The sequence below is a fragment of the Nitrosarchaeum koreense MY1 genome (genome assembly GCF_000220175.1).
In the GTDB taxonomy this organism is placed as follows: Archaea; Thermoproteota; Nitrososphaeria; order Nitrososphaerales; family Nitrosopumilaceae; genus Nitrosarchaeum; species Nitrosarchaeum koreense.
This window is the reverse complement of record NZ_AFPU01000001.1, coordinates 115,344-170,504: the sequence shown is the minus strand read 5'-3', so window position 1 is coordinate 170,504 and position 55,161 is coordinate 115,344. Positions and strand designations below refer to the sequence as shown.

Genomic DNA, 55,161 nt, shown 5'->3' with positions numbered 1-55,161 from the left:
GAGTAGAGGATAATAATTTGATAGTACCTTTACGAAATTCAGTTTCTATTGTTTGTCTACAGTTTTGATTTAATCCAGCATGATGAAATGCAACTCCTTTTTTTATTAGTGTTGCAAGTGTTTTTACTAATTCAGTATGTTCATTATTTGAGAGTATTTTTTTTGAAACTTTTTCTAATTCTTCAGACTCGTTTTTTTCTAAAAATTGCGATATAATATCAGCAGCTTTTGTTGCAAGAGCTTTTGAACGTGTTCTAGTTTCTGCAAAAACTAATGATTGACCGCCGTCTTTTACAGATTGCACACCCAAATCAATAGGAATTCCACGAATACTAGGCTCAACCTCAAATTTTTTACCATTATTCATTATCACTCCTCCTGCATCATACACTCCTTCAGATAGCGGGACGGGTCGCCAGTCATTTTTTACAAGCTTACAATCGAGCCAATTTGCAAGTTCATCAGAATTTGTTATTGTTGCACTAAGACCTAAAATTTGAGGTTTAGATTCCAATAATTTTAGTTTTGTTAAGATCATCTCCAATGTTGGTCCTCTACTTTCGTCTCCAATAAGATGAATCTCATCTGCAATAACTAATCCAATTTCATCAATCCATTCAGCACCATGACGAATTATAGAATCCATTTTTTCATTTGTTAAAACTAGTATGTTATTTTTTTCAAGATTTTTTTCAATATTTTCAAAATCACCAGTGGATATACCCACTCTAATTTTTTTTCCTAAATCAATTTTTTCTAGTTTTTTAAATTCAGTAAATTTTTCAGAAGCCAATGCTCTTAATGGACTAAGATATACAACTTTACCGGTATTTTTTGAAAGATAGTTAATCATAGAGATTATTGCGGTTAGAGTTTTACCACTCGCAGTAGGTGCAGAAACCAATATACTTTTTCCATTGAGAAGTCCAGCATCAATACAATCTGCTTGTGGTGGATATAATTTGGAAAATCCTTCAGACAATAAAAAATCAATTGCAGGTTTAAGAAGATCTAGTTTTTCTATGTTCATACTCGGTTATAATGACCGGGTTTTGATTCATAAATAGATGCTTCGCGGAGCATTCTTCGAATATAGTTTCGTGCTTCCTCTTCAGTGAATTTTTCTGTCTTTTCTAGTTCTTTGACAAAAGCTCGTTCTTCAACTGCAATTTTATTGTCACCTTCCATTGATTTTAAAACATCCATAAACAACTGCATCTTAGATACTTCACTTCTTGGCCTTCCTTGCAAAACTCCAAGATCAACTTTACCCGTATTAACATCAACACCTGCGTCTTGAAGCATACTTTGAATCAAAAATATGGCTCTCTCAGCATCCTCTTCCTCTACTTTATCTTTCATAAGCAATCTTGCTCTTGCGGTTGAAAGTCTGATAATTCCCTCTAGTTGTCTAGGTGTTACTGTAATCATTTCTTCAGATTCTACATTTCTCATTTGTAGGTAATATTCCAGAATTTTTTCTTCAGCTTCTTTTGTTAAATCAGGACTAGAACGTTTTGCATATGAAAGATATTTTGTTAGAATATCAACATCAATTACTGAACGTTTGTCAGTTCCTTGAGGTGTATGTAATTCAATTATGTGTCTTGCAATTTTTTCGTCTTTTTCCCTTCCAGGAATATCACGTACTACAAAAATTAAGTCAAATCTAGTCAATAATGGAATTGGCAGATTTACATTTTCTGTTATATTTTTGAAAGGATCGTATTTTCCATACATTGGGTTAGCAGCTGCTAAAATTGATGTTCTTGCGTTTAATGTGGCAACAATACCACCTTTTGCAATACTTGCAGATTGCTGTTCCATAACTTCATGTAATGCACTTCTGTCTTCTGGTTTCATCTTATCAAATTCATCAATACATACAAGACCTTGATCACCAAGTACAACAGCTCCTGCTTCTAACATCATAATTCCTGTTTTATCACGTACTACAGCAGCAGTAAGACCTGCTGCTGTTGAACCTCTACCTGATGTATATAGTCCTCGTGGAGCAATTCTTGCACAAAATTTTAACATCTCACTTTTTGCAGTACCAGGATCACCAACAAGAAATACGTTGATGTCACCTCTAATCTTACTTCCATCACCAAGTAATCTTTGAGTTGAACCTACAATCAATAACAAAATAGCTTCTTTGATTAGAGATTGTCCTTGGATATGCGGTGCAAAAGAATCAATCAATCTCTGATATACATTAGGACTTTGAGCAAGTGTTTTGATCATCTTTTCATCTTCAGGAGATACTTCTTCTCTCTCAATTTTACGCGAAGTTTTAGAACCTCTACCTCCTAAAAATTCAATATTGTTTCCCTCTATTCGTAATCGATATAATCCACTGTGACCTCGAGTGATTCCTGCAATAGATTCTTGCTCTACTCTCACTATACCAGTAAGGATAATTCTATCACCAGGTCTTGCATTATCTACAAGATCTTGCCTAATTGTAACGTCAATATAATGAGGTAATTGGCCGGGAGGAAGATCTTCTGGAAGTTCTTGTAATCTAAGAATTTGAAAATCTATGAATTTACTAGCTTCTGGCTTTAATTCAAAATCTCTGTGTTTACAACTTGGGTTATCACAAACTATTGGAATTTTTACATCCATTCCTTTTAGTTGAATAACTTTAGTTTGATGTTCATCAGGACATACAAAGACCAATTCTTTTGCAAGTGGTTTTACTTCTGAAGCTCTAACAACCATACCTGAAACACTAGAAATATTTCCAATAGTTTCAGCATTAATTTGCCTTAAACTCCTTTGAAGAGGATAATTTACAAGTCTTACACGAACTTCATCTTTAATTTTTTCTGCATAATCAGGAAATCTTGTTTGGAGTGCTTCTTTGATTGCTCTTGAGAATGCATTTAGAACTCTATCAGGATCAGTTGAAAATATATGTTCAATTTCAGGCTCTATTACAAGATCATTATAATCTACAATGATAAATTTTGCATTCTTTGGCATCATTTCGTCAATTTGTTCTACATACTTGTAATTTCCAAATTTATCCTTGAATCTTGTTAGAAATTCTTTGACCTTATCAGATAATGCTGAATCAGTAAAAGTACTAGTTTGAACTCTGCTCATTTAAGTCTCCTCGGATTTGTTTTTCAAATTCTATACTATTATCGTGAATTGTTTTAAAGAAAATATTTTCTTCGATTGTTAATTTATTATATAATTCAGAATTAAGTTTTGTCGAATCTGCGATTTTTACAAGTTTGCCTCGTCTCATTCTAAACAATTCTAACATCATACTTTCAACATGATTAAAATCGTCACGATTCAAGTCTTTCATGGATTCTTTTAATTTTATGTAAAAGTGAGGATCAAGTGTAGACATTTGATATTCTCCAACCATCTTTTCTTTTGATAATGCCTGTTTAAGCTCAGTAATCATATCAGGTTTTTCAAGTGAAGCAAGTTTGTTTTGGGCTAGAATTTTACCTATCCATAAAGGCAGATTCAAGACTTCACCTTGAGTGCCATTAATTTTAACACCTGCAACATTGAATTTAATATCATGATTTATGCTGACTTTAGCATCCTTTAGGCTATATCCAATAGAATGCAGTTTTTCTATCTTATCTATTTCCATCGTAAGATCACTATCTATTCATAAGATCCTGATGTAATGGATCGATCAATTCTATTCACTATTTTGTTAGATCAATTGATCCTATTAATTTCGATTTATTAGTGGGAATTAGACCAGAAGATCACATGTTATCAACAGGCATGTGGGTGGAAAAGTATCGCCCCTCAAAGCTTTCAGAAATAGTAAATCAAAAAGAAATTATCGGTAGTCTAGAAGCTCTAATTAAAGACCCTACAGATATGCCGCATCTAATGTTTTCAGGTTCTGCTGGAGTAGGTAAGACTACAACAGCCTTATGCATATCTAGACAAATTCTTGGAGAATATGCTAAAGACTATACTCTTGAACTAAATGCTTCAGATGAACGAGGTATAGGTATGGTTAGAGAAAAAGTAAAAAAGTTTTCAAGATTTGCAGGAATGGTAGATGTACCATTTAAGATAATTATTCTTGATGAGGCAGATGAGATGACATCTGATGCACAAACAGCACTAAGACGAATAATAGAAGATACTGCAAAATATTGTAGATTTATCCTAATTGCAAACAATATCTCAAAAATCATTGATCCTATTCAAAGCAGATGTGCCACCTTCAAGTTTACATCTATTCCTGAAGAGGATGTAATTAACCATCTAGAAAACATAGCTAAAAAAGAGAAAGTAAAAAGTGATAAAAAAGGACTAAAAGCAATTTACGATTATTCGGAAGGAGATCTTAGACATGCAATTAATCTGATGCAAGCAACTGCAAGCATAGGTGAGATTTCAGAAGAAAATGTAAAATCATCAGCTGGATTGACAAAAACTAGTGATGTAGATATTGTTCTAAAAATGGCATTATCTGGAAAAATTGTAGATGCAAGAGAGAAGATGATTGAATTAACTAAAGTTTATGGAATGTCAGAATCAGATTTTCTAAAGTATCTAAATTCTGCAGTATTCAAAATAAAACATGATAATATTTCAGATATTTTAGAAGTGATTGCAAAATATGATTATAGAATTTTAGTGGGGGCAAATCCTGAGATTCAGTTAACAGCTATGTTAGCTGAACTAGGAAAATTAGAAAAATAAAAACGCAGAGAGAGGGATTTGAACCCCCGGGTGCTTGCGCACACAGGCTCTCAAGGCCCGCGCCCTACCGAGCTAGGCGACCTCTGCAAGAAGTGATGAATAACAGTGATTAAAATTTGTTGAGTATTGAAAATAAAATCATAGAAAAATAAGAAAAAAGAAATTAATTTCTTTAATCGTGTGCGTGTGGGTTTCCGCCACCGGTCATTTTAACAAATGTACCAGCTGCTTTCTCATGCCATTCCAAGTTTGCTTGTTCAATTCTAATAGCACCTGTAGGACATATTTCCTGACAAGCCATACAAACTGTACAATCATGTTCTCGAATTGGTTGTGATTTGTCAGTATAATCTAATCGTTCATCTTGTTCAGTTTTTCCAGTACCTTCAAAGACTTTACCAACTACATCTTTAGCTGGAATATCTTGTTCGGTTCTATACCACTGAAATGTTTGAACTGGACATACACTCATGCATGATCCAGCTGCAACACAAGAATCCCAATCGACTGCAACTGTTGTACCGTGAATACCAAGAGGAACTTGTTCTTCTCCTCTAGCTTCATACGCGGCTTTTACATCTTCATTTGAAAATGCTGCACCGTCTGGATTTCCTTTGCCCCAAATCCAATGAAAGTTCTCGCCATTTCCATGACTAGTTTTTCCGACTGGTTTTTGGTCGTGACAAAAATCTTCCGGTATTACTAAATCTGCCATACAAAACATTGATCTGAATATTATTTAAAGCTAGACAAAATTAGTTGAGACTAAACTACAATAGATCTTAATTTTATGAACATTTTAATAAAAAATATGAAATTATAATAAAGAAAATTCAATAAAAAATCTAATCGTGTGCATGTGGATTAGCAGTACCTGCTTCTATTTTCACATAAGTTCCTGCAGCTTTCTCATGAGCTTCCAAGTTTGATTGATCAACTTTGATAGCTTGAGGAGGGCAAACAGAAACGCATGCCATACACCAAATGCAATCATGTTCTCGAATTGGATCGGCTTTATCTGTCAGATCTTTTCGTTCTTCTTTAACTGAACTTCCAGTTCCAGCAAAAGTTGCGTTTATTGCTTCTGTATTTGGAATGTCTTTTTCGGTCCTATACCACTGAAAAACTTGTACAGGACATGCTTCAATACATGCACCATCTGCAACACAAGAATCCCAATCGACTGCAACCATAGTACCACTAATACCTAATGGAACTTGTTTTTCTCCACGAGCAGCATAAGCAGCTACAACATCGGCATCAGCAAATACTTCAGCTTGTGATCCGTCAGTATTTTTTGTTTTACCAGGACCCCAAACCCAATGAAAGTTTTGGCCATCTGAGTGACTAATTTTTCCAATCGGTTTCAATCCTTCTGGAAAATTTTCTGCTATTGGCATAGATCAACTTTCTTTGAGATATTATTTAAAGCTAGACAAAATTAGTCGAGACTAAACTTAACTATAATAAAAGACCTGCGCTCGTTTTCATTTAAAATTTCCTTACGTTCATATCGTTTGAAGAATAATTACAAAAAATGGATATTATCAAATTTGATGTGTATAGAGGTCCAAACATTGGCGTTTACATAAACGCAAATGATGATTTTCTTTTGCTTCCTATGGGTTTTGCTCAAACCAAAGCTGAAAAACTTGCAGAATATTTAAAGACTGAAATTATTTATTCTTCTGTTGCAAATACTCGTCTTTTAGGAGCATTAATCGTAATGAATAACAACGGAATTCTACTTCCAAAGACTGCATATATGGATGAATATGAATTTCTAAAAAAAGAAACAAAGATGGAAATTGGTGTATTGGATTCAAAATACTCTGCACTTGGTAATGTTATTTGTGCAAATGATAAAGGAGCTATAGTATCACCATGGTTATCAAAAGATGATTGTAAGACAATTGAACAGGTATTAGGAGTAGAAGTTTTGCAAAAAAGAATCGCAGGGTTTAATCAAACAGGAGCAGTAATGGTTGCAAATAATTCGGGTGCTGCAATTCACCCAGAAGCTGATGAAGAAGACATGAAGACATTTGGAAATATAATGGGCGTAAAAATAGAACAAACCACCATTAATAATGGTATTCCATATGTTATGTCAGGAATTGTTGTGAATAATCATACAGTAGTTGTTGGATCCTTGACTAGCGGTCCTGAAATTATGATGTTAACTAGAGCATTTCTAAATTAAGAATTGATTTTGGGTCATCTGTAAGTTTTTCAATTTCAATTTGAGATTCTTTTCCATCTTGCATGTTTCGTAAAACAACTTTACTTTGCTCAAGTTCTTTAGGAGCTACTATAATACAATATTTTGATTCAGATGCTTGTTCAATTTGCTTTTTCAAATTTTTCCCAGATAAATCAATATCAGTAGAAATATTGTTTAATCTTAGTAATGATGCAATACTAATTGCTACCTTTTGCATATCTTCATTAATGTACAAAACTGAAATACGTTTTTGTTTTGTTTCTGCAACGATTCCTTGTTCTTGCATTGTAAGTATTATGCGTTCTACACCTCCTGCAACACCTGCAGCTCCAATGTCATCTCTTCCAAATGCTTTTGTCAATGAATCATAGCGACCTCCACCAGCTAATGCACCCAATTTTGAATTTTTGTCAAATACCTCAAAGACCATTCCGGAATAATAATCCAGTCCTCTAACTATTCCAAAATTTATGCGTATATTTGCTACCCCTCTGTTTTCTAAAGAAGAGAATAATTGTTTTAATTCATCCCATGATTCTAAATTTGTTGTATCAATTTTTGATTCTATTTCCAAAATATTTCCTTTGATTTGTGAAAATTCTAGAATCTTTTCTAATTTACTTTCATCGTATCTGTCCTTGAATTCATTTAGAATGTCTTGCTTTGATTTCTTTTGTATTTTATCGATTGCTCTGAGCATATCAGATACTAAAACAGTATCTTTTGAATCAAATGTTTGATTGATAAATGATTCAACTAAATTTCTATGATTGATATCAATTGTAATATTTTTGAGCAATAATGAATCAAATAACCTAGATGTTAATTCAATAATTTCAGCATCAGACTCCAATCCAGGTTTTCCATAAATTTCTATATCCCATTGATGAAAATAGCGATATCGTCCCTTTTGAGGTTCATCATATCGAAACACCCCACCAAATGCAGATATTTTTGCAGGCAATCTCATTGATTTTTGCATAGAAGCGTATCTTGTCAAGCCTACAGTAAAGTCAAAACGTAATGCTACTTCTCTATCTCCTTTGTCTTTAAAATAATAGATTTCATCTCTGATTGCAGGTCCTGACTTTGTTTCTAGAACAGATAACAATTCTATTGGAGAGGGATCCATAAATGAAAACCCATAAAGATCAGATAATTTTTTAAAATGATTTCTAATGTGTTCAATATTTGCATTTTCTTGATACTCAAAATCTTTCATTCCGCGTGGCAATTCCAAGGTAATTGTGTTGTTAATAGTATGAATTTAGATATTTCTGTAACAACTATGCAAAACTAGGCAGTTTTTCAAATCTTTCTTCTAAAAATGATATAATTAATCAGACAGTATTTACAAGTAAATAAAATTAAAACTAAAAATTCAAGTTTAATTATTTCGATAATTTTCACAACAATATATATTAGAATAATATTTTCACATGTTTAACATAAGGTAGATTTAATTTCAATTAATTGCAAATTCCTTGAAGTCATCTTCCTTATGTTAGATGTAATTCTAAAACTCAATATTAGAAGATCACATAAATTCGGTCAAATCATTATGAAATAAGTCATTAGAATGTAATTTAATGACCATTTAAATTAATAATTAGCAAGATTCCAAAAATATGATTGAGTTACAAATTTTTAGAACATGCAACAGATGCCTTTATCGAAGTAACTGCAAAAGATCTCAAAGAAGCATTTTTAGTTTCTGCAAATGCTGTAATCAACATCACATTAGATCAAGATAAAGTAAATGAGATTGAACAAAAAGAGATCACTGCACATGGAAAAGACCTAAACTATCTTTTATTTAGTTGGTTAGAAGAAGTTACCTTTGTTTTAATCACTGAAGGTTTTGCAATTAAAAGAATAGAACTTGAGATTAAAGAAGATGAAGACTATAAAATTAATGCCAAAGCTTATGGCGAACCACTTGATTTTCTAAAACACAATTTCAAGGTAGAGATTAAAGCACCCACATTTTATGAAATGAAAATTGAACAAAAAAATGGTGTGTTTATGAGATTTCTACTTGATCTTTGAATTTGGTGAAATTTTATTATCAAATCCATAGAAGAAATTATCCGCGTTTTTTAAAAGCAAAGATGTACATCTCATATTATGCGCATAGAATTAGCTATATTTTTTGTGTTTTCATTAAGTATTATCATAGTTGTTCCAGCTTATGCAGACGTTACTACATTATCGTTGGGTGAAAATACATACTCAAAGGATGGAAAATTTCTATTTATTGGAAATGAAGATGAGGGAAGTGCTTCAGTTTTTGTAATTATAAGAGATTCAATAGGTGATTTCATTGGAATGCTATCTGATCCATCATCAGATAGTGATGGAACGTATTCAACTCTACCAAGAGATGTATCACAATTCTTCAAATCAAAAGGATTTTTCAATGCAACAGCATTTACGGATAATCAAAAAGAAGAAAACGGAATTACAATTAAGATAGAATATGATGGAGATAAGATTTTTGTTGTACCAGACTTTGTACTAAAACTTAACACAATCACAGATCAAATAGTTGAAGAGAAAAAGACAGTAACTTTTACTGCAACATTAACTGAATCACTTGCAGATGTAGTTTTTAGTCTTGAAAAAAATCCACCGGCCGGTGCATCAATTGATAGTAAAACCGGAAAATTCTTGTGGACTCCTACTGAAGCTCAGGGCCCTGCAACATATGTTTTTGATATTGTAGTAAAAAAAGGAGCAGTTGAAGATAGAAAAACTTTGAAAATTACTGTAACTGAACCAGCTGCTCCAATATCACAACCAAAACCAGAACCAAAAAGTGAACCTGAACCAGAACCGGAGATAAATGACCCTGAACCAACAGAAATTGGATTAGCATCTTTTGTTGATCCTACAAGAGATCCACAGTCATATGTTGACAGATACAATAATGAACCAAGTTACAAGAAATGGTTTGATGAAAACTTTCCAGAATATTCCTCAATTTATCAAGCCGTGGGTTTGGAAGAACCTGAACCAACAGAAATTGGATTAGCATCTTTTGTTGATCCTACAAGAGATCCACAGTCATATGTTGACAGATACAATAATGAACCAAGTTACAAGAAATGGTTTGATGAAAACTTTCCAGAATATTCCTCAATTTATCAAGCCGTGGGTTTGGAAGAACCAAAAGAGATAGCTCCTTTTGTTGATCCAAACCTAGATCCACAATATTACATTGACAGATACAATAATGAACCAAGTTACAAGAAATGGTTTGATGAAAACTTTCCAGATATGACAATTTATGATGCTGTGGGATTGGAGGAATCTGAAATCAAAGAACCGGAAAGTGGACAATGTGGACCAGGAACAGATCTAGTTGATGGCATCTGTACAATAGTTGATAATTCACAAGGAGGAGGATGTCTAATTGCTACTGCAGCATATGGTTCTGAGATGGCACCACAAGTACAATTCCTCAGAGAAATTAGAGATAATAAAGTGATGAGTACATCATCCGGAATTTCATTTATGACTGGATTTAACCAATTTTACTATTCCTTCTCACCTACAATTGCAGATATGGAAAGAGAAAACCCAGTGTTTAAAGAATTGGTAAAAATTGGGATTACGCCAATGTTATCATCACTATCCATAATGTCATCAGCTGATACAGAACAAGAAATAGTAGGATATGGAATTGGAGTAATTCTAATGAATATTGGAATGTATTTTGTAGCACCAGTTATGTTGTTTTTCGGTATTAAAAAGGCAAAAACACGACTAAGTTTTTAATCATAATGAACACGATTACTAACATGGGCAAACTAAGTAGAAATCTTAGAATTTGTGGAGATTGTGGAGTTGTTTACACTTCTGTAAGTATGACAAGATACATTGATCAATGCCCAGTATGTCAGTCAAAAAGATACGAAGCAATGCCAATTAAATCAGATGTGGATTAAATATTCAATATAGATTTTTTAATAGAAACAAACTGTTGAGAATTATTGTCAGACGATCCTGAAATTGAGAAAATAAAACAAAGAAAGCTAGAAGAGATGCTTAAACAACAAAATCAGCCTCATATTCAACCAGGAATAATTGATCTAAACAGTACAAATTTTAATCAAATAATTTCCTCTGACAATCCTACACTAGTTGATTTTTGGGCAGATTGGTGTGGTCCATGTAAAAGCATGCATCCAGTATTTGAAAGTCTTTCAAAAAAATATACAAACATAAAATTTGCACGAGTTAATGTAGATCAAAATCAAAATATTGCAATGAAATTTTCAGTGCAGTCAATTCCCATGTTTATCATGTTCAAATCGGGACAAATCGTGGATAAAATGATGGGTGCAGTTGGTGCTCCCGGAATACATATGATTTGTAAAAAACATTCAAACTAGTAAGCGTAAGCTGCATCTTTTTTACGTTGAATTTCTATAATTTCATTAAAAATTTCTTGTTCTTCTGAGCTTAATTTATGCATAAATTTAGCAAGAATTTTTTTTGCTTCATGTGAAGGAGGAAAAGTGTAGAATACTTCTTCTTCAAAAATTTGTCTGCCAATTGTTATACCTTGAACTGAACATGCAACCTCCTGTCCTGCTTTTGCAGAAGTTACAGTTTTTTTATCTAATTGAAGCTGATGTACTAAACCAATTTTTCTTCCATCTTTATTCATAAAGGGAATTTTTTGTTTTAATGTTCCAACGTCAACTCTGATTCCAAATACAGCAGGGTCAGTATTTCTAAAAACATATCCTTTGAGAAATGTGAATTTAGAGATTGGAGTTAGTTCTGCAAATATTGCATCATCTTCATTTGCAGTATCTTCGCTTACCCATGCATTATAGTTATCAATTAAACTGTAGATTATTTTGTCTTCAAAAATTTTGATATGACCACTTTCAGATTCTTCTTTTGCATCTGGAAGAATTTTCACATTAAATGCCAAAACAACTCCCAAATGTCGGTCATTTTCTTTAATTGCTCTAGTTTCCATTATGTCACGACGATTAACAGGTCCAATGTCAGCTTTTGATATAGGTACTTGAGAACGTCGTAGCATCTCAACTATTGCCTCAAGAGAACCTATAGTATCACATTTTAAAACAACGCCATTAGTCTCAGTATCAATAAACACTGATTTCATTTCAGATTCAATTAGTTTGGTATATTTTTTTACATCATCTTCATTTGATGCAATATAAAGTGTACTGCCTGGTAAAACCCCTTCAAGATCAGGGGATGCAATTTTGAGTCCTGCAGCAGCATCTACACTTTGTACTGGTTTGAATTTATCTCTAGGATCTCTCATTTCATCAAGCGGTTTTGGTAAAAGAATTGCTTTTGGTTTTGTTATAATAACAGAATCTCTTTTTGCAACCACAATAGTATCAGTTTTTTTTATACTTCCATCAATCAAAATTATATTTGCGGTATGTCCTAGTCCTATCTCCTCATTAACTTCAAGTACAATTCCCCTTGATTCTTTTTCTTTCTGATCTAATCTTTTTTGCAAGTATTGTTGAGTTAATCCAACTAATACTGCAAGTAATTCAGGAATTCCAACTCCAGATCTTGCAGAAATTGGCACAATCGCAATTTCAGATTTAAAATCTTTAACTCGATAAAATGCTTCAGATTGATATCCCAAAACAGAGAGAGTTCCCACAACATCATATATTTTTTGATCAAGATCTGTTTGAATAAATTGATCTTGCTCTTTGATTGCTTGTGTGATAAATTTAGTGTCTGATTTTCTCCATCCTGATATTTGATCACATTTGTTTAGTGCAACAACAAATGGAACTTTTCTACTTTGTAGGATTTTTAGACTTTCATTTGTTTGAGGTTGAAATCCTCTGTTAACATCAACTACAAGTATAGCAATATCAGCTGCAGAGCCACCTCGTGCTCTAAGATTTGTAAAAACTTCATGTCCAGGTGTGTCAATAACTAGAATTCCAGGAACCTGATTTTCTGACTCTTGTAATTTTTTGTATAATGGTCCACATGTTTCTTTAATTGTTTCAGTAGGAAGAAAACTTGCTCCTATATGTTGAGTAATTCCACCAGCTTCTCTACCTTGAACTCCAGTGCCTCTAATTCTATCTAAGAGAGACGTTTTACCAGAGTCTACGTGACCTAAAACTACCACGATGGGTTGACGAATTTGCAATCAGATCACTCAAATGCTACCCTCGATTCGTGATCAAAACTTTCTTGTGAATCAGATGCATGAATGATATTGTCACTAAATCCTAATCCAAAATCTCCACGAATAGAACCAGGTGCTGCTTCAAAGGATTTTGTTGCGCCAATCATAATTCGTGTGGTTGCAATTGCATTGTTTCCTTCGATTATTGCTGCAACTACAGGTCCAGATGTGATAAAAGAGGTCAGCTCACCAAAAAATGGTTTATCTTTATGTACGCCATAAAAATTTTCAGCTTGTTTTTGTGTGAATGTAAACATCTTTAATTTTAAAAGTTTGAATCCCTTTCTTTCAAATCTTGCAATAACTTCACCAGTAAGTTTTCTAGCTACTGCATCTGGTTTTACAATGAAAAGAGTTTGTTCAGTCAATTTTATTTCTTGTGTTGAATTCCGCCTTTGACGTATTTTTTGGTCCACTTTAATTTTCTTGGATCACGTTTTAGTTCTAGAGCATTTTTCTTGCATTTTGCTGAACAGAACCATAAAACAGTTCCATCATTTTTTGCAAGCATTGTACCTGAACCTTTTGCAACAGGTCTAGCACAAAAACTGCAGGGTTTAACTAAAAGACTCATCTATTTCACCTAATGAATTTTCTTTGCTTCTCTCTCGGTTTCTCTTAACATAAGAATCTCTCCTATTCTAACAGAACCTTTAACATTTCTTGTAAGAATTCTACCTTTATCCTTACCAGAAAGAACTTTTACTCTAACTTGAATGACTTCACCTGCAATACCAGTTCGACCAACAATTTGAATAATTTCAGATTGAGTTACGTCGTCAGTTGTAGTACTCATTTGCTAGACTTTCCACCTTTAATTTTAGCAATTGCTGAGACAACTTGGTCAACTATGTGTTGTGCATCACCAGCATCTAAAATTGCTGCAGCGGCAGAAGTAATGTCAATGCCCAAAGACTTTCCTAATTCTTGTTTGCTTGGAACAAATGCATATGCTGCGCCTTGCTCTTCACATAAGATAGGAAGATGTGCTACTACTTCTGGTGGTTCAACATCTTCAGCGATAACGATAAGTTTGCTTGTACCTCGTTCAATGGCTTTTGTTGCCTCATTGGTTCCTTTCTTTACTTTACCACTGGTAGATGCAACTCTAACAGCTTCCAAGATTGGATTTACCAGTTCCTCTGGCGTCTCAAATTTTACATAATAAGCTTTACCCATACTATGTCACCCTTTAGGGATCATTCTCCATTCCCATCATGCTATGGATTGGTTTTAAAAGTGTTATCGGAAATGACAGACTTGACTTTTTGAATGTATTTTGACATCAAAGTGTCTAGTTTTTGCTGACTTTCAGCTTCTCCGTATATTCTAATTATGGGTTCCGTACCACTGGGTCTTATCATAACCCAGTTTTTAGAATCTATTGTAATTTTTATTCCGTCAGTTATATCAGAATTAGGAAATTCTTCTTTTAGTGATTTTATTAGTTTTTTAGAATTATCTTGAGGACATGGAACTTTATCTTTTGTTGTAAAAGAGGGTGGAAGTTCAGAAATTAATTCAGATAGTGTTTTTTCAGATTTTGCTAAAAGATCCATCATTAAAGCTAAAGTCATACAACCATCTCTTACCTGATTATGTTTTCCAAACATGAATCCCCCATTTTCTTCAAAACCAATTAATGCATTTGTAGGTACCATCTTTCGCGATACTTCTACACTTCCAACTTTAGTTCGTATTACTTTTGAATTAAATTCATTTGCAACAAGTTCTATATTTGAACCAGAATTCAAACAAGTAACAACTAGAGAATTAGGATTTTTTTGTAAAATAAATTTTGTAAGTACTAAAGCGGATTTATCACCAGTAAGGATCTCTCCGTTATTATCACAAAATATACTTCGATCTCCATCACCATCAAATGCAATTCCAAAATCTGCATTATTGTCTTTAACTGATTTGGAAAGTTCAGAAAGATTTTGAGGAGTTGGTTCAGAACCACGCCCAGGAAATTGTCCGTCAATTTTATCATTAATTAAAAATATTTCACATCCTACTGATTTACAAAATATAGGTGCAGTAACTGCCTGTGCCCCGTTTCCTAAATCCAAAACAATTTTCAGATGTTTTGATTTTATCTTCTGGGAATCTATATGTGAAATTATTCCATTAACATAAACATCAATTGCTCTGTTTTCTTTACCTGTAGTTCCAAATGTAGTCGGATTTTTTATCCAATTTTTATTCAGAAAAATATCTTCTATTACTAATTCATCTTCTCGTGATATTTCTACGCCATCTTTTGCAGAGGGTTTAATTCCATTATATTGTGGAGGGTTATGAGATGCTGTAATCATAATTCCACCAGAATATCCAAGTTTCTTTACAGCATATTCAAGACAAGGAGTTGGTACAAGTCCTGCATTATTGCAATCAAGTCCGGTATAATTTATTGCAGAACACACAACCTTTGCAATTATTTGACTTGATTCTCTTCCATCGTATCCAACCAATATTGGTCCTGATTTGAAATAAGTTGCAATTGCCAATGTCATATCATGTACAAATTCTAAGCTAAAATCTTCAGAAAAAACACCGCGAATGCCATTTGTTCCAAAAAATTTTGCCATAGTTCACTTCAATAATAGATAAATTTGTGTTTAATGGCAAGTCCGATGCGGGAGTCGCCCAGCCTGGTCAAAGGCGTAGGGCTTAGGACCCTATCTCTTAGGAGTTCGTGGGTTCAAATCCCACCTCCCGCATTGGTTGTCTATTTCTGTGAATGATTAATAATGAGAAAATAGTGATCAAAAAAAGTTATGAAAAAGACAGTGATTGGCATTACAGTAGTTGGAAAAGATAGAGAGGGGATAGTTGCAGCATTTACTAATTTTGTATTTGAAAACGGTGGAAACATTGAAAAAGTAAATCAAAATGTTGTCAAAGGTCTTTTTGGAATGTATCTTGAAGCATCATTTACAAAGATAGTAAATGTGAAAAAATTTGATTCTGGGATTCAATTATTATCAAAAAAAGAGAAAATGGATGTAAGTACACATCATGAAACAAATTCTGAAAAAAATATTGCAATACTAGTTACAAAAGAACCACGATGTCTAGAAACAATACTTGATGCTGCCAAAAAGAAATCATTGAAAGGATGCATTTCAGCAATAATAGGTACTGAAAAAACATTAGAACCAATAGCAAAAAAAGCAAAAATTCCATTTATTACAATCTCAGAATCAAATCAAGAAAAAGCTGAAGAAAAAATATTAGAAATTTGTAAAAAATATGAGATTGATCTAATTGTCCTTGCAAGATATATGAAAATACTTAGTCCAAATTTTGTGTGGAGGTATCCAAACAGAATAATCAACATTCACCCATCACTCTTACCTGCATTTCCAGGTGCACTTGCATACGCGCAAGCATTTGAGAGAGGAACAAAAATAGTTGGTGTAACTGCCCACTACGTAACGGAAAACTTGGATCAGGGACCAATAATTTTCCAAGATTCTTTTAAAGTTGATCCAGATAATTCTTTAGAGGAAATTAAATCCAAAGGTCAAAAATTGGAAGCAGACACTTTGCTTAAAGCCACAAAGATGCACCTAGAAAACAAACTTGAAGTTCGTTGGAGAAAGGTTCATGTCAAGTCAAAGTGAAATAAATGGTAGAAATTAAATCCCAGTTTGATCCAGAACTAAGGAAAATCATTAAAAAGAAAAAACAGATTGCAGTTATTCCCGTAGGCTCAATAGAACAACATGGTCCACATCTACCAATTTCTACTGATTCGGATATTGTTACAGAAATAGCAAAAAGATTATCAGAAAAGATGAATTGTTTTCTTTTACCTACATTAACATATGGAGTGTCGTTTGAACATTCACCGTTTTTTAACATTAGTATCAGAGAAACAACACTTAGTACTATCATGAGTGATTTGTGTAAATCACTTCTTGCAAATAACATCAAAACAGTTTTTATCATTAATGGACATCATGGAAATCAAAAACCATTAAAAAACATCGATAAAAAATTCAGAAAATTATCAAAAAACAAACTCCGAATTTTTTCACTTTCATATTGGCATTTTATGCAAAGAGAATTTGATCATGCTGGATTTGTGGAGACCTCACTGATGCTTGCAATTTCAAAAAATACCAAAATGAAATTGGCCAAAAAGGGACTTGTAACAGACGGAATGAAACAACATCAAATCAAAAAGCTAGGACAATTAGCATCAAAATCATTTCCAAAAGTTACAAAAAACGGAATTTGGGGAGATCCAAGAAATGCAACAAAGAGGGATGGATTGGTGATTTTAGATGAAATCATGAAAAATCTTGGAAAAAAGTGTCAAACTTGCCTTACTGAGCATAGTTCAAAGTTACACCAATGAAATTTTAATATAATCCCTCAATATCAAAGCCAATAAGTGATATAATGTCCGTTGATATGGCAGTAAAAGTATTGGATGAGAGTATCAATCAAATAGTATTGATAAAGCTCAAAGGCGGCAAAACCATTAGAGGTAATTTACTTGGTTTTGATCAGCACATGAACCTGCTACTTGACTCATCAGAGGAAATTCCTACTGAGGGCAATTCAAAAAGCCTAGGCACCATTGTTGTAAGAGGAGACAATGTTGTAATGATATCTCCTCCACCAGCAGCAAATTAGGTGAATTGAGATGACACGCGGTACAACTTCTATGGGTGGTTTTACAAAGAAAAAAGTACACATTAGATGTAGAAGATGTGGTAATAATGCGTTTCATAAGAGACACCACCAATGTGCAAGTTGTGGATTCCCAGAGGCTAAACGCAGAAAGTATTCCTGGATTAAATGGTATACGTAGATGCAAGAGATTGCAATAATTCTTAGTTCTATAGCTGGTGTTGCTACAGCAGCTGCTGCAAGAAAAATGCCAAGAAACAAAACACAGTTACTTAGTTTAGGTGCTAGTTCACACATTAGAACTCAAATTAATTCTTTAAAAATTGAGAAAGACATTCTAACAAAAACAATTTCTAGACTATATCAAACAGATTATAATTTTCCAAAAATTCAAAAAGACAAGCTATTGCTAAAATATCAACATCAATTAGGAATCGTACTTGCAAAATTAGAAAAGCTTGAAGATGCAAGCCATCATCCAGATCTGGGACCTATCGGTGACGGATTAATTACATTAATGGATCAAAAGCTATCAAGATTAGATGATAGATTGTATGAATTATCATCAAAGATCATAGCTGCAAATCCACATACTTCAGAAATAAAAGAAGAGAGTATGGAAACAAAACCAGAAGCAAAACAAAATAAGAAAATATTTAATTTTGAAAAACCAAAAGAAACAAAAATAGATCCTATCATAATACCACAACCAAATTCTAGACAATCATTTGAATTAACTACATTAACTAGATTTTCAAATAAGGAACCAAAGTTCCCATTATTTGAAAAAGTAGTTCAACCAAAAGAAGAGATCATTCAAGAAATCATCAAACCAAAAGAAGAGATCAAAGTAGTTCAACCAAAAATTGAAGATAAAATTGAGATCATACAAGAAATTAATACAAAACCAGAGATCAAATTAGAAACAAAGCCAGACATAAATAAAGAAGTTGTAAAAATAACTGAGCACAAGGCTCTTCCAGAACCAAAGAAATCAAATCCAACTATAGTATTAGATGATGACTTTGATGAAGACAATTCAGACGATTTAGATAAGATCAAAGGCGAAATAATGAAAGTACTCTCCAAGATTGAACAAGCTGAGGTAGAATAATTGTCCTATGATGGTGCCATTGAGGCATTATCAACTGATGCATTAAAATTTGTAAAAGATGATTTTGTAATTGGATTAGGTAGCGGTAGAGCAGCTACTGCATTTGTTAAATCTCTTTCATCGTTTATAAAAATAAAAAATTACAACATCAGAGGAGTTCCAACTTCATTACAAATTAAATTGATTGCTGAAAAAGGAGGAATTCCATTAGTTGAAGCTGAACAAGTTGATCACATTGATATTGTTTTTGATGGTGCTGATCAAATTGATTCGCAAAAATTTGTCATCAAAGGTGGTGGTGGAGCTTTATTACGAGAAAATATTTTGTTTAATCTAGCAAAAAAAGTAGTAGTCATGGCAGATAAATCAAAATTTGTTAAAAACTTTACAAGATCAGTTCCAGTTGAAGTTCATCCTCAAGCAAGGAATTTAGTTACTTATGAAATCAAAAAATTAGGAGGAAAAGCAGAACTTCGTTTAATTGATAGAGGATATCCATTCTTTACAGAGAATGGAAATATTATTCTTGATTGTGATTTTGGAGTAATAAAAAATCCAAAAATCCTATCTCAAAAAATAAAACAAGTAGCAGGAGTAATAGAATCTGGGATATTTATCAGAAAACCCGATGTCATTTACAGAGCTAAAACAGGCGGTAAATTTGACATAATTTAGAGATTATTTTACGGAAAAACAATTCAGGGTTAAATCATTACATTTTGAGGATTTGAGAGTATAGATACTGTTTTGAATTATTCATCATCAGAAATTAGCCATGATAAGCCTCGGACTTCTTCCCAAGCATGTTTTTGTTCAGTGGTATTTTCTAACATATCATAGTATAATGAAAATTAGTTTAAAAGATCTATGAACAATTTGTTCAGATCAATGATCTATAATCTAATGAACAGACTTGGGCCAAAGTGCCCAAGTCTTGGACGATGGTTTGGTCACAGCAGGCGAATAACTCCATTAGCGTATGATAACCATAGTAAATTTAGAAATTTTCCTTAAAAGACTCACGTAGAAATTATCAGTAGGATCTAAATACTATTTTGAGAAGACATGAATAGTTGGGTCTCTCACCAAACAACTAATCGTTGCTGGTCTTAAGATCCAATTAAATATTTTATTTGATAATTGATATTTAGGAGATAGAACGTTTAACAAACTTTCCATGACCTAATTTTCCAACAACTTGAAAATCTTCAGCCACAAGTTGACCTCTTACTATTGTTTTAACTGGCCATCCTTTCAGTGACATTCCCTCATATACAATATAATCAGAAAAGCCACCAAATAGTTCTGAGGAAACCTTATTTTCTTTTTTTAAATTTATCATTGTAACATCAGCATCAGCACCTTTATCCAGTGTTCCTTTTGTTGGATACATTCCAAATATTTTGGCAGCATTTGTACTAGTAAATTTTACAAATTGTTCAAGTGAAATTCTATTTTTATTTACACCCTCACTCAATAAAATTGGAATTACAGTACCTATGCCTGGAAATCCAGCAAGAGCACCCCAAACATCAGTACCACCAAGTTTCAGTTTTAATTGATTTGCAACATGATCTGTACCTATAGTATCAATTAGATTATGAGATAATGCATCCCATACAGCAGCATTATCTTGAACAGTTCTAATCGGAGGCATGACTTTGGCAAGATATCCTTTTTGATTTTCATAAGACAGTGTAAGATAATGTGGACAAGTTTCAACAAAAATTTTAGTTCCTAGTTTTCGTTCTTCTTTAATTTGCTCTAATGCTTTTTGAGAACCAATATGAACAAAATATATTGTACAGTCATAATCTCTTCCAAATTTTGAAATTGTTTTTATGGCCTTTGCTTCAAATTCTGGTGAACGGCTTTCAGACCATGCAGGAAGTCCATCACGATTTTTCTCTTTAGCGGTCTTTATTCCACACGCACATGATTCATAATCTTCGGCATGAACTAAAACAGGACAACCAAGTGATGTTGCATTTTTTACAATTTCTTCTACTATTTCGTCAGTTACATTTACTGTCGCTTCTGATAATTGAGTTGAATATGGCGCCATGTCCATATACACATGACCTACATCACCACCAAGATTCATGTAAATTTTAAATGAAGTGATTCCTTTTTCAATACAGTAAGACATTTCTTTAATTTGTTGAGGAGTAAAAATAGATGCATGGATTGTATAGTCAACATAGTGATTTTTGGATGCAGCTTCTAGTTGATCTGACAATGAATTTTTAAATGAATTTCCAAGTCGTAACATTCTCATCATCGTTGTAATTCCGCCAATAGCTGCAGCGTGTGATTCTGTTTTTGCAGCCTGATCAATTGGAGAATATACTCCATAATGAACATGAGTATCTATTGGTCCAGGTATTGAGATTAGACCATTTCCATTTATTTTATGATCACATGCAGGAATATCGTTTGTGAAACCAACGATTTTTTCTTCATCAATTATGATATTTTTGTCAAGCATCCCTTGAGGTAAAATTATGTGTGAATTTGTGATCACGGTATCATACGTCATCAGAAAATTTTCATGTCTTGCAGTCTATTATGCGTTGAGATAAACTTAGATTTAGATAATTTTTGGACAAAATTTGATAAATTGTTCATAATAATAGTAAAAATTAGACCATAGTAAGATTCATCATTTTCAGATATGTATTGCTCAAATATAGCCTCTCATTTTTTATTTGATTATGAAAATTCACTTCAAAGTATTTATCTTACTTTCAAGTAGTGATAAATTCATTATGAATAAAAAATTACTTGTTTTACTCTTATTTGGTGTTACAGTTTTACCGGTCTTTGGATTTTCCACTCTTGCTTTTGCAAATAATTCAAATGTTCCTGATTGGATTAAAAATAATGCAAAATGGTGGTCTGAAGGAACAATTAGTGAATCAGATTATATCAAATCACTACAATATCTTATTACAAATGGAATTATCCAAATTCCAATTACTGAAGTAACTGCAGCTCAAACATCAGTAATAGATGAAGAACGTGCTCAGAGTTTTAAAGTGACTATTTCCAACATTGTAGCTCCAATTTCAACAACATATTTTGAAAAATTTGAAATGACTAGCTCCAAATCAGGTGCAGCAGACGATCCTCGTGGTAGAATGTATGAATTTAGAGATATTAACCCAAAATTCTTTTTAGAATCTTTACCAAATGCTGACAAAAAACAATTCTACAAATTTGTAAGTGATTGGATGGACAGAGGAAACCTTCTTAACAAATTTAACGTTGACATTGATGTGTTAGACGGAAAAGGTGCCATAATTCAAACTTGGAAATTTGACAAATGTGAGATTACAAGTTATGGCACATACCTACAAGATACAGTTTTCATATATCAATTTTCTAAATCTCAAGATTCTGAAATTCGAGACAGAACCAACTTTAGCTGTGTTGGTGTTCACTTGGTAGTTCCTTAGAGATAAACAAATGAAATATTAGTTGATGTATTTTTTGTTTTGAAAATAATATAAAATTCCCCTGTTTTGTCCAGGTACACTTATTCCGAAATTTGCCAAGATATTTTTTACATCTTCAGAGTTCATCATCCGATATCCTTCTCGAGTCAACTCATCAACAATTTTAAGAAATTCATCAAATCCTCCTAGTTTGCGACTAACTATGGCAAGAGCATCTGTTTTGTAATAAATAAATTCTTTATGGTGCCTTATCTTTTCAATGTCCTTGTACTCTTTTTTTATTCCTCTACGTTGTTCTTTGCTAATATCCACTATGTCTTTTTCAACGTCTGAGACAGACTCTTTGATTCTTTCTTTGATGGATTTTCCCACTACTATACAAATATAATTTGAGATATATGGTTTACATATAAAAAAATAATTAAAATTAATTTTTATGCATATTTGAGTACTTTCTTTAGAAAATGAATAAAAACACATCTCTTAGAGGTAATGCACGGGCCGGTGGTTTAGTGGTATAATGCCTCGTTCGCAACGAGGATGTCGGGGGTTCAATTCCCCCCCGGTCCATTAAAAATAGTTTCCAGAAACTATTATACATAAACAATGATTACAATCTTCCATGAAGGTTTTTGATGGAAAAAAAGCAGCACAAGAATACATGTCAAAACACACTCTTGCATTTTCTACTCCAGAACTAACTCTTATGAGATTTGCATTTTGGTTAGGAGATACAGTTCCAGATCCTGAAAATAAAGAAAATTCACTTCCACGAATGCTAACATTTATGGTAGAACAAGACTTTGCACCAATTTTAATTGATGATGACAAATACGAACCATCTGGTGCTGTCAAAAGCTCAAATGTTTATGGAAATGCATTTTCAAAAACTAGTACTGATGGAAAATTCTGCTCTGAATGTGGCACAACTCTATCAGATACAGCAAAATTCTGTCCTGAATGCGGTACAACACAAGATTAATTTTTAAAAAGAATTTTATGCTTTAGTTCCACATTTTGTGCAAAATTTTGCGTTTGGTCTTAATGATGCACCACATGATTTGCATCCATTTCCACTAGATTCAACAGTTCTTCTTGGCATTAATGATGGATCTGGAGATGGTAAAGTTCCAACATCACCAAAGGCTTCTTTTGCAGATACAATTCCAGGAGGACCACCAACAGGATTTTGGGCAGAACCTGATCTTGGCATACCAATTCCACTCATCATTCCAGGTTGTCCCATTCCCGGCATCAATCCAGGTGATTGAGTATTACCAGTACCTGCACCACGAGATTTTTTCAGCTCAAAAATTACTTTAATTGCTAAAAATTCTAGTGCAGAATAAGCTACAACATAGTCACCTAGTTTTTGAAAGAATTCTTTGTCACTTAGTAGACCTTTTTTGTACATGTTATTTGTGTCAAGAAATGATTCATAGTAACCTTGAGATTCATCAAACAAGCTTTGTAGTTTATCAAAAAGCATGTTAAGAGTATCTACTTCACCAAATGACATACCGATGCTTTATTTTTGGAATATTAATTACTTTAGGATCAAAAAATAGAAAGATGTGTAATGATTTATGCTTGTAATGCTCTATCAATCATATTTTTGTATGATTCTTTTGATGCAGCACCAACTTGCTGACTAACGATTTCACCTTTGTTAAGGAGAATTAAGGTTGGAATGCTAAAGACATTGTATTTGGATGCTAATTCGTTAGCCTCATCAACGTTGACTTTGACAAATTTTACTTTACCTTGATAATCATTTGCCAATTCTTCAACTACAGGGCTTACCATTCTACATGGACCACACCATTGAGCCCAAAAGTCAACAAACACTGGTATATCAGAGTTAATCACATTGATTTCCCAAGACTTTGCATCTGAAACTTCTGTTATTCCCATAATGATTATAATTTATTGAACATCCCTAAAAATGTTCACAAGAGTTTACACCGTATTTTTTGTTGGATAGAAAATAAAAAATGATTTAATGATATATACTTAAATGTCGTTTCAATAAAACGGAAATATGAGCACCGAACTTAGACTTAAAAAATTACGAGGATCTGGCGGTTATGTAATGGCAACTGTAAATGACCAGCAGCAAATGAAAGGCAACCTGGGAGGTCCAGATTTATTTTTAGCACCTATTGGAAGATTAGATAGTCAAAGAATCACTAAACATTTTTGCAATACATGTGAAAAAGAATTTGAAGGTCCTCCAAAAATTGAATTTGAAAATCCAAACGAAGAGGTTGCAGAAAATTTAATTCTTGCAGAAAAAGGTCAATACATTTGCAATTCTTGTAAAGCAGTAATAGCTGAATATAGAGAATTTAAAAAACAAAATGAAACAGTAGATGTGGGAAGTGCAAAGCCATTAGAGCCTTCTAGTCAAACTGTCGCACCAAAAATTCTAGAACCAACACAAACTCAAATAAAAACAGAAACTAGTGTAAAATCATCTACTCAACCAAGTTCATCTACTACAGTTAGCTCAATTGAAGGATTAGCAGTATATGATGAAAATGCTAAAAAAATTGGTAATGCAAAACAAGTTGGAATTGATTCTAATCAATCAGTAGTATTGTTAATTATTAAAAATGATGGAACCGAAGGAAGTATCCCATGGAACAACATAAGAAAAGTAGGAGAAGTGATTCTTTTAGGAAATCCAACTGTAGCACCTCAAGCTTCGCAACCAGGAAAATGTACAAAATGTGGATTTTCAAATAAAGAGGGTTCCAAATTCTGTGAAGAATGTGGCAGTAAGCTACAATAAGTGTCGATAAGTCTAATCAGTTAATTAATAGGAAATGTAAATGTTGAACAAAAAATTAATGTCAAAAGGAATACTCAAAGATATTTTAATTGTAGCTATAGGAGTACTTGTGATCTGGATTGGTCTACAAGTTGTGTTTGGAACACAAAATCCATTTTATGTAGTTGCAAGTGGAAGCATGATACCAGTTTTAGAAGTTTATGATGTATTGATTGTTCAAGGACATGTACCGTTTGACGACATTAAAGTTGGAGATATCATTGTATTTAATCGTCCCTCAGGACACGACAGAGTAATTGTTCATAGAGTTGCATCAGTTATAGATGATGAACCAAAAACCATCAGAACAAAAGGAGATGCAAACCCTGCCTCAATTCCAGGAACGGACTTTCCAATTACCAAAGAAGAATATATCGGTAAAGTAGCATATGTAATTCCTCAAGTGGGTTATGTCACTCAACTACTGAAACCTCCAATTAATTATGTAATTATTGTAATTGTCATAGGAATTATGGTTGTAAAGCAGATGACTAAAAAGAAAAATGAGAAAGAACTTAGTTTGCAGGATCCATTTAAGAAAAATGATTCTAATGTAGAGTCCACTGCAAATATTCCAGAATTAGATAAACTAGAAAAAGATAAAGCGTATTCAAATCACGACAATGATAGTTCTACTAAAGCAGAAAAGCAAGAGTCAGAGAAAGATCAAAAATAATTTTCCTAAAACATCAGGATTGTTTTTGAATAAAATATCTTGTAAAAATATCTAAAGAATTGAATCTTTAGTCTTGAAAATACGATTAAAATAGTCAGATGGCTCGTTTGGTTCTTCAATGTCGTTTGTAATTCCTGCAAGGTTTTTTGCGAGATTCTTCTTATATCCAATTTGCATCTGTCTCTGAATTTGTATTCTCTGTGCTTGTGGAGAACCAGCTCCATGCATTGATTCAGTAAGATAACCAACAGCATTTCGTCCCAATGTCATATTTTCAATTAGCCTGAGAATTCTCATTCTATTTTCAACATCTGCCCCTTTACGACCTTTAAGATATTTTTTAAGTAATGGACCTGCAACAGGATGCCTAAAATCTTTCTCAGAGGGTAAGGTTACAACTAGACCTCCAGCAATATCTTGTGCAAGTCTACTAATTTCATATGGAAAACGTGTTACATTATGTTTACAAACTTGTGCCAATACATCTTCGTTTAGATATACTCCTGATTTCATTTTGTGACCTTGATGGGATGATGCAATTCCAGCAGCAAAGATTGTTTCATTGAGATGAGTCATCTCAATAATCTTATCTTTGATATGAGATACATTTGGAACTCCGTTGTAATCAGCTATTGCAGCAGCTGCACCAATTAGAACATCACCTAATCCTGTTTTGCAAACATAACTACGTCTATGGTAACAAGTAAAGCGTTCAATCAACATTGATGCAAATTCATATTCACCATGCATGAATACTTTATCCCATGGAATGAATACTCTATCTAAAATCATCAGTGCTTCTTGTCCACCGTACTTTGCATTACCAGAATCAATATCACCTTCCTCCATACTTCTTGTGTCACATGATTGTCTTCCATAGATGTAAGTCACACCTTTAGCATCAGCAGGAATTGCACCAACAACTGCCCAATCTTTGTCATTTTCAGTTAATCTTACTGTAGGCATGAGAATTATCCAATGAGAATTGATACAGCCGGTTTGATGTGCTTTAGCACCTGAGACATAGATTCCTTTTTCATCTCGGTCAACTATTCGGGTAAACAAGTCAGGATCATCTTGTTCTGCTGGTCCCTTACTTCGATCTCCTTTTGGATCAGTCATGGCACCGCCAATTACCAGATTTTCTTTTTGAACCATCTTTACAAATTCTAAAAATCGTTTATGATAGTCTGTCTTGTGTTTCTCATCAATTTCAAATGTAGTTGAATGTAAAGAATTTAGTGCATCCATTCCGACGCATCTCTGAAAACATGTTCCAGTGTTTTGTCCTAGTTTTCTTTGCATTTTATTTTGTAAAACTAAATCTTGTGCACTTTCTGCAATATGTAAAAATCGATTAACGGTTAATCCAGTAAGAGATGAATGTGCAGAAGCAAGTGCCTCTTCACGTACAGCCAAATCATATGTCTCTGCAACTGCATTAATTGATGGTCTAATCATTGGATGATCTACAGGTTCTTTAACTAATTCCCCAAACAGGTAAACTTTGAGATCACGACCTCTAAGACTTTCAATGTAATCATTACCAGTTCTAATTGTCTTTAAGACATTGGCCATGTAATTTTATTTACTCCTATGTTGTATAAATATTCTAAAACTAAACAAATCAAATTTTACGAGTAAATTACAATTAAAGACCAATTCTAACATCAAGAATTTTACAGCCTTTGCCTTTTTCCATTACAAGAACTGGATTCATATCAAGTTCCTTTATTTCCTTAAAATCAGTAACTAATTGAGATAATCTTTGAATACATTCAGATAGTTTTGCAATATCAGATGGTTTTTCTCCTCTGACACCCTGTAATAGTTTTTGAGTTTTAATAGATGCTATCATGTCGTCTGCTTCTTTGTCTGTTACTGGTGCAAGTTTGAATGTAACATCTTTTAAAACTTCAACATAGATGCCACCCATTCCAAGCATGATAACAGGACCAAATCCAGGTTCTAGTTTAGAACCAATAATCAATTCTTTACCACCTTTTACCATCTCTACGATAAGAACTCCTTTTATCTCTGCATTTTTATTATATTTTTTGGCATTTGCAATAATTGTCTTAAACGCTTCTTTAATTTCTAAATCATTTGTGAGATTTACTTTAACACCACCAGCATCTGATTTGTGAATAATTTGTGGTGATGCAATTTTCATCACTACAGGATAACCTATTTGCTTTGCAATCTTTATTGCATCTGCTTCTGTTTTTGCAAGTGCGCTTTTTGGTAAAGGTAATCCATATGCTTTGAGAACTTCTTGTCCTTCTTCTTCTAATAGATTAGGTCGTTTCTCTTTTTTTACTTTATCAAAAATTTTCTTTGCTTTTAATTTGTCAACTTTGAATTTAGGAATTTTTCCTTCGGGTGTTTTAATCCAATTTGCAAATTTTAGCATTGCAGCTAGTGTTCTAATTGCTCCTTCTGCATATGTATAATATGGAACATCACCAGCAGCTAGAATTTCTCTATTAGTAATTCCTTCATCTAGTCCCATCAAACTTGCAAGCATTGTCTTTTTATGTTTTTTTGACATTGAAACAATTACTTGTGCTAGTTTATCATAGTTCAAAGTTCCAGATGGAGTACACATTGAAATTACAGAGCCAACATTAGGATGTGCTAAAACACGATCCAATACATTACTAAATCTATTAAAATCAGCATCACCTACAATATCTACAGGATTACGTGAGCTTCCCCAAGGAGGAATTACAGCGTTAATCTTTGGACGAATGCTTTCAATATTTGCCATTTTAATTCCTAGCCGAGAGCATGCATCAGTTGAGATAATTGCAGGACCTCCTGCATTTGATACAATTACAAGTTCTCCTTTAGAAGGAAGCGGTTGTTTTGAAAAAGCTGTTGCATAATCAAACAGTTCTTCCATTGTATCAACACGAATAGCACCTGATTGTTTTAGTAGTGCATCATAGATTTCATCTGAGCCCATCAAAGCCCCAGTATGAGACATTGCAGCCTTTGCACCTTCAGGACTACGTCCAGATTTTAAAACAAGAACAGGTTTTTTGAGTTTTTTAGTAATATTTTTACAAACTTTGAGAAATTCCTGACCATCTCCCATGTCTTCTAAATACATTACAATAACTTTGGTTTGATTGTGGTTAGCAAGCATCTTAAGAATGTCAACTTCGCTCATTGCAGCTTTGTTTCCCATACTAACTACTGCAGAAAAACCAATTCCCTGTGCACTGGCATCTTCGACAAGTGCAGCACATATTGCACCGCTTTGCGATACTAGTGCAATTTTGCCTGACTTTGGTGTTACCTTAAGGAAAGTAGAATTCATCATTGTCTTTGGATCAAGATTCATTACACCAAGACAGTTTGGTCCAATGATTTGGATTTTGTATTTTTTAGCAATATCTTTTAGTTTTTGTTCTCTTTTTGCACCTTCTTCATCAACTTCTTTAAAACCAGCAGTGATGATAATAACACCTTTAACTTTTTTCTTACCACATTCTTCCAATACATCTGCAACCAAAAGATTGTTGATGACAATTACTGCAAGATCAACGGGTTTAGGAATATCCATTACACTCTTGTAGGCTGTTTTATAAAATACAGTTGGTCTTGAAGGACTAACAGGGTAAACAATGCCTTTGAATCCATTCATAATATTTGAAGTGATTGTAGCTCCAACACTACCTCGTTTATCAGATGCACCAATGATAGCTATTGATTTTGGTGAGAGAAAAATAGATTCAGCCACGTTAATTTGGACTAAAGATTTTGTGTAATAAAGTTATTCATAGAAACTTCTGATCTCATTTTTTAGCTTCCCAACATCTTTCCTGCTAAATTTTCTTTTCTTGGAACCCATAAAAGAGTGATTTTAGAAAATTTTCCTATCAGAGTCCATGCCTCACGTGCAAGTTCTCGTAATTTTTCATTGTTTATTGCAAATTCATGATTTAGTTGAGAAATTGTATTTTTTGAATCGCTAAAAATAGTAATTTCTTCAGTAGAATTTGCAAAATTTTTCAGTGCTGCAATTATTGCCATGTATTCAGCCTGATTATTAGTTATTTCAGGTTTTTTTTCATAAAAAGAATCGCCTGTCTCTTTTACAAAATAACCAAACCCTCCATCAGGACCACCTGATCCATCAACATAAACACTAATTCCCATCTTTGTACAACCTCGTCATTTTTACACTCAGATTAATTACTATCATGTAAATTATTGTAGATATAACTTGCGATACTATAGAAGCAAGATATGCATCGTAATTTATTGTCAAGAAATAATATTGCAAGAACCATCTTACTATAGTGTAGATTACCTCACCTATTCCAAGCGATGTAATGATTTTAATTAGATCATGTTTTAATCTTGCTTTATCAGTTTTACCAGATTCAAGCAAATATTTTTTTCTGTTATCTAAATAATACAAACTACCAAACGTAGAAAAATAAACTACATAATCAACTAACAGGGTATAACTAGTATTAAGATACGCTGCTTGTTCAGATAATATTTGAGCAACGATTGCAGAGATTATAATTGACGCTGCAAAAGCGATAAGAATATTTTTGTTAAGTGAAAGATATTTGTTATATTTTTTTAACATAAAATTATTAGTTTTACTCTACAATTAAACTAGTCTAAAGTAATCTTCAAGAAAATCAACAATCCTGCTAGTTCAGCAATACCAACTCCTAACATGTAAGGAAATATTTCATATGAAAAAAGCTCATCCATTGAAAAGTATGCAAATGCCCCAATAACATTATGAAGAAATAGCATACCTGCAACTACTATCATACCTAAAGGAAGCTGAGCTCTTGTCTTTGAGTATATTTTTCCAAAAATGCAAATTAAGACTACAAGTACTACCATATTAGCGATGGAAACGATAGATAATAGTAGAGAATTGGATTCCATTTAGAGAGAAACATCTCCTAATCTTTTATTTACTTTTATCCAGTTTTCCTTCAATTTCTTCAAATGTCTCCATATTGGTTTCTAAAAATGTAGATATAAAATACATAACACTGTATTTTTCTCCAACTTTTGTAATCATGTTATTTTTTTCAAGAACTTTGATATGATGCTGAATAGCCTTGTAATCAAAGCCCAGTTCTTTAGATAATTGATTTGTATTAAGTGGTATTTTTTTAAGCAGTGATATGATGCGTAGACGTGTTAATCCACCTCTTGAGCCTGCAAAAATAAACCACATTAATCTTTTTGATTCTGGATCGTTTGCCATAATCTATGAAATTCTTGCATTCATCAATTAAAAGGCGTTATGGGTTTTATTCATCTGATAGATATTAGAAAGTATAAAAAACATAATCAAGCAACTCTTGTGAAGTAAAATGATGTTAAACTATGATGCTCCTTTGTACAGACCTCCCTCTGAGGCAAGATCATTAATTTTTCAAGTAACTCTAGGATGTTCCTTTAATGAATGCTCTTTTTGTGATATGTATAGATCAAAACAGTATTCAGAAAAACCATGGGATGAAGTAAAAATGGAAATTGATCTAATGGCAAAACAACTACCAGACACTAGAAAAATATTTTTGGCAGACGGTGATGCTCTAAATCTTGATTCAGAATACATTGTTAAAATTGTAAAATATCTTTACGAAAAATTTCCTAATCTTGAGAGAATTTCATGTTATGCAATGCCAATGAACATTTTAAAGAAAACTCCTGAGGAATTAAAGAAAATGCATGATGCTGGGTTGGATATGTTGTATTTGGGAATTGAAAGTGGTTCCGACATAGTTTTGAAAAAAGTAACAAAAGGAGCGATTGCAAAAACAATTATCAAATCAGTTAACAAAGCAAAAGATGCCGGTTACATAATGTCATGCATGATAATTTTAGGATTGGGTGGAAAAACATATTCAAAAGAACACATTAGAGGAACAGCAGAAGTAATCAGTGCTTGTTCTCCTAATTATGTAGGAGCCTTAACTCTCTATTTAGAAAATGGAATCAAACAAGAATTTTTGGAAAAATTTGGAGAGCCATTTATTCGAATTACTGATGATGAATCACTTGAAGAGTTGTATGATTTAATTAGTCAGATAGAAACTAAGGAAGAAATAATTTTTAGAGCAAATCATGGTTCAAATGCATATACGATTAAGGGCACATTTCCACAAGACAAGCAGGCTATGTTAGATAAAATAAATTGGATGAAGCAACATCCAGAAATTATGCGTCCAGAAGGACTGCGTGGCTTTTAAAATCTAAATAAATTCCCCATAATGCCTATTTGATAAACAATAGACAAGCCTAAAACAAAGCTAAGAGAACATGTCAAGTACTTCATTACTGTTTTAGCTTTGGTATTATTTGATAAACCAAATGGAATACCAAGCAATCCTCCGATTAAAGACATTCCAATAATAGAACCTAATCCAAATATTCCGATGAATGTCAATGCTGAAGGAAGACTAAGAATCATGCCGGAGGTCATAACAATGAGCGTTCCACTTCCAGCAAGACCGTGAATCATTCCGATTAAATACGATTTATGATTATGAGAGTGATTATTGTCATGATGATTGTGTTCATCAAAATGAATCGAACCGTCATTATGTGTATGTGGATGTCTGTGTTTAATTTTTAGAATATTTTTATTTGATATTCTTGTAATTGCTAATAAAATTAACATCACTCCAACTAAAAATTCAAATCCAGAAAAAACTTCTTTATTTATCGTAAGTGTAAAACCATAAACTATCAAACCAACTAATATCAGAGTAGTAGTATGTCCTGCTCCCCAGACTGCTCCAAGTAGTGATGATTTTGTAAGACTTTTTTTGAAAAGTTGTTTTTTTGATTGATTCGTATTAGAATTTGTCAGTTGAGTAGAAACAGCAGCGATATGATCTGCTTCTAAGGCATGTTGTATTCCTAATGTCAATCCAAGTCCAGCAATAATAGCTGGAGTAAAATTGCCAATTTGACCAAATATTTCTTCTAACAATTTTACCTCATATGGCTTCTTGATACCATGGTAAAAAGAATTTCCAAACGCTAGAGTTGGTCAATTATTGGCTTTAGATTATCTGGCAGATCAGGAATTTCAGTATGGCTTTCATTGTTTTGAAGAATTTCTGGCCCTATCCTTCTTACTCTCTGAGTTCCAATTAAAGTATTAATATTTCTTTGAATGTCCTTTTCACTTAAAATAGTCTTTAATTTTTCAATGACAGTTTCTTCATTTTCATATTTTTTAATAGCATATTGGACAAGGATCATTTTCTCATTCATAGAATAATCAGTCATTTGAAAATTCCATCACAAACAAAGTAAAAAACATTAGCGAATTTAAGAGAATTTCTTTTCCAAATCTTCTTTTTTGGGGATACCAGTAAACTCTAGTTTTCCATTAATCACTAAACCAGGCGCTGTAAATATCGGGTATTTTTTCAAATATTCTGGTTTTTCAGTCACATCAATAAGATCATATTTTATGCCTAGTTTATCTAACATTTTTTCCAAAACATTACAATTAGAGCATCCAGGTGTGGTGAGAACTAGTACAGTCATGATTTTATGAATTGTTCAGGATTCTGCTCAAAAGCCCATTTACAACTAGCGCAACAAAATCGATATTGTTTTCCTTCATGTTCTAACAAATCACCTTTTTCTCCAACATCCATTCCACAAACAGGATCTTTCATGATGTTACTTCCTTTTTTCGAGTAAAATACCATACGATTGGAAATACAAGTAATGCAACAAATAAGATAGGTGCAAATTCTTGTGGCATTTGAATATCATAGTGATGAGTATGCTGGCCAATATGAAATTCTGGAGGAAGAGACAGCGTTGTAACAAAATTATTCCATGCAATGTGTACAAATGTTGTTTCATACCACTCATGACCGCCAGGTATGCCATTAATTATTAAAAATGCTCCAAGTACGATCAACATCCATCCAGTAAGTTTTTCAATTGTAATTTTGTTTGTAGTAATTCCTTTTGTAGCATTTACACCAATGATTGCCAATACAGATAAAAGAATTAACGGGATTGCTCTTCCTACTCCATGTACTGCACCCAGACTTGCACCTATCTCCATATTACCAGTTGCCGCGATGTAAATTAACAGCCAATAAAACATAGGATTTGGACAACCAACACCAGCATTACCCAATAACAATCCCATGAAAAATGATTTTGAATAATCTCCTCGTTTTTGAATAAAGTTTGGGGTACCAGAGTATGTAGGTAGTTTTAATTCAAATAACTTTAGCTGTGACAAACCAAAAAGAAATGCTGCAATACCAGCAATTAAAAACATAAAAACTGAAATACGATCTAAATCTGCTGTTTGCCCAAGTGCACCAATTCCAAATCCATAAAATGCAATTGTAATTGTAAGACCTGTGCCAAACAACATGGCCATACCAAGTCCCTTTTTTGCACCTTTACCCATACTAAGAGGGATAATTATGAATACTAGCGGAAGTGTACAAGGTAGAATTATCATTGATAGACCAGCTAGGTAAGCAATCACTAGCCATGAAGGATAAGATATTTCATTTCCAGCACCAATTGCAATTTCATTTGTAGCTGCAAATACGCCTCCAACAAAAATTAGTGAAAATAAGATAAACAAAGTAAGAATAAGAGATTTTTTTATTGTGATTTGATTTGACATGAATAATGAATGAAGATACGTATACAATAATAGTGTACTTTACAATTGTAAAATGATAAATATTCTCGCAAGTAATTAGGCATATGCCATTTCAGCCGGATGATATTGATATTGCAATAATTGAATCACTGATAAAAGATGGAAGAAAATCATTTCGACAGATATCAAGAGAGATCAAAGTAAGTACGCCTACTGTTCAAGCAAGATATGAAAGACTGGTAAATGTCGGATTGATAAAATCTATCTCACCGATAATTGATCTTGGAATGCTTGAAGACAAGACTGAAAAACATTTTGAGAACATAAAGACAAAATCAACAAAAAAACAGGATGTAAAAATAACAAAAAACATGATTTTAAAAATGACATGCGATTTGTGCAAGGGTCCAATTTCTGACAAACCACATGTTCTTAAAATTGCAAATTTTGAGAGATTTTTTTGTTGTACATCTTGTAGATCTTTGTACAAAGAAAAATACAAAGGGAGAATAGAAACACTAAATCAAAAATAGTCAGTCCACTTGTATTTGGTTATCATTTTGAGAATAAAATTGACACATCAAATATTACATGAACAACCTTTTTTCTTTAAAATATGAATTTGTTCCTTTACTGAATCAACATAATCATTTTGTACAGAAATTCCAGTAGCTTTTTTCTTATCAAGAGGACTTTTGTGATTATAACCACGTTTTGTCATTTCAGAAACCAATTCATCATGCCTAAGATACATTGCTTTGAGTTTGCCATTCCATCGCAAAGTTTCAGGATGTAAAGAATATCCTTTCTTATTTTCAGTTATAACAACCCACATAGCATGAAGCTCTCTATGTTCACCTAATAGATGATTACGACATAGTTTTGATGGTGAAATATCCCAAATTCTCATCTTCTATAAGAAATAAAATCAGATAGGTTGGTTTTTATAATTTTGATGGTTGTGAACATCTCAAGTAGATTAAGAGTCAACAATCCCATTGCAGTTTTAACACCAATAGTTTTTTCAGGATCAGTTTCTGGAAATAATCTAATTGTTGTCTTGTTATCTTTTGTATTTATTTCAATTAGAAAGTGTTGATTTTTAGATTCAATAACTAGTGTTGAAAGCAATAATCTTTGTTCATTTTTATCAATGAAAATATTCTGAATTTTTATCATAATAGGTTTAGTTTGTATAATTTTTTCAAAAGAAGTATAGAATTTTTTTAAATCAATTTTTTTATCAAATACTACATGAGGCAAATTTTATCACACATATAGAAAATGTTTCATAATATTTCAAGACGTAGATAAATTATGACTAGTGCCAACAACATCAATTGTTGAACTGTTTTTGGAAAAAGAAGTTCCACTGGCAACGCATGTATCAAAATTTTATTTCTTTGTTGGGCCTATCCACTTTTTGGGTACAAAAATGGGCCCACAGGGATTTGAACCCTGGATTTTCGCCGTGTAAGGGCGACGTCATAACCGATCTGGACCATGAGCCCGAAAACATACCTTGTTAAAAACCATTTAAACTTTGAGACAAGTAATAATCTAGAAATTTGATCAGAATTTCATACAAATATGATAGATTTAGATTTTTTTTCTAGTCCAATAGGATTAGGTCATGTTACAAGAGACATAGCAATTGCAAATAATTTTGAAAACATTTCTACTAAATTCATCACAGGAAGTAGTGCTACAAAAATTCTAAAAAATTTAGATTTTAAAGTTGAAGATGTGTATATTCCCCCATCATTCATTATAGAAAATGGAAAGCTAAAAAATTCAACTAGATGGCTTTGGAATTATTATCAATATTATAAAAAATGTAAAAAAATTTCTGAAGAGATCATACAAAAAGATAAACCAAAATTAATTGTAAGTGATGAAGATTTTGCTTCACTTACTGTAGCTCAAAATAAAAAAATACCGACTATCTTGATTACAGATATTGTACAAACTAATTTTGTAAATGGCATAACATCGTTTATTGAAAAAAAGATGAACAAATCTATGCAGAAAATTATGAAAAATTGTGATACTGTGATTATTCCTGAAAATGGACCTGATGAAGGAAATATTAAAAGAGTTGGACCTATTGTAAGACAAACAAGTTTTTCCAGAGATGAACTTCGAAAAAAGTTTTCATTTGATAAAAAAACTATAGTTATTTCGATAGGAGGAACAAATGCTGGCTTGTATCTAATTGAAAAAACAATAGAATTAATTTCAAAAATAAAAAAAGATATTGACATAATAGTAGTTTCAGGCCCATCTTTGAGTAAAAAATTTGGAGAAACTGTAAGAAATTTTGGATTTGTAGATAACCTCCATGAGATAATTTTTGCAGCTGATGTGATAGTATCGCTTGCAGGAAAATCGACTATAGATGAATCAAAAGTGTATGGTACGCCTGGAATCTTTATTCCAATAAAGGGACATTTTGAACAAGAAGATAACGCAAAAGAAGAAGGATTTGTTTTTGAGGATATTTATAAGATTGATGAACTAATCATTGAAAAACTAGAGCAAAAGAGAAATCCAGTACAGACTAGTGGAGCAATTAATGCATACAGCATAATCAAAAAATTGATGCAATCTTGATCCAATCCTTAATAGATAACCAATTATTTTTGTTAAAGTATCATGACAAAGTTAATCGTAGCCAAATTTGGTGGTAGTGCTATCGGTATTGATGGTATTTCAATACCATTAGTTATAGACAGAATTAATGATTTAAAGAAAGATTCCAAAATTATTGCAGTATTTTCAGCACCACTTACAATTCAAAATGGAAAAAAATGTTCGCTTACAGATGTAATCTTAGAGCAGGGAAGAAATGTTGAAAGTGGTAAAAAAGCAAATTTGGATGTCATAAAATCATGTTATGAAAAAATTATGAAATTTGTAAATTCTGAAAATAAAGAAGATTGTCAAAAAAGCATAGATTTGTTCCTAAAAAAAGCTGAAACGGCATTGGATGAGGCATTATTAAAAAAAGAATTTGCAAATGAGGTACGTTCACGATCATTGGCATTTTCAGGAGAAATTCTAATTTCACATGTAATGAATTACATTCTTAGAAGTAACGGGATAAAATCAAGTGCGGTAAGTTATGATGACTGGCCAATAATAACAGATCAGAATATAGAATCAACAAATTTTCTTGCATCCAAATCAAGAGAAAATCTTGGAAAAACAGCTAAACTGGTAGACGAAAATGAGGTAGTTGTAATTGGAGGTTTTATAGGAAAAACTCCGGAGGGAGTAATTACTACGTATGAGCGAGGGGGTTCCGATAGAACTGCAGCTGATCTTGGAATACTGTTTCATAAAAAATATGAAACCAGAATAGATTTTGAAAAAGACAGTTCTGTAGTGTCTGCAGATCCAAAAATTGTTGAAAGCGGGTTGACGGAAGTAGATGAGCTATCATACAATGAGGCAAGACTAGCAGGAATGTTTGGAATGAAAATTTTGGATCCTATTGCAATCAAAGAGATTGTAGAAAACGGAGTGGATATGCCAATTATTGTTACAAATATGAAAGAACCATCAAAAAACACTACAATAAAACGAGTGCCAGATAGCAAAAATGGTCATCCAATCAAGATTGTAACTGGAAAAGAAAATTGTGCAATTTTTAAAATTGAAACAAATGCAGCCCAAAAATTACTAATATCATTAGAAAAAGACAAACGATATAGTGAATACATAATTTTATCGCCATTTACTAAAGATGGTGTGGAATTTTCAAGAATATTATTTTTAGATGCAGATTACATTAAAAGAAATGAAAAATATTTTCTTGGATTTGATCCACTTGCCTCAATAACATACAACCGAGGAGTAATCACACTAATTGGAGATGAGATGTGGCGAGTACAACAGGTAGCATCACGAACTAGTGCAAAGATTGGTGAGGTAGGACTGAACATTTTGAATATGGATGCACAAGAAGAAACTTCAAGAATAATTATCGTTATTGAAGATTCTAAAGATAGTATCAGAAAAGCTATAAACGTGATTCATCAAGAAATATCAAAGATTAATTTTATTTAATTGAGTTAAAGAGGCGTTAAGGGTTTTCACCTTTACCGCCAATAAGGGTTTGTTCTTGGACCTTATCTAGATTTAGTCCGGCGTTACCCTAAACACGCGATAACAATACTAGCATTTTCAAGTATATAGATGTGATCTATATAGAATATTCACATACGCTCAGCTATATACCAAATAATCACGCCTACAATAATTATTGCATACCACTTGAAATTTTTCTTGTTAAGAAAAATATTAGCTGAGCCTAGTTGATCTTGAGTAGAATCAATTCTAATTTTTCTTAATTCAAATGCCTGACCAACCAGACCCACGATTAAAAGAATAATTGCAGAAAAACCTAAAATCCATTCCATAGTCTAAATTGATTTATGCTGTATTTAGGCACTTGCAGAGCAATCAAATTAAAAATATCATAAACAAATTAGAAGATATTCTACCAATCTCAAAGATATTCTTTAAATTGGTATTGTATTTTCCCATTCCTATGAAGGAAATTGGTAAAATTTGGATGAATGGAAAGTTAGTACCATTCAAAGATGCCAAAGTACATGTACTTACTCATGCCTTACATTATTCAACATCAATCTTTGAAGGGATTAGATGTTATAATACACCAAAAGGATCAGCAATTTTTAGATTAGAAGAACATGTAGATCGATTGTTTAATTCAGCAAAATTATATTCTATGAAGATGCAATATTCAAAAAAAGAGATAACAGATGCAATAATTAAAACAGTAAAAGATAACGGGTTAAAAGAATGCTACATTAGACCATTGGCATACTATGGTTTTGGTACAATGGGCCTTACACCAACTCCAAACAAAGTTGATGTTTCAATTGCTTGTTGGGAATGGAATATGGGAGAAGGAAAGGCTGGAAAATTCTCTGGTGCAAAATGTAAAGTTTCAAGTTGGATAAAGATTGATTCTAGATCACAACCAATGCAGGCAAAAGCAGCTTCAAACTATGCAAATGCTGCACTAGCTAGAGTCGAAGCATTAGAGAATGGGTATGATGAAGCAATAATGCTAAACATAAATGGAAAAGTTGCAGAAGGCAGCGCAGAAAATATTTTCATTGTAAAAGACAATACGATTCAAACTCCCCCACTTTCAGCAGGAGGATTAGAAGGAATTACGCGTGATAGTGTAATCCAAATCATTGAAGAAAATGGAGGATATGTAATAGAAAGAGATCTTGAAAGAGGAGATTTGTATTCTGCAGATGAGATATTTATGACAGGAACAGCTGCTGAAGTAAAATCAGTCACACAAATTGATAAAGTAATAATTGGAAATGCAAAGATGGGAAAGACCACAAAAGAATTACAAAAATTATTTTCAGATGTCACAATGGGAAAAGATGAGAGATTTTTACCGTGGTTGACCTTTATTTAACATTCCAAGAAGTTTTTTACCCACAAATATAACAATACAAGTATGAAATCTTGCTCAACTGGAAATACAGAGGAGATATGCTGGTTTTGTAGAAAAGGTCGCCATGATGATTGCATGAAAGAAATTCCAATGGATAACAGATCAGATGGACCTCATGATTGCACGTTTGATACAAAACTTGTCCCATGCAAGTGTCAGCATTAAACAAATAATATCAAATACAAGACAAATGAAAACATTTTATGAATTATGATAACGAGTTTTGGGATAGATATGCAATTGAAAACGAATCTAAATTCAATGAAGAATTTTCAAAATTTGTCAGGGATTTGGTAGTTTCATTGCGTTGTACAAGTGTATTAGAGATAGGATGTGGTACTGGAATTGATTTACGATTATTTCCTGAATCATTGGATATTTTTGGTGTTGATTTAAATGATACAGCATTAGATATTGCAAAATCAAAAAAACCAGTGATTAATTTTAAAAAAGCATCAATTACAGATTTGCCTTTTGAAAACTCATCAGTTGATTTTGTATTTACTCATCAGCTATTGAACTATCTTGAAGATGATATTTTAGAGAAAGGCATTTCTGAAATGTATCGAGTATCTGGAAAATACATTATGAACTGTGAAAGATATGATGAATCAGAAAAACAAATCAATAATAATTCTAAATTTAGAAATATGCAAAAAAGATGGCTAGAATATAAAGTAAAAATAATCAGTAATGTGGATATGCATGAAGAAATAGAGCCAGATAAAAGTAGATTTACACTTCTAAGAAAACTTTAGAAATATCAAGGTTATTGCCTACCTAACTCATCATATGTTTTTGGTATTTTGATTGTAAATGTAGTCGGGTTATTTTTTACAGTAATACTTCCATTGTGTTGTTCAATAATATTTTTACAGCTAGCTAGACCCAGTCCTGTTCCTTTTTGTTTTGTAGTAAATAGAGGTTCAAATATTTTATTAATGAAATCTTCAGGAATGCCCAAACCTGAATCAATAAAATCAATAACAGCATAATCACCATATGTTTTAATATTTATTTCAAGTGTACCTCCCTGATTCATTGCCTGAATTGCATTTACAATAAGATTAATGAAAACGGCATCAATTTTCACTACATCACAAGTTACAATTACATCAGTATTTGAGACAGTAATTATAACATCATGTGGCACGTTGACCTTGTCAATTGATGTTAAAATTAATTCTCTAAGAGATGCAGAGGTGGGCTTTAAGGGAGAATTTCGAACGTATCCTAATACATCATCTACTTGATGAGATATTCTATCGATGCTTTTTTCAATTAATTCAAGTCTTTTAGTAATGACGGTATCAGAAATTTTTGCATCTGCGGGATGTTGTTTTATCAAATCAACAGACATTTTCATTACAGATAATGGATTTCTTAGATCGTGTGCTAAACGACCAGATAGTTCTCCGATAGCAGATAATCTTTCAGCTTTGAGTACTGCTTGTGTTTTTTCTTCAATTAGCTCTTCTAAATTATTTCGTTGTTTTTCAAGATCTGTAGTCCTCATTTGAACAAATTTTGTGAGATTTCTGTTAATTGTGAGAATTATAATAGTAAATACAACAAGCATTGCAATAACTCCAAATACAATATATTCAACTGATAATCCCTCTTCAGGATTTAAGTAGAATGTATTGATCATAGAGATAACAACAATCATTGAAAATATCATCAATGTCAGCGGAATACCATACTTAGTAATAGTTTCAAATTTTATATTTTCATTAAAAAATATATCATTACTATGAATATCAGAATTATTGGAAATTTGGATACGACTATAAACAGAAAATATTAACAGAATATAACTATACAGATACATTACATCAACAGGATGTCCATCATGATATGTGCCATTTAATTCTGAAAAAAGATAGAATGTATCAGAGACACTGTAAATCAGAAATGCAAACAACATTAACATCCATGAATAGTTAATACTTTTTTTTACCATAAACAAAATTCCAATAATAGCAGGAGCTAATTGAAATCCAGACATTATAGGATATAACAATAAAACGGATTTGGAAAAAACATCTAGCCCTTCATCTTCATCAAATGAATTAAAATATCCTATCATAGACGGAATTACAAATGAAAGTGATAGCAAAAATGCAAATAACCAAATCTTTTTTGTTATTAATTTTTTGATTGGCTTTAATGATAATAAAAGAAATCCAACAAAAAATGGATATGCACCTACATAAAAAATGTCAGCAATTGAGGGAAAAGGATCTACATCATAGATATCTTCATAGATAACCCAAATCTGTTCTGCGATAAACCAAAATGAAACACCTATGGTAAAGAGCACAAATGCCTTTGATTGAAAATTATTCTGTTTGTGTAATTTAATTGTAAGAACAAATGAAAATAAAATCAATATTACAGGAATAATTGTATATGCGGGAATAGAAATCAAGATAAATTGAGAGTCTTCTAAAAATGGTCTTAGTTGATAAAGAAGGGTAATTCCCACTAGAACGCATGTTAGAAAAATGATGGGATTATGGTCTTTTTTATTTTTATTCTGTTTTTGTTCTAAATTATTCATAAATGGAACCTCTTAATTTCACATAGAGTAGCGTAGTAATTAGATAATATGTTTTTGTTAGATTTACGCATTAATTGATTAGTGAGGGTAAAGAAATTAGTTATCGTATTAAATTTCATAATCCTAAGTTTAATTAATATCTTAAGAGCATCATACTAAGAACATGACAATGATTTTAATCGTTGAAGATGATGAAGAACTATTAAATTTGTATGCAGAGATACTGGAAATCAATAGATTTAGTGTTCAAACAGCCATTAATGGTGAGGAGGCCATATCAAAATACAAGCAGATACATCCAGATTTAGTAGTGATGGATGGAATCTTGCCAAATATTGATGGTTATGATGCATTTTCTCAAATTATAGAATTCGATAAAAATGCAAAGGTGGTATTAATAACAGGTTATTCTGAATTTGATGAAAAAAATAAACTAGCTCTTAAACAAGGTTTGATTTCTGTAATTTCAAAACCAATTGGAGCAGATGAGTTATTAAACTTGGCAAAAAAATATTGTAAAAATTCAGAGAATAAAAATTCAACATCTAATCAAGATTTAGAAAGATCTATAAGCTAACAAGTCACAAGACATTTTGAATGACAGATAATAATTGGTGGAAAGGATTGCCAAAAGAGTTTGAATTAGATTTAGAATTATTATCAGATTTACAAAATTAAAATTATTTTAAAATTTTTTTCACATTGAAATTAATTTAACAAAAAAGCGGGTCTAGTGGGATTCGGACCCACGACAACCGGATTAAGAGTCCGGTGCGCTACCTGGCTGCGCCATAGACCCACAAAAATAGAAAATCCTCGAGTTGTTATTAATCTTAAGATTGTTATAGAAATAAAAATTTAATTTTGAGCTTTTGCTTCAATTTCTGCATATTTTTCAAGAATTGCAGTAAGTGCTGTTGAAACTGGAACGTCGTTCATTTTTTTCTTTTCGGCAAGTAATTTTTGGTATGCATCTAATGTGATGTATACTGGAATTGAACCATTTCCTTCAAGTAATCCTCTAACATTGTAAAGTGCTGTTTCCATTCCGCGTTCAGCAGATTTTGCAAACTTTGCTTTATCCAAAATTGCTCCTAATGGACCAAATGGCATTGCATAATCTACAGACATTGTTACTTTGGTTAAATTATCACCCAATGATTTGAATTCATTAGTGATTTTCCAGTGCTTAAATGGTCCTGAAATTTGTTTTGCGGATATTCTTTCATTTCTGACAAATTCAGTTGTTTCACAATCCCATTCTAATCGTTTACCATTAAAATCGCCAATTATTCTAAAGGTTGTTCCCACACCCATTCCTTCTTTAATATCCATAGGAATTACAGTCATGCCTACTGCATCATTTTTGATTTGATCAGAAACGTGTTCTGGTCTTGCAAAATATGTAAATACGTTTTCTATAGGTGTTTTAATATCGATTGATTTGCTTACGATAGTCAACATTTCAGTGTCTTGCCAATAAGGATTTAAAGGTTTTGAAGATTTTCCAACAAAAATTGATTAACACTATATTTATGCAAAGTTATAGAATTCATAATGATAAAAGTACGATCAGTCATCATTATGTTTATGTTAGTATCAATTAGTTTTCCCTTAATTTCTGACGCGTATGCTCATTCAATGTTTAATTCTGCTGAAGAGTTTCTTGGAGGATATAGGGTACAAGTTGCAACACTGCCAGAATTTCCACAGATAGGTGAAAAATCTCAGATACTATTTAGAGTTGGAGATAGTGAATTTAATGAAGTAGATCAGTTTACGATGGGGGTTAGATTTTTTTATAATGATCAACAAATTGATGCAATCAATCCAGAGTTACACAAGGGAGGTCATTATGAAACAGATTATGTTTGGAAAAATTCAGGAAATCATATTGTAAAAGTTGATCTATATGATATGGATGGTAGTCCAGAAATTCTTACTTATACTTTTAACATGGGTACACAAAATCCATTTGGATATATTTTCATCATGGCAATCACGTTTGGAGCCATTACGTTAGGAGTAGTCATAGCATACATCTACATTCCAAAAAAAATAAGATTAAAATCTAAACTGTAGACTCTATTGGTTTTTTTGTAATTCTAAATGCAAATAAGGTAGTTAGTAAAACCATTGAAAATAACAATATTCCAACACCTAAGTGAATTGCAACAAGTACAGCATGTAGTTTTAGATCAATTACTAATGCACCAAGTGTGATTTGAGTAACTACAAGTGTAGATGCAAAAGTGCTAGTAAATCGTATCTTTCGTCCAGCATTTTTGTTAATCCAGCTTCCCACAGTAGTTGCAATTACAAGAGCCCCGGTAGTTGCAGCAATCAATCTATGAGTCCATTCAATAAAATATTCTTCATTTGGCATTATTCCATTTGGACATAATGGCCATTCAGGACATGTTAAACCTAATCCTGCAGAGGAAACATATCCTCCAATAAACATTAGAGAGTATAAAACAATTAGAGATGCTAATGCCAGATATTGTAGGGCCAATCTATTCTACTATGAATGAACCCTGCATTCCTTGCAATGCATGTCCTGGAACTGTACAAATGTAATAGTAAGTTCCTGGTGCACCCGCAGTAAATGTAACACTACCATCTTGACCTGGTTTTAATGGATTTGTTGCAGCTGCAATGGCAGAATTCCAAAGTACATTATTGAAATTTTCAGGATCTGAAACTATTCCAAAAGCATGAAATGATTTTCCTTTATTGACTGTAGAGAAAGTTACTTCATCACCAGAATTTACACGGAATTCAGGATTGTGTCCTTCTTCACCAGGTAATGCATTAAACGCCAATGTTCTGAAATCAGATGATTCAACAAAGTCTACATTAAAATCATGGTGAACTCCAGTTGGAGCTGCAGCGGCCTTTGGTGCTTCTCCTGCTTGTGCTGCACCTACTATAATCTCTCCTACCATTCCTTGTTCTCTATGACCTGGAACGGTACAAATGTAATAGTAAGTTCCTTCTTTAGATGGAATAAATTCTGATGTACCTGTCATTCCAGGTTTAAGTGGATTTGATGCAGAATTAATTGCACTTGATGGGACGATACCTGCAAACCCTTCAGCATCAGCAGTTACACCAAATGCATGAAATGATTTTCCTGCATTTTCAACGTTGAAGACAATTTCATCACCAACATTTGCATTAATCACAGGATTGTGTCCTTCTTCACCAGGTAATGCATTAAACGCCAATGTTCTAAAATCAGATGATTCAACAAATTTCAAAGATACTTCCATATGTTTTCCAGTTGCTACACCGGGTTGAAGATCATGTTCAGATTCTCCCGCCATTTGTGCAACTACAGGTGCTGGAGCAGAAGTCCAATAATCCCACATGCTAAAAAATATTGCACCGCCAACAATACAAATGCCCAACATGATTACCATCATTTTTCCAGTTCTTGCAGGGGTTGTTCTGTAAATATTTTGATTATCTTGATTCATTTCATATTTCTCCTAATGATGATGTGGGTTCTTGGCTTCAAAAGGATAATAGTATTTGCCACCCAAGTTGAATGGATCGTCTGTATCTGCTAACTTTCCTTTTGCAGAACTGTGAATCATATTTATCAAAAATATTATCATACTAGTGCCAATGATCATTGCACCTACTGAAGCAATTTGGTTCATAGTAATCCATTCTGGGATTGGGGGATAATCGAAAACTCGTCTTGGCATTCCATATAGACCAAGTACGTGTTGTGTGAAAAATACTAGAACTGTTCCTACAAATGACATTACAAAGTGAACTTTACCCATATTTTCATTATACATTCTACCAGTAACATATGGGAACATGTAGTATAGATATCCTATAGAACCAAATGCAATTGTTCCCATTACAAATAGGTGAAAGTGACCAACTACCCAATAACTGTCGTGTGTCTGAAAGTCAAGTGGCATTGCAGCATTTACTACTCCACCTGCTCCTGCTGAGAAGAATAATGCAATTCCTCCAACTGCCCACATCATTGGGGTTGAAAACTTTATTCTACCATTCCACATTGTTGCAATAAAGTTAAAGACGTGCATTGCAGATGCTGGCACTGCAGCTAGTGTTCCAATCATGAATACTGTTTTTTCAGTAAATGACATTCCTGTAGCATACATGTGATGCGCCCAAGATGAGAAACTAACTATTGACAATAATACAAAGGCAAAGATTCCAGAACTGTGACTAAAGATTGGCTTTCTTGAGAATCTTGGAATAATTTCATACATCATTCCAATTGCTGGAATAACTAGCACATACACTTCAGGATGGAATGTAAACCAGAACAAATGTGCATATGCAATTGGATCACCACCCATTGCAGGGTTGAAGAATCCAGATACGCCTAATCTATCAGTAAGCAACATCAACAATGCTGCTGCAAATGTTGGAATTGCAACAATAATGATTAAAGATGATGTTAAAAATGACCAAGCAAGTAAAGGCACCTGTCCAATTGACATGTCTGGATGTTTACATTTTAGAATAGTAACTACAAAATTAATTGCTCCTAAAACTGATGATACCCCCAAAATCTTTAATCCAAATATCCACATATCTGCTGCAGGACCAGGTGCGCTGATAATAGAATAGGGAGGAGTTGCATACCAAGTAAAGTCAGCAAAGCCTAACCAAATTAGTGCACCAGAAGGAGGAATCATCCAAAATGCTATTGCATTTAATTTTGGATATGCCATGTCTTTGTATCGTACCATGATTGGTACAAAGTAGTTACCAACTGCAGATGCAAATGGTATGATAAACAAGAAAATCAGTGTTGTTCCATGTACGGTAAAAATTCTGTTAAAGGTCATAGAGTCGGCAATGATTTGAGAACCTGGGAAGAACAGCTCTGCTCTAATTGCAAGCGCTAATGCGCCACCCATAAACAAGAATGAAAGAGATGTAATGAGATATAGCAGTCCCACATCAGTATGATGTGTAGAAAACATTATTTGCCAAATTGGACGTGGTTTTTGTAATTCTAGAACCATTAGTAATTCTCCTCACTTGAAAGTTTAGATAAAAGGGTTAGCATCAAGATGAATCATCCTCTATGATTAGTTTACCACGCATGTTATAATGAATTAGTCCACAGTATTCTCTACATTGAATATCATGTTCGCCTACTTCCATTGGTGCAAACCATACTGTGTTGACTCTGCCAGGTACTGCATCCATCAATACAACATAATCATGAATGTTAAATGAATGATTGACATCTTTTGACATTATTTCAAATTTGTAAGCTTTGCCGACTTTAACATGTAGTTCACCAATTTCTTTTGTTCCATCTTCATGTTCAAATGTCCAGAACCATTGTTGTCCAGTGACTTTGATAACTTCGGCATCTGCTGGAATGTGTTCTACAAGTCTTTCTGCATTCCAAGCTTCTGCACCTACCCAACACATCAGTGCAATTACAACTCCAACGTAAACCCATTCTGGCCAGTTAGAATGATGTCCCATTTTTACCAAACTCCTTCCTTTTCATATGGAGTTGGAGTGGCTTTTGGATTTGATTCTCTGAATCTCCAACAAAGCCAGATTATAGTTCCAGATACAACTGCACCCACTGTAAATGCCACAGTCATCATTCTATAAAATAAATTCCAAATTACTACTCTACGATCAAGGTAACCGCCTGGTTCATCACCTGCAGCAAACACATATTCTGCTGCTGGAATGATTACCAAAATTGCCAATACTAAGAATAGACCAAATATACTCTTCATTAGCGGTTGAGAAACGTGGCCTGTAATTTCTATTTAAGGGTTTTCAAGATTATTAGTTACCAATCATGATTGAAACGAGATGGATCCATCACATTGATTCCAGAAATTGAAAATTTACGGTTGTATTCTCTAAAGATATTCAATGAGGCATTTGCAATGATTAGCTCAAATAGATTTGTAGGTGAAAGATCAACTACTGTAGATAACATTGCTTTGATTGGGTCCATATGAGTTACAAGTACAACGTTTTGATCAGGATGTTTTTCAATCACATGATCAACAATACTTAGTACACGTTTTTTGACTTCAGAGAAAGTCTCAACGCCGTTATGGGCAATTTCTAACTCGCCATTATAGAATTTCATGAAAACATTTCCATGACTAGTAAAAATTTCATCATAAGGCACACCAGTAAATTTTCCCATATCAAGTTCAATTAATCTATCATCAATTGACACATCAAGAGAATTATGTTTAGCAACAATTTCTGCTGTATGTTTTGCTCTTTCAATAGGACTAGAATAAATTGCAGATATGTTCATTTGCTCTAAGAACTTTGCTGTCTTTTCTGCCTGCTCGATTCCTTTTTCAGTTAATGGAATATTTGGAGTTCTTCCCGTTAGAATTCTTTCAATATTGTTTTTTGCTTGACCGTGTCGTAGAAAAATAACTGAGCCCAATATGATCGAATGTCAAATAAAGATAATAATAAGATTCTCAGAAGAACATCATGAAAATTGGAATAATTGGCGGAACTGGAGGAATGGGAAAAGGATTTGCTCTTAGATGGTCTCAAAATCATAATGTAATTGTAGGATCACGGGATGCAAAAAGGGCATCAGAATCTGCAAATGAGTATACAAATATTGCAAAGGAATCATTTGGACAGATTAATGGGACAATTACAGGCAATGACAATATCTCAGTTGCAAAAGACAGCGATGTTTTGATTTTATCAATTCCTTATGAAAACATTGACGCAGTTTGCTCAGAAGTTTTATCTCAAGTTAAAGACAGTTGTGTAGTTGTATCTCCAATTGTTCCAATGATAAAAACAGATGTAGGCTTTGAGTTTATTCCAATTAAAGAGAATAAACCATTTTCTTATCAACTTGTTTTAAAACACATGAAAAATAAATCAAAGTTAGTTTCAGCATTTCATGTGATTTCAGAAAAGAAACTTGTCAATCCAACAATGGTACTTGATTATGATATTTTTGTATGCGGGGATGATAAAGATGCAATTGATGTGGTAAACGGTTTGATCAACGAAATCAAAGGTTTAAGACCAATTTATTTGGGACCAGGAGAATTATCATATCTTGCAGAGATATCAACACCATTATTGCTAAATGCAATGATACGAAATAAAATAAAAAATCCAGGTATCAAAATCATCTAAGTATTGTAAATGAGTCACGAGTATTTTCGAAGAGGAAGAAACTGGTATACTGCAGTTGGCTCTTTGTTTTTAATTATGGCAGGAATAGTTCTTGTTAGACAAATAATACTTTGGGGACCAGAATTTGTAGAAGATTTTATTTTAAATTCTGAATTTACCAATGAAAAAGTGTCAGTAGGCATGATTGGCTTTGGGATTTTTATGATACTGTTAGGATTTAGAAGCCATGAACCGCAAAGATGAATTTTTAAAAACTCAAAAAATTTTACATCTTACAACAATAGGAAGTAAAAACATCCCACACATAGTACCTGTATGGTATTTGTATAGTTCAAAAAAAATCTACATAGGCACAAACACTAAAACCAAAAAGGCACAAAATGTTAACAAAAATAACAAAGTTGCATTTTGTGTAGATGTAGGAGTAAATTCTCCAATTTTTGGCGTCATGGGTCAAGGAAATGCAAATATCATTTTAGAAAATAATAAAGTAAAAAAAATTGCAAAAAAAATACTTGCAAGATATTTCAAAAGTTTGCAAAATAAATCCGCAGTAGAACTATTAGATAATACAGATTGTATTATAGAGATAATTCCAGAAAAGTTTTCAATTTGGAGTTATTAGCTGACAAAATCTTCTATTTTGTTCATTGCAGAATCTAAAATTTCAAGACTTGGCAAATACACTAATCTAAAATGTCCGCTACCATATTTTTCTCCAAATCCAGAACCATGTACAGTCAAGACTCCTTTTGTTTCTAAAAGTTTTTGCACAAACTCCTTATCAGTTCCAAATTTATTGTCTTCAATTTTTGGAAAAGCGTAAAACGCGCCTTTTGGATTAGGACATGATAAACCAGGCATTTCATTGAGTCGTTTTACAACAAGATCTCTTCGTTTTTTTAATTCAGATACAAATTCAGTGATGTATCCCTGTGGTCCTCGCAGCGATTCTAATGCAGCATGCTGTACTGGAAGATTGCTAGCAATTCTTACTCGTGCAAGTTTTGGGAGATTTTCTCTTAGTGCATCAAGTTTTGATGACTGGTTAAATGCAATGTATCCAATTCTCCATCCAGACATTAGATGAACTTTTGAGAATCCATTTAGAACAATAACTGGTGAATCTCCTGCAACTTTGCCAATTCCTACAAATTTTTGATCAAAAATTATTTGATCATAAATCTCATCACATATGATGTATAAATTATGTTGATTTGCAATTTCTACTAATTTTTTTAATGATGATTCATTGAATACAACACCGGTTGGATTATTTGGACTGATTAAGCAAATAGCAATTGTTTTTGAAGTAATCTTTGATTTGATATCTTCAATATCAGGCGTAGAGTTATCCAAATCTACTGCAAACTCTACGGGGATTCCACCGTGTAATCTAACATATGAGGCATATGGTGGATAGTATGGACCAGGTAATAGAACTTCATCGCCTTCTTCAACAATAGATGATATGACCATATCAAGTCCTTCAGAAACTCCATTTGTGATTAAAACGTCATCATGTGAAATTGATAATCCTTTTACATTTTCTTTTTTTGCGATTTCTATTCTAAGTTCCTTGAGACCTTCTGATGAGGAATAAAAATTTTCACCGTTTCTTATTGCATTTATCATTGCCTCTTTTACATTATCAGGAGGTTGAAAACCAAATTGTACTGGATCACCAATGTTGAGATAATCAACTTTCATTCCTTTTTCTTCAACTTTTCTTGCAGCTAGAACAATATCCCTTATTGCATATTCAACTCCTGCTACTTTTTTTGATATTTTCAAAGTACCTAGACAGATATTTAGGCCTGTTAAATTCTTACTTGTTTGGACTCGTTGCACAGTCTGGATAGTGCGAGCGGCTTCGAACCGCTAGGTCGAGGGATCGAAGCCCTCCGAGCCCTCTTAGATTATTTTATTAAACAAACAATCCACATACTTGGTGAATTGAAGTTCTCTTTGTTCAAAATTGGTGTGATATTATGTGTAATTGGAATGATTTGGATATCGTTTGTATTTGTACAAGGAGACAAAATATTTGACGATATCATACTAGAATCATCAAATTCGCATGATCTAAAGATGAATTTTGAGGGTAAAGGTATTGGATATTACAAAGTATTCATGCCAGAATTTACCGGCGAGCAGATATTTGTTCAGATTTTAGATGATAATCAGAATATAATCTCTGAAGAAAGTGTTCAGACAAAAATGTCTGTAGGGTATTTTGATTTTGAGAAAAGTGGAATGTATACAGTAAAAGTGACAAATCCTTCAAAAAATCAATTAAGTTTGCAAATCGAGTTGGGAGATGCAGGAGAGGAAGTCATGATACCGCCAGGAATAATGATACTAGTAGGAGCAGTAATGGTTATTTTTACATCATTTATGAAATTAAAAAATTACAAGATTGAACAACCAGATAAAAATATCTTGTAGACTGGAAGACATTGTATTGTGTGACCAAAAACAAACACTAGGTTAAACACTAGCCAAGTTGTAAAAAACAAAAATGAAATAATCGAGAATGGAATAAGTACTCTGAGTTTTGTTTTTTCAAGATTTTTTAATATCAAAAATCCACCCAAAGCAGATAAAACTAGACCAAATTCTAGTGGCTGATGAGACCAAGATATCAAACCATCAATTCCAAAAAGTTCATGTGAAAGTGAATCTGCATATCCAGATACAATCTGAATTAGCGAACCAATAATTACTAGAATGATTCCATTTTTAAGAGAATTTTTTGTAGAGTTTTGAAATAAAAGAATCGTTCCAATTATTGCTGCACAACTAGTTATTGAAACGCCAGTATACACAACGATATGCTGAATACTCCAAAAGAATTCAGGTTCTTTTTGAAGATGAGAAATTGCATCCCAAAAACCAGCAGATACAACTACAAAAGGACCAACAACTGCAAGAACTGAAACTAGAGATACTAGAGTGCTAGTTTTTGCAAGCGATGAATTTGAAAACTTCTGGATTAATTTCATTTTAGTATAACCTTTTGATCGAGGTATTTGAAGCGTTGTAAATTTATCAAATAAAAAAATTAAACATTGTGGGTAATTTTGAGAATTAACTATATTAAAACAAAAGAATCAGAGATAATATGAGTCCAGGAATAGGATTAATGAAGAGAAGATTGGAAAAAGAAAGAGATGCTATTTCTTTAGCTGTTTCAGGTATTGCAAAAAAATACAACATTCAACCAGAAAACATCAAGACTTTGGAGACAAAATACGATGGCGATGCGGGTGACTGGTATGTTGCACTTGGTTGGGATGAAAAAAAAGCCATTGTGAAGATGGATTCTGTGTTGGGAACAATTACAGAGATTAAAGAAATCTAACTAGTAAAAATTCTTATTAAAAATAATTTTAGACGTAAATCTTTAATTTAATCGTCATCTTCGTCATGATCATCATCTTCGTCATGATCATCATCTTTGGGTTTCTTGTCTTTCTTCAAATCTTTTAGTTGTTCTTTGAGTATTTTTTCTTGTGCTTTGAAATCTTTCTTTAGTGCTTTTAGCTGTTCTTTGAGTATTTTTTCTTGTGCTTTGAAATCTTTCTTTAGTGCTTTTAGCTGTTCTTCTATTAACTTTTTATCGGTATTTTGATCCTGGTCATTTCCACATGCTCCAATCGTATCACCATGCTTTAGATGAGCAGAGATGGCATTTACTGAAACAGAAATTGTCTTCTTATCTTTATGGCAAATATTGACTTTATCACCATTATTATCATCATGGTCATTAACCGAGTTTACAGTAACAGTAACAGTTGCAGTATCAGTTAGCAATCCATCAGATACAGTATAAGTGAAAGAGTCTACTCCATGAAAGTTTGACTTTGGTGTGTAAGTTGTAATGGTGCCGTTAGTTGTGACTGTTCCATTAGCTCCTTGTGTTATAGAACTAACTGTAAGTGAATCGCCATCAACATCAGAGTCGTTGTTTAATACAGAAATGATTATTGAAGTGTTTTCGGGTGTTGTTGCAGTGTTATTTTGTGCTATTGGTGAATCATTAATTGGATTAACAGAAAGTGTGACTGTGGCATTGTTACTACTATGCGTTCCGTTGGTTGCAATATATGTAAATGAATCAATAGAATTAAAGTTTGAATTAGGAGTATATGTAAATGTTCCATCCACATTTAGTGTAAGAATTCCAAAACCAACACCAGTATGAATTATTGCAAAGAAACTATTATCAATATTTGTGTCATTTGTCAAAACTCCAGTAGGACCAACCGTAAGAACTGAATCCTCATTTAATGAGTATTGATCATTTTGTGCTGTAGGAACTTGAGCAAATGCAAAACTTGAGGAAAATGCTCCTGAGATAAGCACAGCAACCAGAAATAGTCCTGAAAGTTTTTGCATGATTGAAAGATTTCAAAATTGCATTTAACCTACAGGCAGAAAAGATCAGTGAGAATGATGAGAAATGGTTATAAGAAAAGATCAATGATGAATCAATTTACAAAGAATAATGAAATTTAATTATAGATTATCACATGATAACTATATGACTAGAGCAATTGTTCTTGGTGGTTCCAGAGGAATGGGAAAGGCAGTCGCAGAGTCGCTAAAATCAATAAAGATAGATGTTTTTGCAGCATCAAAAAACGATATTGACACTTCAAATTTAGATAGTGTGAAAAAATTTGTACAAATTCATAATCAAACAGACATACTAATTCTCAACACAGGTGGACCTGAAGCTAAAGAATTTTCAAACATATCTGAAGAAGATTGGAAAAAATATCATAATCAGTTATTTTTGGGATTTTGTATCATCTTACAAAACATCAAAATTAATGATGGAGGATACATATTTTTGATAAGCTCAAGTGTAATTAAGGAACCAAATGCAAAATTAATAATATCGTCAGCATATCGTGCTGCATTTAGTGAAGTCTTTAAGATTCTAAGCAAAGACTATGCAGCAAAAAACATTAGCTGTATCAATATTGCACCAGGTCCAATAAACACAGATAGAACAAAAGAACTAATAGAAAACATTGATGAATACAAAAAATTACTACCGATGAAAAGACTTGGAGAACCAGAAGAGATTGGAAACTTTATCAAAGCAATTATTGAAAATAAAATAAAGTATCTATCAGGCGTTGTAATTAATTTTGATGGTGCAAATTCAAATTATATTTTCTAAGTTTATTTTTTGAATTGAACGTTAGGTGAATCTGGTTGGTTTTGAATTGCAATCAATCCACCTTCACGTAGTTGCTGAAGTAACTGCATTACCTCTTTTTCTACTTGATTTCTTTGCAGTCCTGTCTGTTGTGCAAATATTTCTACTAGTTCAGTAACTTTGCGTTGTCCATTGCATGACTTCCAAAAATCTACAATGGCCTGATTTACCA

The 55,161-nt window shown here is 32.8% G+C and carries 73 protein-coding genes and 6 tRNA genes (2 of these 79 running past the window's edge); 34 read left to right on the top strand and 45 right to left on the bottom strand.

The genetic code is table 11. The features are described from left to right. The 3 genes in view from MY1_RS00930 to gins23 are tightly spaced (each overlapping or abutting the next) and all read right to left on the bottom strand, a layout consistent with a single transcriptional unit that may run on beyond the window. Positions 1–1,030, bottom strand: partial view of a DEAD/DEAH box helicase gene (locus tag MY1_RS00930; RefSeq protein WP_048109326.1) — the beginning only. Its footprint begins 1,097 nt before the window's first position; the window shows 1,030 of its 2,127 coding nt (coding positions 1–1,030); the start codon lies at positions 1,028–1,030; the stop codon falls past the left edge of the window. Next, the gene (locus tag MY1_RS00925; RefSeq protein ID WP_048109323.1) at positions 1,027–3,114 is read right to left on the bottom strand and encodes a minichromosome maintenance protein MCM; all 2,088 of its coding nucleotides are present in this window, start codon (positions 3,112–3,114) and stop codon (positions 1,027–1,029) included. Before MY1_RS00925 ends, MY1_RS00930 begins: the two co-directional genes overlap by 4 nt. Further along, positions 3,095–3,625 (bottom strand): DNA replication protein Gins23, encoded by a 531-nt coding sequence (gins23, locus tag MY1_RS00920; protein WP_007549589.1) that lies wholly within the window; start codon positions 3,623–3,625, stop codon positions 3,095–3,097. The genes MY1_RS00925 and gins23 overlap by 20 nt, the downstream gene beginning before the upstream one ends. Positions 3,626–3,750: 125 nt before the next feature. Between gins23 and MY1_RS00915 the strand changes: the two genes are divergently transcribed. Beyond that, entirely contained in the window at positions 3,751–4,701 is a 951-nt protein-coding gene (locus tag MY1_RS00915; protein WP_007549586.1) for a replication factor C small subunit, read from the top strand. A gap of 3 nt (positions 4,702–4,704) precedes the next feature. On the opposite strand, the gene MY1_RS00910 is transcribed toward MY1_RS00915, so the two are convergent. The 3 genes from MY1_RS00910 to MY1_RS00900 all read right to left on the bottom strand — a co-directional run bounded on the left by MY1_RS00910 (position 4,705) and on the right by MY1_RS00900 (position 6,101). Next, positions 4,705–4,788, bottom strand: a tRNA-Ser gene (locus MY1_RS00910). Between the two features lie 85 nt (positions 4,789–4,873). Continuing rightward, positions 4,874–5,416 carry a 4Fe-4S dicluster domain-containing protein gene (locus MY1_RS00905; RefSeq protein WP_007549585.1) on the bottom strand — a complete coding sequence of 181 codons (543 nt, stop codon included), beginning with the start codon at positions 5,414–5,416 and terminating at the stop codon, positions 4,874–4,876. A 130-nt stretch (positions 5,417–5,546) separates the two neighbouring features. After that, complete coding sequence (locus tag MY1_RS00900) at positions 5,547–6,101, bottom strand: 4Fe-4S dicluster domain-containing protein (RefSeq protein WP_007549584.1); 555 nt, start codon at positions 6,099–6,101, stop codon at positions 5,547–5,549. A gap of 137 nt (positions 6,102–6,238) precedes the next feature. Here MY1_RS00900 and MY1_RS00895 point away from each other — a divergent pair, with 137 nt between their 5' ends. Further along, positions 6,239–6,904, top strand: a complete 666-nt coding sequence (locus MY1_RS00895) for a translation initiation factor IF-6 (protein ID WP_007549583.1) — start codon at positions 6,239–6,241, stop codon at positions 6,902–6,904. On the opposite strand, the gene hisS is transcribed toward MY1_RS00895, so the two are convergent. Next, a complete protein-coding gene (gene hisS, locus MY1_RS00890) occupies positions 6,885–8,165 on the bottom strand; it encodes a histidine--tRNA ligase (RefSeq protein ID WP_048109321.1) in 1,281 nt (426 codons plus the stop codon). The genes MY1_RS00895 and hisS overlap by 20 nt on opposite strands. Before the next feature lie 392 nt (positions 8,166–8,557). On the opposite strand from hisS, the gene MY1_RS00885 reads away from it, so the two are divergent. From MY1_RS00885 to trxA (MY1_RS00875), 4 genes are all read left to right on the top strand, one after another. Further along, positions 8,558–8,974, top strand: coding sequence for an archease (locus MY1_RS00885; protein WP_007549581.1), 417 nt, complete (start codon positions 8,558–8,560; stop codon positions 8,972–8,974). A gap of 78 nt (positions 8,975–9,052) precedes the next feature. Continuing rightward, positions 9,053–10,705: a CFI-box-CTERM domain-containing protein gene (locus tag MY1_RS00880; protein WP_048109318.1), complete on the top strand. Its 1,653-nt coding sequence runs from the start codon at positions 9,053–9,055 to the stop codon at positions 10,703–10,705. A gap of 23 nt (positions 10,706–10,728) precedes the next feature. Continuing rightward, entirely contained in the window at positions 10,729–10,875 is a 147-nt protein-coding gene (locus MY1_RS09760; RefSeq protein WP_007549579.1) for a hypothetical protein, read from the top strand. Positions 10,876–10,920: 45 nt separating this feature from the next. Continuing rightward, a complete protein-coding gene (gene trxA, locus MY1_RS00875) occupies positions 10,921–11,322 on the top strand; it encodes a thioredoxin (RefSeq protein WP_007549578.1) in 402 nt (133 codons plus the stop codon). Here the strand turns inward: trxA (MY1_RS00875) and infB are convergent. Genes infB through glmM form a run of 6 tightly spaced genes read right to left on the bottom strand, consistent with a single transcriptional unit; the run spans position 11,319 to position 15,730 of the window. Then, positions 11,319–13,100 carry a translation initiation factor IF-2 gene (gene infB, locus MY1_RS00870; protein WP_007549577.1) on the bottom strand — a complete coding sequence of 594 codons (1,782 nt, stop codon included), beginning with the start codon at positions 13,098–13,100 and terminating at the stop codon, positions 11,319–11,321. The genes trxA (MY1_RS00875) and infB overlap by 4 nt on opposite strands. A gap of 5 nt (positions 13,101–13,105) precedes the next feature. Then, positions 13,106–13,507 carry a nucleoside-diphosphate kinase gene (gene ndk / locus MY1_RS00865; protein ID WP_007549576.1) on the bottom strand — a complete coding sequence of 134 codons (402 nt, stop codon included), beginning with the start codon at positions 13,505–13,507 and terminating at the stop codon, positions 13,106–13,108. 2 nt (positions 13,508–13,509) lie between these two features. Then, on the bottom strand, positions 13,510–13,713 hold the full coding sequence (locus MY1_RS00860) for a 50S ribosomal protein L24e (RefSeq protein WP_007402359.1): 204 nt from the start codon (positions 13,711–13,713) through the stop codon (positions 13,510–13,512). Between the two features lie 9 nt (positions 13,714–13,722). Beyond that, positions 13,723–13,935: a 30S ribosomal protein S28e gene (locus MY1_RS00855; protein WP_007402360.1), complete on the bottom strand. Its 213-nt coding sequence runs from the start codon at positions 13,933–13,935 to the stop codon at positions 13,723–13,725. After that, on the bottom strand, positions 13,932–14,318 hold the full coding sequence (gene rpl7ae, locus MY1_RS00850) for a 50S ribosomal protein L7Ae (protein ID WP_007549575.1): 387 nt from the start codon (positions 14,316–14,318) through the stop codon (positions 13,932–13,934). The genes MY1_RS00855 and rpl7ae overlap by 4 nt, the downstream gene beginning before the upstream one ends. Before the next feature lie 41 nt (positions 14,319–14,359). Then, positions 14,360–15,730, bottom strand: coding sequence for a phosphoglucosamine mutase (gene glmM / locus MY1_RS00845; RefSeq protein ID WP_007549574.1), 1,371 nt, complete (start codon positions 15,728–15,730; stop codon positions 14,360–14,362). A 47-nt stretch (positions 15,731–15,777) separates the two neighbouring features. Between glmM and MY1_RS00840 the strand changes: the two genes are divergently transcribed. From MY1_RS00840 to rpiA, 7 genes are all read left to right on the top strand, one after another. Then, positions 15,778–15,862: transfer RNA gene (locus tag MY1_RS00840), tRNA-Leu, on the top strand. A gap of 57 nt (positions 15,863–15,919) precedes the next feature. Then, the gene (locus tag MY1_RS00835; RefSeq protein WP_007549573.1) at positions 15,920–16,768 is read left to right on the top strand and encodes a formyltetrahydrofolate deformylase; all 849 of its coding nucleotides are present in this window, start codon (positions 15,920–15,922) and stop codon (positions 16,766–16,768) included. Between the two features lie 5 nt (positions 16,769–16,773). After that, on the top strand, positions 16,774–17,508 hold the full coding sequence (locus tag MY1_RS00830) for a creatininase family protein (RefSeq protein WP_007549571.1): 735 nt from the start codon (positions 16,774–16,776) through the stop codon (positions 17,506–17,508). Positions 17,509–17,552: 44 nt separating this feature from the next. Beyond that, on the top strand, positions 17,553–17,789 hold the full coding sequence (locus MY1_RS00825) for an LSm family protein (RefSeq protein WP_007549569.1): 237 nt from the start codon (positions 17,553–17,555) through the stop codon (positions 17,787–17,789). A gap of 10 nt (positions 17,790–17,799) precedes the next feature. Beyond that, positions 17,800–17,967, top strand: a complete 168-nt coding sequence (locus MY1_RS09445) for a 50S ribosomal protein L37e (RefSeq protein ID WP_081470626.1) — start codon at positions 17,800–17,802, stop codon at positions 17,965–17,967. Further along, complete coding sequence (locus tag MY1_RS00820) at positions 17,968–18,900, top strand: hypothetical protein (RefSeq protein WP_007549568.1); 933 nt, start codon at positions 17,968–17,970, stop codon at positions 18,898–18,900. Further along, on the top strand, positions 18,901–19,575 hold the full coding sequence (rpiA, locus tag MY1_RS00815; RefSeq protein WP_007549567.1) for a ribose-5-phosphate isomerase RpiA: 675 nt from the start codon (positions 18,901–18,903) through the stop codon (positions 19,573–19,575). Positions 19,576–20,047: 472 nt separating this feature from the next. On the opposite strand, the gene MY1_RS00810 is transcribed toward rpiA, so the two are convergent. Continuing rightward, on the bottom strand, positions 20,048–21,439 hold the full coding sequence (locus MY1_RS00810; RefSeq protein WP_007549566.1) for a dihydroorotase: 1,392 nt from the start codon (positions 21,437–21,439) through the stop codon (positions 20,048–20,050). Positions 21,440–21,668: 229 nt separating this feature from the next. On the opposite strand from MY1_RS00810, the gene MY1_RS00805 reads away from it, so the two are divergent. Continuing rightward, positions 21,669–22,358, top strand: a complete 690-nt coding sequence (locus MY1_RS00805) for a hypothetical protein (RefSeq protein WP_007549565.1) — start codon at positions 21,669–21,671, stop codon at positions 22,356–22,358. A gap of 18 nt (positions 22,359–22,376) precedes the next feature. Here MY1_RS00805 and MY1_RS00800 read toward each other — a convergent pair whose 3' ends face one another. Next, on the bottom strand, positions 22,377–22,730 hold the full coding sequence (locus MY1_RS00800) for a hypothetical protein (RefSeq protein ID WP_007549564.1): 354 nt from the start codon (positions 22,728–22,730) through the stop codon (positions 22,377–22,379). 126 nt (positions 22,731–22,856) lie between these two features. On the opposite strand from MY1_RS00800, the gene MY1_RS00795 reads away from it, so the two are divergent. Beyond that, positions 22,857–22,928 (top strand) — tRNA-Ala (locus MY1_RS00795). Between the two features lie 52 nt (positions 22,929–22,980). Then, positions 22,981–23,340: a zinc ribbon domain-containing protein gene (locus tag MY1_RS00790; RefSeq protein WP_007549559.1), complete on the top strand. Its 360-nt coding sequence runs from the start codon at positions 22,981–22,983 to the stop codon at positions 23,338–23,340. A 15-nt stretch (positions 23,341–23,355) separates the two neighbouring features. On the opposite strand, the gene MY1_RS00785 is transcribed toward MY1_RS00790, so the two are convergent. Together MY1_RS00785 and trxA (MY1_RS00780) are read right to left on the bottom strand one after the other, a co-directional pair. Further along, on the bottom strand, positions 23,356–23,877 hold the full coding sequence (locus MY1_RS00785) for a zinc ribbon domain-containing protein (RefSeq protein WP_007549558.1): 522 nt from the start codon (positions 23,875–23,877) through the stop codon (positions 23,356–23,358). 65 nt (positions 23,878–23,942) lie between these two features. Next, positions 23,943–24,272 carry a thioredoxin gene (gene trxA / locus MY1_RS00780; protein WP_007549557.1) on the bottom strand — a complete coding sequence of 110 codons (330 nt, stop codon included), beginning with the start codon at positions 24,270–24,272 and terminating at the stop codon, positions 23,943–23,945. A gap of 127 nt (positions 24,273–24,399) precedes the next feature. On the opposite strand from trxA (MY1_RS00780), the gene MY1_RS00775 reads away from it, so the two are divergent. Both MY1_RS00775 and MY1_RS00770 read left to right on the top strand, forming a co-directional pair. After that, positions 24,400–25,152, top strand: coding sequence for a zinc-ribbon domain-containing protein (locus MY1_RS00775; protein ID WP_007549556.1), 753 nt, complete (start codon positions 24,400–24,402; stop codon positions 25,150–25,152). A gap of 40 nt (positions 25,153–25,192) precedes the next feature. Continuing rightward, positions 25,193–25,867 (top strand): signal peptidase I, encoded by a 675-nt coding sequence (locus tag MY1_RS00770; protein WP_007549555.1) that lies wholly within the window; start codon positions 25,193–25,195, stop codon positions 25,865–25,867. 51 nt (positions 25,868–25,918) lie between these two features. Here the strand turns inward: MY1_RS00770 and MY1_RS00765 are convergent, their stop codons facing one another. The 6 genes from MY1_RS00765 to MY1_RS00740 form a co-directional block, all read right to left on the bottom strand. After that, positions 25,919–27,445, bottom strand: a complete 1,527-nt coding sequence (locus MY1_RS00765) for a 4-hydroxyphenylacetate 3-hydroxylase family protein (RefSeq protein WP_007549554.1) — start codon at positions 27,443–27,445, stop codon at positions 25,919–25,921. Positions 27,446–27,518: 73 nt separating this feature from the next. Next, a complete protein-coding gene (locus MY1_RS00760) occupies positions 27,519–29,615 on the bottom strand; it encodes a 4-hydroxybutyrate--CoA ligase (protein ID WP_007549553.1) in 2,097 nt (698 codons plus the stop codon). 62 nt (positions 29,616–29,677) lie between these two features. Continuing rightward, positions 29,678–30,034: a reverse transcriptase-like protein gene (locus MY1_RS00755; RefSeq protein ID WP_007549552.1), complete on the bottom strand. Its 357-nt coding sequence runs from the start codon at positions 30,032–30,034 to the stop codon at positions 29,678–29,680. Next, positions 30,024–30,476 carry a hypothetical protein gene (locus MY1_RS00750; RefSeq protein WP_048109310.1) on the bottom strand — a complete coding sequence of 151 codons (453 nt, stop codon included), beginning with the start codon at positions 30,474–30,476 and terminating at the stop codon, positions 30,024–30,026. Before MY1_RS00750 ends, MY1_RS00755 begins: the two co-directional genes overlap by 11 nt. Before the next feature lie 29 nt (positions 30,477–30,505). Then, entirely contained in the window at positions 30,506–30,790 is a 285-nt protein-coding gene (locus MY1_RS00745; RefSeq protein ID WP_048109307.1) for a DUF8036 family membrane protein, read from the bottom strand. A 25-nt stretch (positions 30,791–30,815) separates the two neighbouring features. Continuing rightward, the gene (locus tag MY1_RS00740) at positions 30,816–31,118 is read right to left on the bottom strand and encodes an ArsR/SmtB family transcription factor (protein WP_007549548.1); all 303 of its coding nucleotides are present in this window, start codon (positions 31,116–31,118) and stop codon (positions 30,816–30,818) included. Between the two features lie 109 nt (positions 31,119–31,227). On the opposite strand from MY1_RS00740, the gene MY1_RS00735 reads away from it, so the two are divergent. Next, positions 31,228–32,109: a radical SAM protein gene (locus tag MY1_RS00735; protein ID WP_007549545.1), complete on the top strand. Its 882-nt coding sequence runs from the start codon at positions 31,228–31,230 to the stop codon at positions 32,107–32,109. Here MY1_RS00735 and MY1_RS00730 read toward each other — a convergent pair. From MY1_RS00730 to MY1_RS00715, 5 genes are read right to left on the bottom strand one after another with little or no spacing between them, the layout of a single operon-like run. Then, positions 32,106–32,855 (bottom strand): hypothetical protein, encoded by a 750-nt coding sequence (locus MY1_RS00730; RefSeq protein WP_007549544.1) that lies wholly within the window; start codon positions 32,853–32,855, stop codon positions 32,106–32,108. The genes MY1_RS00735 and MY1_RS00730 overlap by 4 nt on opposite strands. 50 nt (positions 32,856–32,905) lie before the next feature. Further along, entirely contained in the window at positions 32,906–33,157 is a 252-nt protein-coding gene (locus tag MY1_RS00725; RefSeq protein ID WP_007549543.1) for a hypothetical protein, read from the bottom strand. A 42-nt stretch (positions 33,158–33,199) separates the two neighbouring features. Further along, positions 33,200–33,421, bottom strand: a complete 222-nt coding sequence (locus MY1_RS00720; RefSeq protein WP_048109305.1) for a thioredoxin family protein — start codon at positions 33,419–33,421, stop codon at positions 33,200–33,202. Further along, a complete protein-coding gene (locus tag MY1_RS09440; protein WP_081470625.1) occupies positions 33,418–33,555 on the bottom strand; it encodes a YHS domain-containing protein in 138 nt (45 codons plus the stop codon). Before MY1_RS09440 ends, MY1_RS00720 begins: the two co-directional genes overlap by 4 nt. Further along, positions 33,552–34,538: a cytochrome c biogenesis CcdA family protein gene (locus MY1_RS00715; RefSeq protein WP_007549540.1), complete on the bottom strand. Its 987-nt coding sequence runs from the start codon at positions 34,536–34,538 to the stop codon at positions 33,552–33,554. The genes MY1_RS09440 and MY1_RS00715 overlap by 4 nt, the downstream gene beginning before the upstream one ends. A gap of 83 nt (positions 34,539–34,621) precedes the next feature. Between MY1_RS00715 and MY1_RS00710 the strand changes: the two genes are divergently transcribed. Then, positions 34,622–35,050 carry an AsnC family transcriptional regulator gene (locus MY1_RS00710; protein WP_007549539.1) on the top strand — a complete coding sequence of 143 codons (429 nt, stop codon included), beginning with the start codon at positions 34,622–34,624 and terminating at the stop codon, positions 35,048–35,050. Between the two features lie 47 nt (positions 35,051–35,097). Here the strand turns inward: MY1_RS00710 and MY1_RS00705 are convergent, their stop codons facing one another. The 3 genes from MY1_RS00705 to MY1_RS00695 all read right to left on the bottom strand — a co-directional run bounded on the left by MY1_RS00705 (position 35,098) and on the right by MY1_RS00695 (position 36,028). After that, entirely contained in the window at positions 35,098–35,427 is a 330-nt protein-coding gene (locus tag MY1_RS00705; protein WP_048109303.1) for a pyrimidine dimer DNA glycosylase/endonuclease V, read from the bottom strand. Continuing rightward, the gene (locus MY1_RS00700; protein ID WP_007549537.1) at positions 35,424–35,780 is read right to left on the bottom strand and encodes a hypothetical protein; all 357 of its coding nucleotides are present in this window, start codon (positions 35,778–35,780) and stop codon (positions 35,424–35,426) included. Before MY1_RS00700 ends, MY1_RS00705 begins: the two co-directional genes overlap by 4 nt. A gap of 173 nt (positions 35,781–35,953) precedes the next feature. Next, positions 35,954–36,028, bottom strand: a tRNA-Val gene (locus MY1_RS00695). 79 nt (positions 36,029–36,107) lie between these two features. Between MY1_RS00695 and MY1_RS00690 the strand changes: the two genes are divergently transcribed. Both MY1_RS00690 and MY1_RS00685 read left to right on the top strand, forming a co-directional pair. After that, positions 36,108–37,130, top strand: a complete 1,023-nt coding sequence (locus MY1_RS00690; protein WP_007549536.1) for a glycosyltransferase — start codon at positions 36,108–36,110, stop codon at positions 37,128–37,130. Positions 37,131–37,172: 42 nt separating this feature from the next. Continuing rightward, the gene (locus MY1_RS00685; protein ID WP_007549534.1) at positions 37,173–38,588 is read left to right on the top strand and encodes an amino acid kinase family protein; all 1,416 of its coding nucleotides are present in this window, start codon (positions 37,173–37,175) and stop codon (positions 38,586–38,588) included. A gap of 149 nt (positions 38,589–38,737) precedes the next feature. On the opposite strand, the gene MY1_RS00680 is transcribed toward MY1_RS00685, so the two are convergent. Further along, on the bottom strand, positions 38,738–38,941 hold the full coding sequence (locus MY1_RS00680) for a hypothetical protein (protein WP_007549532.1): 204 nt from the start codon (positions 38,939–38,941) through the stop codon (positions 38,738–38,740). Between the two features lie 131 nt (positions 38,942–39,072). Here MY1_RS00680 and MY1_RS00675 point away from each other — a divergent pair, with 131 nt between their 5' ends. Genes MY1_RS00675 through MY1_RS00670 form a run of 3 tightly spaced genes read left to right on the top strand, consistent with a single transcriptional unit; the run spans position 39,073 to position 40,784 of the window. After that, positions 39,073–39,987 carry a branched-chain amino acid transaminase gene (locus MY1_RS00675; RefSeq protein ID WP_048110245.1) on the top strand — a complete coding sequence of 305 codons (915 nt, stop codon included), beginning with the start codon at positions 39,073–39,075 and terminating at the stop codon, positions 39,985–39,987. A 42-nt stretch (positions 39,988–40,029) separates the two neighbouring features. Then, a complete protein-coding gene (locus MY1_RS09755; RefSeq protein ID WP_007549529.1) occupies positions 40,030–40,191 on the top strand; it encodes a hypothetical protein in 162 nt (53 codons plus the stop codon). A 38-nt stretch (positions 40,192–40,229) separates the two neighbouring features. Continuing rightward, entirely contained in the window at positions 40,230–40,784 is a 555-nt protein-coding gene (locus tag MY1_RS00670) for a class I SAM-dependent methyltransferase (protein WP_007549528.1), read from the top strand. Between the two features lie 11 nt (positions 40,785–40,795). On the opposite strand, the gene MY1_RS00665 is transcribed toward MY1_RS00670, so the two are convergent. Further along, positions 40,796–42,589: a sensor histidine kinase gene (locus MY1_RS00665; protein WP_048109300.1), complete on the bottom strand. Its 1,794-nt coding sequence runs from the start codon at positions 42,587–42,589 to the stop codon at positions 40,796–40,798. Between the two features lie 163 nt (positions 42,590–42,752). On the opposite strand from MY1_RS00665, the gene MY1_RS00660 reads away from it, so the two are divergent. Next, entirely contained in the window at positions 42,753–43,166 is a 414-nt protein-coding gene (locus MY1_RS00660; RefSeq protein WP_007549526.1) for a response regulator, read from the top strand. A gap of 148 nt (positions 43,167–43,314) precedes the next feature. Here MY1_RS00660 and MY1_RS00655 read toward each other — a convergent pair. Beyond that, positions 43,315–43,388, bottom strand: a tRNA-Lys gene (locus MY1_RS00655). Between the two features lie 59 nt (positions 43,389–43,447). Further along, complete coding sequence (locus MY1_RS00650) at positions 43,448–44,050, bottom strand: SRPBCC family protein (protein WP_048109298.1); 603 nt, start codon at positions 44,048–44,050, stop codon at positions 43,448–43,450. A 96-nt stretch (positions 44,051–44,146) separates the two neighbouring features. On the opposite strand from MY1_RS00650, the gene MY1_RS00645 reads away from it, so the two are divergent. Further along, complete coding sequence (locus MY1_RS00645; protein ID WP_048109296.1) at positions 44,147–44,671, top strand: hypothetical protein; 525 nt, start codon at positions 44,147–44,149, stop codon at positions 44,669–44,671. On the opposite strand, the gene MY1_RS00640 is transcribed toward MY1_RS00645, so the two are convergent. Genes MY1_RS00640 through MY1_RS00615 form a run of 6 tightly spaced genes read right to left on the bottom strand, consistent with a single transcriptional unit; the run spans position 44,661 to position 49,034 of the window. After that, entirely contained in the window at positions 44,661–45,104 is a 444-nt protein-coding gene (locus MY1_RS00640; RefSeq protein WP_048109294.1) for a COX15/CtaA family protein, read from the bottom strand. The two genes, MY1_RS00645 and MY1_RS00640, sit on opposite strands and share 11 nt — an antisense overlap. Before the next feature lies 1 nt (position 45,105). Next, positions 45,106–46,071, bottom strand: coding sequence for a plastocyanin/azurin family copper-binding protein (locus MY1_RS00635; protein ID WP_007549522.1), 966 nt, complete (start codon positions 46,069–46,071; stop codon positions 45,106–45,108). Between the two features lie 12 nt (positions 46,072–46,083). Further along, entirely contained in the window at positions 46,084–47,613 is a 1,530-nt protein-coding gene (locus MY1_RS00630) for a cytochrome c oxidase subunit I (protein ID WP_007549521.1), read from the bottom strand. Between the two features lie 43 nt (positions 47,614–47,656). Next, entirely contained in the window at positions 47,657–48,088 is a 432-nt protein-coding gene (locus tag MY1_RS00625) for a cupredoxin domain-containing protein (RefSeq protein WP_007549520.1), read from the bottom strand. A gap of 2 nt (positions 48,089–48,090) precedes the next feature. After that, a complete protein-coding gene (locus tag MY1_RS00620) occupies positions 48,091–48,354 on the bottom strand; it encodes a cytochrome c oxidase subunit II (RefSeq protein ID WP_048109292.1) in 264 nt (87 codons plus the stop codon). Between the two features lie 56 nt (positions 48,355–48,410). Next, complete coding sequence (locus MY1_RS00615; protein WP_007549516.1) at positions 48,411–49,034, bottom strand: histidine phosphatase family protein; 624 nt, start codon at positions 49,032–49,034, stop codon at positions 48,411–48,413. A gap of 50 nt (positions 49,035–49,084) precedes the next feature. Here MY1_RS00615 and npdG point away from each other — a divergent pair, with 50 nt between their 5' ends. Genes npdG through MY1_RS00600 form a run of 3 tightly spaced genes read left to right on the top strand, consistent with a single transcriptional unit; the run spans position 49,085 to position 50,381 of the window. Further along, positions 49,085–49,756: an NADPH-dependent F420 reductase gene (npdG, locus tag MY1_RS00610; protein ID WP_007549514.1), complete on the top strand. Its 672-nt coding sequence runs from the start codon at positions 49,085–49,087 to the stop codon at positions 49,754–49,756. A 9-nt stretch (positions 49,757–49,765) separates the two neighbouring features. After that, positions 49,766–49,999: a hypothetical protein gene (locus tag MY1_RS00605; protein WP_048109290.1), complete on the top strand. Its 234-nt coding sequence runs from the start codon at positions 49,766–49,768 to the stop codon at positions 49,997–49,999. Next, complete coding sequence (locus MY1_RS00600) at positions 49,983–50,381, top strand: pyridoxamine 5'-phosphate oxidase family protein (protein WP_007549511.1); 399 nt, start codon at positions 49,983–49,985, stop codon at positions 50,379–50,381. Before MY1_RS00605 ends, MY1_RS00600 begins: the two co-directional genes overlap by 17 nt. Here MY1_RS00600 and MY1_RS00595 read toward each other — a convergent pair. Further along, a complete protein-coding gene (locus MY1_RS00595; protein ID WP_007549509.1) occupies positions 50,378–51,550 on the bottom strand; it encodes an aminotransferase class I/II-fold pyridoxal phosphate-dependent enzyme in 1,173 nt (390 codons plus the stop codon). The two genes, MY1_RS00600 and MY1_RS00595, sit on opposite strands and share 4 nt — an antisense overlap. 44 nt (positions 51,551–51,594) lie before the next feature. Here MY1_RS00595 and MY1_RS00590 point away from each other — a divergent pair. Then, a tRNA-Arg gene (locus MY1_RS00590) sits at positions 51,595–51,669 on the top strand. 55 nt (positions 51,670–51,724) lie between these two features. Further along, positions 51,725–52,204, top strand: coding sequence for a hypothetical protein (locus tag MY1_RS00585; RefSeq protein ID WP_007549507.1), 480 nt, complete (start codon positions 51,725–51,727; stop codon positions 52,202–52,204). Here MY1_RS00585 and MY1_RS00580 read toward each other — a convergent pair. Beyond that, positions 52,168–52,761, bottom strand: coding sequence for a hypothetical protein (locus MY1_RS00580; RefSeq protein ID WP_007549505.1), 594 nt, complete (start codon positions 52,759–52,761; stop codon positions 52,168–52,170). The genes MY1_RS00585 and MY1_RS00580 overlap by 37 nt on opposite strands. 119 nt (positions 52,762–52,880) lie before the next feature. On the opposite strand from MY1_RS00580, the gene MY1_RS00575 reads away from it, so the two are divergent. Then, positions 52,881–53,120, top strand: a complete 240-nt coding sequence (locus tag MY1_RS00575; protein ID WP_007549503.1) for a hypothetical protein — start codon at positions 52,881–52,883, stop codon at positions 53,118–53,120. Positions 53,121–53,167: 47 nt separating this feature from the next. On the opposite strand, the gene MY1_RS00570 is transcribed toward MY1_RS00575, so the two are convergent. After that, complete coding sequence (locus MY1_RS00570; protein WP_007549502.1) at positions 53,168–54,157, bottom strand: cadherin-like domain-containing protein; 990 nt, start codon at positions 54,155–54,157, stop codon at positions 53,168–53,170. Between the two features lie 145 nt (positions 54,158–54,302). Between MY1_RS00570 and MY1_RS00565 the strand changes: the two genes are divergently transcribed. Next, positions 54,303–54,950, top strand: a complete 648-nt coding sequence (locus tag MY1_RS00565) for an SDR family oxidoreductase (RefSeq protein ID WP_007549501.1) — start codon at positions 54,303–54,305, stop codon at positions 54,948–54,950. Between the two features lie 2 nt (positions 54,951–54,952). On the opposite strand, the gene MY1_RS00560 is transcribed toward MY1_RS00565, so the two are convergent. Beyond that, positions 54,953–55,161: the end of a PqqD family peptide modification chaperone gene (locus tag MY1_RS00560; RefSeq protein ID WP_007549500.1), read on the bottom strand. The gene runs 430 nt beyond the window's last position; the window shows 209 of its 639 coding nt (coding positions 431–639); its start codon lies off the right edge, out of view; its stop codon occupies positions 54,953–54,955.

Coding starts and splice junctions, on each gene's coding strand:
- MY1_RS00925 (WP_048109323.1), bottom strand. CDS start 3,114: ATGAGCAGAGTTCAAACTAGTACTTTTACTGATTCAGCATTATCTGAT.
- gins23 (WP_007549589.1), bottom strand. CDS start 3,625: ATGGAAATAGATAAGATAGAAAAACTGCATTCTATTGGATATAGCCTA.
- MY1_RS00915 (WP_007549586.1), top strand. CDS start 3,751: ATGTTATCAACAGGCATGTGGGTGGAAAAGTATCGCCCCTCAAAGCTT.
- MY1_RS00905 (WP_007549585.1), bottom strand. CDS start 5,416: ATGGCAGATTTAGTAATACCGGAAGATTTTTGTCACGACCAAAAACCA.
- MY1_RS00900 (WP_007549584.1), bottom strand. CDS start 6,101: ATGCCAATAGCAGAAAATTTTCCAGAAGGATTGAAACCGATTGGAAAA.
- MY1_RS00895 (WP_007549583.1), top strand. CDS start 6,239: ATGGATATTATCAAATTTGATGTGTATAGAGGTCCAAACATTGGCGTT.
- MY1_RS00880 (WP_048109318.1), top strand. CDS start 9,053: ATGCGCATAGAATTAGCTATATTTTTTGTGTTTTCATTAAGTATTATC.
- MY1_RS09760 (WP_007549579.1), top strand. CDS start 10,729: ATGGGCAAACTAAGTAGAAATCTTAGAATTTGTGGAGATTGTGGAGTT.
- MY1_RS00860 (WP_007402359.1), bottom strand. CDS start 13,713: ATGAGTCTTTTAGTTAAACCCTGCAGTTTTTGTGCTAGACCTGTTGCA.
- MY1_RS00855 (WP_007402360.1), bottom strand. CDS start 13,935: ATGAGTACTACAACTGACGACGTAACTCAATCTGAAATTATTCAAATT.
- rpl7ae (WP_007549575.1), bottom strand. CDS start 14,318: ATGGGTAAAGCTTATTATGTAAAATTTGAGACGCCAGAGGAACTGGTA.
- glmM (WP_007549574.1), bottom strand. CDS start 15,730: ATGGCAAAATTTTTTGGAACAAATGGCATTCGCGGTGTTTTTTCTGAA.
- MY1_RS00835 (WP_007549573.1), top strand. CDS start 15,920: ATGAAAAAGACAGTGATTGGCATTACAGTAGTTGGAAAAGATAGAGAG.
- MY1_RS00830 (WP_007549571.1), top strand. CDS start 16,774: ATGGTAGAAATTAAATCCCAGTTTGATCCAGAACTAAGGAAAATCATT.
- MY1_RS00825 (WP_007549569.1), top strand. CDS start 17,553: ATGTCCGTTGATATGGCAGTAAAAGTATTGGATGAGAGTATCAATCAA.
- MY1_RS09445 (WP_081470626.1), top strand. CDS start 17,800: ATGACACGCGGTACAACTTCTATGGGTGGTTTTACAAAGAAAAAAGTA.
- MY1_RS00820 (WP_007549568.1), top strand. CDS start 17,968: ATGCAAGAGATTGCAATAATTCTTAGTTCTATAGCTGGTGTTGCTACA.
- MY1_RS00810 (WP_007549566.1), bottom strand. CDS start 21,439: ATGACGTATGATACCGTGATCACAAATTCACACATAATTTTACCTCAA.
- MY1_RS00805 (WP_007549565.1), top strand. CDS start 21,669: ATGAATAAAAAATTACTTGTTTTACTCTTATTTGGTGTTACAGTTTTA.
- MY1_RS00790 (WP_007549559.1), top strand. CDS start 22,981: ATGAAGGTTTTTGATGGAAAAAAAGCAGCACAAGAATACATGTCAAAA.
- MY1_RS00785 (WP_007549558.1), bottom strand. CDS start 23,877: ATGTCATTTGGTGAAGTAGATACTCTTAACATGCTTTTTGATAAACTA.
- trxA (WP_007549557.1), bottom strand. CDS start 24,272: ATGGGAATAACAGAAGTTTCAGATGCAAAGTCTTGGGAAATCAATGTG.
- MY1_RS00775 (WP_007549556.1), top strand. CDS start 24,400: ATGAGCACCGAACTTAGACTTAAAAAATTACGAGGATCTGGCGGTTAT.
- MY1_RS00770 (WP_007549555.1), top strand. CDS start 25,193: ATGTTGAACAAAAAATTAATGTCAAAAGGAATACTCAAAGATATTTTA.
- MY1_RS00765 (WP_007549554.1), bottom strand. CDS start 27,445: ATGGCCAATGTCTTAAAGACAATTAGAACTGGTAATGATTACATTGAA.
- MY1_RS00755 (WP_007549552.1), bottom strand. CDS start 30,034: ATGGGAATTAGTGTTTATGTTGATGGATCAGGTGGTCCTGATGGAGGG.
- MY1_RS00750 (WP_048109310.1), bottom strand. CDS start 30,476: ATGTTAAAAAAATATAACAAATATCTTTCACTTAACAAAAATATTCTT.
- MY1_RS00745 (WP_048109307.1), bottom strand. CDS start 30,790: ATGGAATCCAATTCTCTACTATTATCTATCGTTTCCATCGCTAATATG.
- MY1_RS00740 (WP_007549548.1), bottom strand. CDS start 31,118: ATGGCAAACGATCCAGAATCAAAAAGATTAATGTGGTTTATTTTTGCA.
- MY1_RS00735 (WP_007549545.1), top strand. CDS start 31,228: ATGATGTTAAACTATGATGCTCCTTTGTACAGACCTCCCTCTGAGGCA.
- MY1_RS00725 (WP_007549543.1), bottom strand. CDS start 33,157: ATGACTGATTATTCTATGAATGAGAAAATGATCCTTGTCCAATATGCT.
- MY1_RS00720 (WP_048109305.1), bottom strand. CDS start 33,421: ATGACTGTACTAGTTCTCACCACACCTGGATGCTCTAATTGTAATGTT.
- MY1_RS09440 (WP_081470625.1), bottom strand. CDS start 33,555: ATGAAAGATCCTGTTTGTGGAATGGATGTTGGAGAAAAAGGTGATTTG.
- MY1_RS00715 (WP_007549540.1), bottom strand. CDS start 34,538: ATGTCAAATCAAATCACAATAAAAAAATCTCTTATTCTTACTTTGTTT.
- MY1_RS00710 (WP_007549539.1), top strand. CDS start 34,622: ATGCCATTTCAGCCGGATGATATTGATATTGCAATAATTGAATCACTG.
- MY1_RS00705 (WP_048109303.1), bottom strand. CDS start 35,427: ATGAGAATTTGGGATATTTCACCATCAAAACTATGTCGTAATCATCTA.
- MY1_RS00690 (WP_007549536.1), top strand. CDS start 36,108: ATGATAGATTTAGATTTTTTTTCTAGTCCAATAGGATTAGGTCATGTT.
- MY1_RS00685 (WP_007549534.1), top strand. CDS start 37,173: ATGACAAAGTTAATCGTAGCCAAATTTGGTGGTAGTGCTATCGGTATT.
- MY1_RS00680 (WP_007549532.1), bottom strand. CDS start 38,941: ATGGAATGGATTTTAGGTTTTTCTGCAATTATTCTTTTAATCGTGGGT.
- MY1_RS00675 (WP_048110245.1), top strand. CDS start 39,073: ATGAAGGAAATTGGTAAAATTTGGATGAATGGAAAGTTAGTACCATTC.
- MY1_RS09755 (WP_007549529.1), top strand. CDS start 40,030: ATGAAATCTTGCTCAACTGGAAATACAGAGGAGATATGCTGGTTTTGT.
- MY1_RS00670 (WP_007549528.1), top strand. CDS start 40,230: ATGAATTATGATAACGAGTTTTGGGATAGATATGCAATTGAAAACGAA.
- MY1_RS00665 (WP_048109300.1), bottom strand. CDS start 42,589: ATGAATAATTTAGAACAAAAACAGAATAAAAATAAAAAAGACCATAAT.
- MY1_RS00660 (WP_007549526.1), top strand. CDS start 42,753: ATGACAATGATTTTAATCGTTGAAGATGATGAAGAACTATTAAATTTG.
- MY1_RS00645 (WP_048109296.1), top strand. CDS start 44,147: ATGATAAAAGTACGATCAGTCATCATTATGTTTATGTTAGTATCAATT.
- MY1_RS00635 (WP_007549522.1), bottom strand. CDS start 46,071: ATGAATCAAGATAATCAAAATATTTACAGAACAACCCCTGCAAGAACT.
- MY1_RS00630 (WP_007549521.1), bottom strand. CDS start 47,613: ATGGTTCTAGAATTACAAAAACCACGTCCAATTTGGCAAATAATGTTT.
- MY1_RS00625 (WP_007549520.1), bottom strand. CDS start 48,088: ATGGGACATCATTCTAACTGGCCAGAATGGGTTTACGTTGGAGTTGTA.
- MY1_RS00620 (WP_048109292.1), bottom strand. CDS start 48,354: ATGAAGAGTATATTTGGTCTATTCTTAGTATTGGCAATTTTGGTAATC.
- npdG (WP_007549514.1), top strand. CDS start 49,085: ATGAAAATTGGAATAATTGGCGGAACTGGAGGAATGGGAAAAGGATTT.
- MY1_RS00605 (WP_048109290.1), top strand. CDS start 49,766: ATGAGTCACGAGTATTTTCGAAGAGGAAGAAACTGGTATACTGCAGTT.
- MY1_RS00600 (WP_007549511.1), top strand. CDS start 49,983: ATGAACCGCAAAGATGAATTTTTAAAAACTCAAAAAATTTTACATCTT.
- MY1_RS00580 (WP_007549505.1), bottom strand. CDS start 52,761: ATGAAATTAATCCAGAAGTTTTCAAATTCATCGCTTGCAAAAACTAGC.
- MY1_RS00575 (WP_007549503.1), top strand. CDS start 52,881: ATGAGTCCAGGAATAGGATTAATGAAGAGAAGATTGGAAAAAGAAAGA.
- MY1_RS00570 (WP_007549502.1), bottom strand. CDS start 54,157: ATGCAAAAACTTTCAGGACTATTTCTGGTTGCTGTGCTTATCTCAGGA.
- MY1_RS00565 (WP_007549501.1), top strand. CDS start 54,303: ATGACTAGAGCAATTGTTCTTGGTGGTTCCAGAGGAATGGGAAAGGCA.